Annotated in this window: 55 protein-coding genes and 2 pseudogenes; 44 read left to right on the forward strand and 13 right to left on the reverse strand. The window is 60.9% G+C overall.

Annotated elements, in window-relative coordinates:
• Positions 1–112: 112 nt before the first annotated feature.
• The 7 genes from AC3EA7_RS20160 to AC3EA7_RS20190 all read left to right on the forward strand — a co-directional run bounded on the left by AC3EA7_RS20160 (position 113) and on the right by AC3EA7_RS20190 (position 7,762).
• Positions 113–778, forward strand: a complete 666-nt coding sequence (locus tag AC3EA7_RS20160; RefSeq protein ID WP_488615869.1) for an REP-associated tyrosine transposase — start codon at positions 113–115, stop codon at positions 776–778.
• Between the two features lie 332 nt (positions 779–1,110).
• Positions 1,111–1,797: a cupin domain-containing protein gene (locus AC3EA7_RS20165; RefSeq protein WP_488615870.1), complete on the forward strand. Its 687-nt coding sequence runs from the start codon at positions 1,111–1,113 to the stop codon at positions 1,795–1,797.
• The gene (locus tag AC3EA7_RS20170) at positions 1,798–2,967 is read left to right on the forward strand and encodes an ABC transporter permease (RefSeq protein ID WP_488615871.1); all 1,170 of its coding nucleotides are present in this window, start codon (positions 1,798–1,800) and stop codon (positions 2,965–2,967) included.
• 8 nt (positions 2,968–2,975) lie between these two features.
• Positions 2,976–3,935: a hypothetical protein gene (locus tag AC3EA7_RS20175; protein ID WP_488615872.1), complete on the forward strand. Its 960-nt coding sequence runs from the start codon at positions 2,976–2,978 to the stop codon at positions 3,933–3,935.
• Positions 3,936–3,950: 15 nt separating this feature from the next.
• The gene (locus AC3EA7_RS20180; protein WP_488615873.1) at positions 3,951–4,550 is read left to right on the forward strand and encodes a hypothetical protein; all 600 of its coding nucleotides are present in this window, start codon (positions 3,951–3,953) and stop codon (positions 4,548–4,550) included.
• Positions 4,547–6,277, forward strand: coding sequence for an asparagine synthetase B family protein (locus AC3EA7_RS20185; RefSeq protein WP_488615874.1), 1,731 nt, complete (start codon positions 4,547–4,549; stop codon positions 6,275–6,277). The genes AC3EA7_RS20180 and AC3EA7_RS20185 overlap by 4 nt, the downstream gene beginning before the upstream one ends.
• Positions 6,278–7,762, forward strand: a complete 1,485-nt coding sequence (locus tag AC3EA7_RS20190) for a hypothetical protein (RefSeq protein WP_488615875.1) — start codon at positions 6,278–6,280, stop codon at positions 7,760–7,762.
• A 146-nt stretch (positions 7,763–7,908) separates the two neighbouring features.
• On the opposite strand, the gene AC3EA7_RS20195 is transcribed toward AC3EA7_RS20190, so the two are convergent.
• From AC3EA7_RS20195 to AC3EA7_RS20205, 3 genes are all read right to left on the reverse strand, one after another.
• Complete coding sequence (locus AC3EA7_RS20195) at positions 7,909–8,748, reverse strand: ribonuclease activity regulator RraA (RefSeq protein ID WP_488615876.1); 840 nt, start codon at positions 8,746–8,748, stop codon at positions 7,909–7,911.
• A gap of 181 nt (positions 8,749–8,929) precedes the next feature.
• Positions 8,930–9,859, reverse strand: a complete 930-nt coding sequence (locus AC3EA7_RS20200; protein ID WP_488615877.1) for a GNAT family N-acetyltransferase — start codon at positions 9,857–9,859, stop codon at positions 8,930–8,932.
• Positions 9,860–9,970: 111 nt separating this feature from the next.
• Positions 9,971–11,170 (reverse strand): MFS transporter, encoded by a 1,200-nt coding sequence (locus AC3EA7_RS20205; RefSeq protein ID WP_488615878.1) that lies wholly within the window; start codon positions 11,168–11,170, stop codon positions 9,971–9,973.
• Positions 11,171–11,329: 159 nt separating this feature from the next.
• Here AC3EA7_RS20205 and AC3EA7_RS20210 point away from each other — a divergent pair, with 159 nt between their 5' ends.
• The 3 genes and pseudogenes from AC3EA7_RS20210 to AC3EA7_RS20220 all read left to right on the forward strand — a co-directional run bounded on the left by AC3EA7_RS20210 (position 11,330) and on the right by AC3EA7_RS20220 (position 12,615).
• Positions 11,330–11,824 carry a ferritin family protein gene (locus tag AC3EA7_RS20210; RefSeq protein ID WP_488615879.1) on the forward strand — a complete coding sequence of 165 codons (495 nt, stop codon included), beginning with the start codon at positions 11,330–11,332 and terminating at the stop codon, positions 11,822–11,824.
• A gap of 36 nt (positions 11,825–11,860) precedes the next feature.
• A pseudogene (locus AC3EA7_RS20215) lies at positions 11,861–12,091 on the forward strand (sensor histidine kinase); the annotation flags it as partial.
• A 5-nt stretch (positions 12,092–12,096) separates the two neighbouring features.
• Positions 12,097–12,615 (forward strand): DUF1003 domain-containing protein, encoded by a 519-nt coding sequence (locus AC3EA7_RS20220; protein ID WP_488615880.1) that lies wholly within the window; start codon positions 12,097–12,099, stop codon positions 12,613–12,615.
• A gap of 77 nt (positions 12,616–12,692) precedes the next feature.
• Here AC3EA7_RS20220 and AC3EA7_RS20225 read toward each other — a convergent pair whose 3' ends face one another.
• On the reverse strand, positions 12,693–12,971 hold the full coding sequence (locus AC3EA7_RS20225) for a PepSY domain-containing protein (protein WP_488615881.1): 279 nt from the start codon (positions 12,969–12,971) through the stop codon (positions 12,693–12,695).
• A 61-nt stretch (positions 12,972–13,032) separates the two neighbouring features.
• Here AC3EA7_RS20225 and AC3EA7_RS20230 point away from each other — a divergent pair, with 61 nt between their 5' ends.
• The 6 genes from AC3EA7_RS20230 to AC3EA7_RS20255 all read left to right on the forward strand — a co-directional run bounded on the left by AC3EA7_RS20230 (position 13,033) and on the right by AC3EA7_RS20255 (position 16,774).
• Positions 13,033–13,179, forward strand: a complete 147-nt coding sequence (locus AC3EA7_RS20230; RefSeq protein ID WP_488615882.1) for a hypothetical protein — start codon at positions 13,033–13,035, stop codon at positions 13,177–13,179.
• Positions 13,176–13,442: a hypothetical protein gene (locus AC3EA7_RS20235; protein ID WP_488615883.1), complete on the forward strand. Its 267-nt coding sequence runs from the start codon at positions 13,176–13,178 to the stop codon at positions 13,440–13,442. The genes AC3EA7_RS20230 and AC3EA7_RS20235 overlap by 4 nt, the downstream gene beginning before the upstream one ends.
• Positions 13,443–13,854: 412 nt before the next feature.
• The gene (locus AC3EA7_RS20240; protein ID WP_488615884.1) at positions 13,855–14,652 is read left to right on the forward strand and encodes a hypothetical protein; all 798 of its coding nucleotides are present in this window, start codon (positions 13,855–13,857) and stop codon (positions 14,650–14,652) included.
• Positions 14,649–14,816 (forward strand): hypothetical protein, encoded by a 168-nt coding sequence (locus AC3EA7_RS20245; RefSeq protein ID WP_488615885.1) that lies wholly within the window; start codon positions 14,649–14,651, stop codon positions 14,814–14,816. Before AC3EA7_RS20240 ends, AC3EA7_RS20245 begins: the two co-directional genes overlap by 4 nt.
• Before the next feature lie 577 nt (positions 14,817–15,393).
• A complete protein-coding gene (gene fbp / locus AC3EA7_RS20250; RefSeq protein WP_488615886.1) occupies positions 15,394–16,545 on the forward strand; it encodes a fructose-1,6-bisphosphate aldolase/phosphatase in 1,152 nt (383 codons plus the stop codon).
• A 28-nt stretch (positions 16,546–16,573) separates the two neighbouring features.
• Positions 16,574–16,774: a hypothetical protein gene (locus tag AC3EA7_RS20255; protein WP_488615887.1), complete on the forward strand. Its 201-nt coding sequence runs from the start codon at positions 16,574–16,576 to the stop codon at positions 16,772–16,774.
• Here AC3EA7_RS20255 and AC3EA7_RS20260 read toward each other — a convergent pair.
• On the reverse strand, positions 16,771–17,490 hold the full coding sequence (locus tag AC3EA7_RS20260) for a carbon-nitrogen hydrolase family protein (protein WP_488615888.1): 720 nt from the start codon (positions 17,488–17,490) through the stop codon (positions 16,771–16,773). The genes AC3EA7_RS20255 and AC3EA7_RS20260 overlap by 4 nt on opposite strands.
• Positions 17,491–17,569: 79 nt before the next feature.
• Between AC3EA7_RS20260 and rsmH the strand changes: the two are divergent.
• From rsmH to ftsZ, 17 genes and pseudogenes are all read left to right on the forward strand, one after another.
• Positions 17,570–18,463 (forward strand): annotated as a pseudogene (gene rsmH / locus AC3EA7_RS20265) (16S rRNA (cytosine(1402)-N(4))-methyltransferase RsmH); the annotation flags it as partial.
• A 10-nt stretch (positions 18,464–18,473) separates the two neighbouring features.
• On the forward strand, positions 18,474–18,872 hold the full coding sequence (locus AC3EA7_RS20270; protein ID WP_488615889.1) for a hypothetical protein: 399 nt from the start codon (positions 18,474–18,476) through the stop codon (positions 18,870–18,872).
• A gap of 11 nt (positions 18,873–18,883) precedes the next feature.
• Complete coding sequence (locus tag AC3EA7_RS20275; protein ID WP_488615890.1) at positions 18,884–20,740, forward strand: peptidoglycan D,D-transpeptidase FtsI family protein; 1,857 nt, start codon at positions 18,884–18,886, stop codon at positions 20,738–20,740.
• A gap of 86 nt (positions 20,741–20,826) precedes the next feature.
• Complete coding sequence (locus AC3EA7_RS20280; RefSeq protein WP_488615891.1) at positions 20,827–22,281, forward strand: UDP-N-acetylmuramoyl-tripeptide--D-alanyl-D-alanine ligase; 1,455 nt, start codon at positions 20,827–20,829, stop codon at positions 22,279–22,281.
• Positions 22,282–22,381: 100 nt separating this feature from the next.
• Positions 22,382–23,437, forward strand: a complete 1,056-nt coding sequence (mraY, locus tag AC3EA7_RS20285; protein ID WP_488615963.1) for a phospho-N-acetylmuramoyl-pentapeptide-transferase — start codon at positions 22,382–22,384, stop codon at positions 23,435–23,437.
• 5 nt (positions 23,438–23,442) lie between these two features.
• Positions 23,443–24,861, forward strand: a complete 1,419-nt coding sequence (gene murD, locus AC3EA7_RS20290; protein WP_488615892.1) for a UDP-N-acetylmuramoyl-L-alanine--D-glutamate ligase — start codon at positions 23,443–23,445, stop codon at positions 24,859–24,861.
• On the forward strand, positions 24,858–25,703 hold the full coding sequence (locus tag AC3EA7_RS20295; protein ID WP_488615893.1) for a rhomboid family intramembrane serine protease: 846 nt from the start codon (positions 24,858–24,860) through the stop codon (positions 25,701–25,703). The genes murD and AC3EA7_RS20295 overlap by 4 nt, the downstream gene beginning before the upstream one ends.
• A gap of 33 nt (positions 25,704–25,736) precedes the next feature.
• Positions 25,737–26,999, forward strand: a complete 1,263-nt coding sequence (gene ftsW / locus AC3EA7_RS20300) for a putative lipid II flippase FtsW (RefSeq protein WP_488615894.1) — start codon at positions 25,737–25,739, stop codon at positions 26,997–26,999.
• Positions 26,896–28,170, forward strand: a complete 1,275-nt coding sequence (locus tag AC3EA7_RS20305) for a UDP-N-acetylglucosamine--N-acetylmuramyl-(pentapeptide) pyrophosphoryl-undecaprenol N-acetylglucosamine transferase (RefSeq protein ID WP_488615964.1) — start codon at positions 26,896–26,898, stop codon at positions 28,168–28,170. Before ftsW ends, AC3EA7_RS20305 begins: the two co-directional genes overlap by 104 nt.
• Complete coding sequence (locus tag AC3EA7_RS20310; protein WP_488615895.1) at positions 28,167–28,817, forward strand: hypothetical protein; 651 nt, start codon at positions 28,167–28,169, stop codon at positions 28,815–28,817. Before AC3EA7_RS20305 ends, AC3EA7_RS20310 begins: the two co-directional genes overlap by 4 nt.
• Positions 28,818–28,833: 16 nt before the next feature.
• Positions 28,834–30,255, forward strand: a complete 1,422-nt coding sequence (gene murC / locus AC3EA7_RS20315) for a UDP-N-acetylmuramate--L-alanine ligase (protein ID WP_488615896.1) — start codon at positions 28,834–28,836, stop codon at positions 30,253–30,255.
• Positions 30,256–30,385: 130 nt separating this feature from the next.
• Entirely contained in the window at positions 30,386–31,678 is a 1,293-nt protein-coding gene (locus AC3EA7_RS20320; RefSeq protein WP_488615897.1) for a tetratricopeptide repeat protein, read from the forward strand.
• Positions 31,679–31,681: 3 nt separating this feature from the next.
• Positions 31,682–32,569 (forward strand): UDP-N-acetylmuramate dehydrogenase, encoded by an 888-nt coding sequence (gene murB, locus AC3EA7_RS20325; protein WP_488615898.1) that lies wholly within the window; start codon positions 31,682–31,684, stop codon positions 32,567–32,569.
• Between the two features lie 62 nt (positions 32,570–32,631).
• On the forward strand, positions 32,632–33,747 hold the full coding sequence (locus AC3EA7_RS20330; protein WP_488615899.1) for a D-alanine--D-alanine ligase family protein: 1,116 nt from the start codon (positions 32,632–32,634) through the stop codon (positions 33,745–33,747).
• Positions 33,740–34,570: a cell division protein FtsQ/DivIB gene (locus tag AC3EA7_RS20335; RefSeq protein WP_488615900.1), complete on the forward strand. Its 831-nt coding sequence runs from the start codon at positions 33,740–33,742 to the stop codon at positions 34,568–34,570. The genes AC3EA7_RS20330 and AC3EA7_RS20335 overlap by 8 nt, the downstream gene beginning before the upstream one ends.
• A 17-nt stretch (positions 34,571–34,587) precedes the next feature.
• The gene (gene ftsA / locus AC3EA7_RS20340) at positions 34,588–35,835 is read left to right on the forward strand and encodes a cell division protein FtsA (protein WP_488615901.1); all 1,248 of its coding nucleotides are present in this window, start codon (positions 34,588–34,590) and stop codon (positions 35,833–35,835) included.
• A gap of 17 nt (positions 35,836–35,852) precedes the next feature.
• On the forward strand, positions 35,853–37,031 hold the full coding sequence (gene ftsZ / locus AC3EA7_RS20345; RefSeq protein WP_488615902.1) for a cell division protein FtsZ: 1,179 nt from the start codon (positions 35,853–35,855) through the stop codon (positions 37,029–37,031).
• A gap of 4 nt (positions 37,032–37,035) precedes the next feature.
• Here the strand turns inward: ftsZ and map are convergent, their stop codons facing one another.
• Positions 37,036–37,788, reverse strand: coding sequence for a type I methionyl aminopeptidase (gene map, locus AC3EA7_RS20350; protein WP_488615903.1), 753 nt, complete (start codon positions 37,786–37,788; stop codon positions 37,036–37,038).
• 315 nt (positions 37,789–38,103) lie between these two features.
• Between map and AC3EA7_RS20355 the strand changes: the two genes are divergently transcribed.
• The gene (locus AC3EA7_RS20355; protein ID WP_488615904.1) at positions 38,104–39,513 is read left to right on the forward strand and encodes an MFS transporter; all 1,410 of its coding nucleotides are present in this window, start codon (positions 38,104–38,106) and stop codon (positions 39,511–39,513) included.
• A gap of 305 nt (positions 39,514–39,818) precedes the next feature.
• Here the strand turns inward: AC3EA7_RS20355 and AC3EA7_RS20360 are convergent, their stop codons facing one another.
• On the reverse strand, positions 39,819–40,787 hold the full coding sequence (locus AC3EA7_RS20360) for a stage II sporulation protein M (RefSeq protein ID WP_488615905.1): 969 nt from the start codon (positions 40,785–40,787) through the stop codon (positions 39,819–39,821).
• Between the two features lie 296 nt (positions 40,788–41,083).
• Positions 41,084–42,145, reverse strand: a complete 1,062-nt coding sequence (locus AC3EA7_RS20365; protein ID WP_488615906.1) for a type I phosphomannose isomerase catalytic subunit — start codon at positions 42,143–42,145, stop codon at positions 41,084–41,086.
• 15 nt (positions 42,146–42,160) lie between these two features.
• Between AC3EA7_RS20365 and AC3EA7_RS20370 the strand changes: the two genes are divergently transcribed.
• Together AC3EA7_RS20370 and AC3EA7_RS20375 are read left to right on the forward strand one after the other, a co-directional pair.
• Positions 42,161–42,319 (forward strand): hypothetical protein, encoded by a 159-nt coding sequence (locus AC3EA7_RS20370; RefSeq protein ID WP_488615907.1) that lies wholly within the window; start codon positions 42,161–42,163, stop codon positions 42,317–42,319.
• Between the two features lie 421 nt (positions 42,320–42,740).
• A complete protein-coding gene (locus tag AC3EA7_RS20375; RefSeq protein ID WP_488615908.1) occupies positions 42,741–43,619 on the forward strand; it encodes a DNA-methyltransferase in 879 nt (292 codons plus the stop codon).
• A gap of 9 nt (positions 43,620–43,628) precedes the next feature.
• Here AC3EA7_RS20375 and AC3EA7_RS20380 read toward each other — a convergent pair whose 3' ends face one another.
• Positions 43,629–44,213: a thymidine kinase gene (locus AC3EA7_RS20380; RefSeq protein ID WP_488615909.1), complete on the reverse strand. Its 585-nt coding sequence runs from the start codon at positions 44,211–44,213 to the stop codon at positions 43,629–43,631.
• Positions 44,214–44,219: 6 nt separating this feature from the next.
• Positions 44,220–45,257: a histone deacetylase family protein gene (locus tag AC3EA7_RS20385; protein ID WP_488615910.1), complete on the reverse strand. Its 1,038-nt coding sequence runs from the start codon at positions 45,255–45,257 to the stop codon at positions 44,220–44,222.
• Between the two features lie 243 nt (positions 45,258–45,500).
• On the opposite strand from AC3EA7_RS20385, the gene AC3EA7_RS20390 reads away from it, so the two are divergent.
• From AC3EA7_RS20390 to AC3EA7_RS20400, 3 genes are all read left to right on the forward strand, one after another.
• Positions 45,501–45,761, forward strand: coding sequence for a GlsB/YeaQ/YmgE family stress response membrane protein (locus tag AC3EA7_RS20390; RefSeq protein ID WP_488615911.1), 261 nt, complete (start codon positions 45,501–45,503; stop codon positions 45,759–45,761).
• A gap of 344 nt (positions 45,762–46,105) precedes the next feature.
• Complete coding sequence (locus AC3EA7_RS20395) at positions 46,106–47,623, forward strand: replication-associated recombination protein A (RefSeq protein WP_488615912.1); 1,518 nt, start codon at positions 46,106–46,108, stop codon at positions 47,621–47,623.
• Between the two features lie 24 nt (positions 47,624–47,647).
• A complete protein-coding gene (locus AC3EA7_RS20400) occupies positions 47,648–48,805 on the forward strand; it encodes an NAD(P)/FAD-dependent oxidoreductase (RefSeq protein ID WP_488615913.1) in 1,158 nt (385 codons plus the stop codon).
• Here the strand turns inward: AC3EA7_RS20400 and plsY are convergent.
• Both plsY and lexA read right to left on the reverse strand, forming a co-directional pair.
• Entirely contained in the window at positions 48,802–49,410 is a 609-nt protein-coding gene (gene plsY, locus AC3EA7_RS20405) for a glycerol-3-phosphate 1-O-acyltransferase PlsY (protein WP_488615914.1), read from the reverse strand. The two genes, AC3EA7_RS20400 and plsY, sit on opposite strands and share 4 nt — an antisense overlap.
• 30 nt (positions 49,411–49,440) lie before the next feature.
• Positions 49,441–50,097 carry a transcriptional repressor LexA gene (gene lexA, locus AC3EA7_RS20410; RefSeq protein WP_488615915.1) on the reverse strand — a complete coding sequence of 219 codons (657 nt, stop codon included), beginning with the start codon at positions 50,095–50,097 and terminating at the stop codon, positions 49,441–49,443.
• A 428-nt stretch (positions 50,098–50,525) separates the two neighbouring features.
• Between lexA and AC3EA7_RS20415 the strand changes: the two genes are divergently transcribed.
• On the forward strand, positions 50,526–51,176 hold the full coding sequence (locus AC3EA7_RS20415) for a 50S ribosomal protein L25 (protein ID WP_488615916.1): 651 nt from the start codon (positions 50,526–50,528) through the stop codon (positions 51,174–51,176).
• Between the two features lie 303 nt (positions 51,177–51,479).
• Here AC3EA7_RS20415 and AC3EA7_RS20420 read toward each other — a convergent pair whose 3' ends face one another.
• Positions 51,480–51,962, reverse strand: coding sequence for a LysM peptidoglycan-binding domain-containing protein (locus AC3EA7_RS20420; RefSeq protein WP_488615917.1), 483 nt, complete (start codon positions 51,960–51,962; stop codon positions 51,480–51,482).
• A gap of 262 nt (positions 51,963–52,224) precedes the next feature.
• Between AC3EA7_RS20420 and AC3EA7_RS20425 the strand changes: the two genes are divergently transcribed.
• From AC3EA7_RS20425 to AC3EA7_RS20440, 4 genes are all read left to right on the forward strand, one after another.
• Positions 52,225–53,271, forward strand: a complete 1,047-nt coding sequence (locus AC3EA7_RS20425) for a glycoside hydrolase family 130 protein (protein ID WP_488615918.1) — start codon at positions 52,225–52,227, stop codon at positions 53,269–53,271.
• A 55-nt stretch (positions 53,272–53,326) separates the two neighbouring features.
• Positions 53,327–54,502, forward strand: coding sequence for a glycosyltransferase family 4 protein (locus tag AC3EA7_RS20430; protein WP_488615919.1), 1,176 nt, complete (start codon positions 53,327–53,329; stop codon positions 54,500–54,502).
• Between the two features lie 80 nt (positions 54,503–54,582).
• Positions 54,583–55,218 carry a pyridoxamine 5'-phosphate oxidase gene (gene pdxH, locus AC3EA7_RS20435; RefSeq protein WP_488615920.1) on the forward strand — a complete coding sequence of 212 codons (636 nt, stop codon included), beginning with the start codon at positions 54,583–54,585 and terminating at the stop codon, positions 55,216–55,218.
• Between the two features lie 15 nt (positions 55,219–55,233).
• Positions 55,234–56,121, forward strand: coding sequence for a polysaccharide deacetylase family protein (locus tag AC3EA7_RS20440; RefSeq protein ID WP_488615921.1), 888 nt, complete (start codon positions 55,234–55,236; stop codon positions 56,119–56,121).
• Positions 56,122–56,592 lie beyond the last annotated feature (471 nt).

Raw genomic sequence — 56,592 nt, forward strand, 5'->3', positions numbered from 1 at the left:
TGCATCGCGAATTGATGCAGGGATGAGTTTTCGAGTGCGGTTGAAAAAGTGAAATAGGTGGGCGAAGGCACTGCCTTCGCCCACCCGAGAAAATCAAGAGGGGTTTTCTGTTATGGTTCCCAGGACCCATCTTCCCAAATATGAGATTGGCGCGCATTTCCTGACGGCTAAAACAGACCAGAACATCCCTTTCTTCAAGAATCCGGCCTGTGCAGGCATTTTCTGCGAGGAATTGGAAGCTGCTCGCACCGGGTACGGTTTCCATGTCCTCGCCTTTGTGGTCATGCCGGATCATATCCACCTGCTTCTCTGGTGGGATGCCGATAGCTCGCCCGACCTCACCATCTCCAAAGTGGCCTGGGCCGTGAAGGGCCTCTCAGCTCGCCGCATTGTGCAGTACTTGCAAAGCATAGAGGAAAGAAGGGTAGGCGACGGCAGTGCCGTCGCCTACCCAAAGGAGCCTGCTTTGCAGCCGATCCGAGAGCCCAGAGATCAGCCCCACTACCGCAACTGGCGCTACAAGATCTGGCAGCAGGGAGCCGGGTATGATTTCAATGTGTATACGCCCCGCAAGCTGCAGGAAAAAGTCGCCTATATCCATGCCAACCCCATTCGGACAGGGTTGGCATCCTCGCCGGAGGCGTATCCCTGGTCCAGCGCGACCAACTATCGGGTAGCCGAAGGCACTGCCGGGGTGGGCGAAGGCATTGCCGGGGTGGGCGAAGGCATTGCCTTCGCCCACCCGGTAAGAGTCACACTTTACACGGAGATATTCTGATGATCCTGCTCAACTTCTCCCACCTTCTCACCCCTGAATCACATTTAGCAAATCGCCTGGCAGGCGAAGGCAATGCCTTCGCCTATCCCCAAGGCAACCGGAAATCCTGAATCTAGCAGGAAGTGCGGGATGCCGCGCGCAGGAGACGGGAGATGTGAGTCTCGTGAGGTGCGGCCGGGCAGACGAAGGCGTGAGATGTGGTCGGGTGGGCAAGGGCAACGCCTTCGCCCACCCGACAAGATCTCCGTGCAGGTTCTTAACAATCCCTTGATGACAAAGACAGTACGACATGGTAGCATTATTACCGTTGACACTATGTAGCATCGTCGTCTATGCCTTTCGCCAGACATCTCGAGCGCTTCAAGACGACCCTTCCGTATGGCGCAACCCTCTATGTCTTCAGCCCGGATGGGATTGTCTATGCTGTCAGCAGAGATTGCATCCGGCGCCTGGATCCGACCCGACGCGCTGAAGATTGCGCCGACATGCTGCGCTTCATCGATAACGGGCAGTACACCCGCTACCTGATCGGTTCGGCTGCCACCTCAGACGAGAACCCGGCAAACGCCACCTATAAACTCGGGTTTGTTCGCCCACACAGCGCCTTCACGCCGCACGCCCACGGCGCAGAGCATTTCGTACTGAGCATGGGGTATGCGTCGTGCGGGTTGTACGACCACGAACGCGAAGCAGTCGCTCATGTACGACTGATCCCCGGCTCACTGCTCCACATTCCGGCGCTGATGCCGCATTCGTTCAACAACCGCGCCGACAATCCGCTCCCGCTGGTCATCGCTAATACCGGCATGGGCATCGACCACGACGATTACGCGATTACGGCAGAGATGGCGGAAGAACGCGTGCGTGGCGGTGATGAAGCGGCAGCGCGGCTGGTAACGGCACTGCGGAAGCTGGAAACAGAAATGGCGGTTGATCGTATCCATGTCAAAGTGTCACTGCGCGAACGTCTGGCGCTCCTGCTGCGCCGGCTCGCAGGCATACTGGAGGGAAGCGCCTGAATGAAATGCCCGCATTGCCTTGCCGAACTGAAATACCGTGAGCGCCGCGACAAGAAGTGCCCGCAGTGCCAGAAGCAATTTGCTCTGGAGCCGCGCGAAAACACGTTGAAGATGAGCGACCTGCGACTGCGCGGTCTCGCTGACCGTCTGAGCCATCAGGGGACGTATCGCTACACGCCGGCGCAACTGGCGCACTTCGCCATCCGGCGTGAACTGGAACCTGTGCTCAAGAAAGGGTTCTCGTGGTCGGAACCGTCGGCATTGGTCGCTGCGGTCATTTTTGGCTTCGTCTTTCTGATTGTTTTCTCGTGTATGCTCTTTGGTATTCTGGAGGCGCGCTCGTTATCTTCGGCGGTTATTGCACTCGTTGCTGGCGCTTTTATCGGGTTGATACCGGCAGGCATCTATTATGGGGCAGCTCAATCATCGAACCAGTACCGACGCCTGTTGCCGGCGCTGGAGTCTTTTGAGATGACATACGTCACACCCTGGGTAAGTGTTCACGGACCGCTGCCCGGGCGGGTGACCGATCAGGAGATCGCAGCGCTGCGCCAGGTTCCATTGCATCCCTCACGGGTGCGCGCCGTGTTGGCATCGCCGGTCGCCGCAGTGCTCGACTGCTTGCGGGCAAATGGTCTGCCAGAGCGCCTTGGTCTGGCGCTGCTCTCCACCGATGGACCGTACCGGGAAGCCGATGAACACATTATTGCACTTCTGCGCCAGAATCCGCGCCTGCCGCTGTTCCTGATCCATGACGCCAGCGTGGTCGGATGTTTGCTGCCGGCGCTGTTGCCAGGCAAATGGGGGCTGGCGCCGAACCATCGTATCATCGATCTGGGGTTGCGCCCGCGCCACGTGAAGCAGCGGCGTTTGCCGTGGAAACGTGAACAGACGCCACAGGAACTGATCGATCTGCTCGAACGTCGGGCGCAGACGCCAGGCGGACTGAGCCTGGACAAGGAAGAACTAGAGTGGCTGCGCCAGGGTTTTGTGACCTCGGCGCTCTTCATCCCGCCAGCCCGGTTGGTCAATGTTGTGACCAGAGCAATGGAGCGGCTGGCGCCCGCGCCGGTTGCCGCTGCACAACGCGCGTCTGCGCCTGTGGACCCGGAGGCGCAAGCGCAGGCGGAGGCGCGCGCCGTCGGCTTCATGACCTGGCCCCAGCGATAAGGAGCGGCATGATGTTTTTTGGCTCACGAATGCGCCATGTCGATCTCGATACCGCTATCAGGCACAGTATTGCGCACGCGGGGATGGGCGGGGTGCGCTATACCCGCCGCCAGCTCTACTACGAAGTCTGCCGCACCCTGTTGCCGCAATCGCGGGTATTCGCCGCTGCCAGCCAGGCAACCGCTGCTATCGGCTCATCGCTGACCCTTGCGTTGCGGCGTCTGCATCCGCTCTGGATCGGGGCAATGAGCGCATCACTGGTGATGAGCGTTCCATCGCTGGCGCGGCGTCTGCCCTTCACACTCACGCCGCCGCTGACAGAAGCCACGTTCGACGACGCGCTCGCCGCATATCGCGCGAATCACGGCGATCCGCCGGGTTTGCTTCCCGATAACAGACCGCCCTATCTGGCGCTCGCTGATCGCGAGCCAGACCTCTACGACTACGGGTTGGCATATGCGCTTATCTGTCAGGACACATCGATTGCGCGGATGCTGCGCGCTAACTTTCTGCATATGGAGATGTCCTGCGCAATCCTGGCGCTGGAAGAAGCGTCGCCGCTGCCGGACGCGCTGATTGCAATGTTGATCCGTGCGCCCGCACCACGTATCCTGCTCCTGCACGATGCAAGCCCCGAAGGACTGCAATTTGTCGCCGATGCCGCAACGCTGCTTGATCTGCCGCACGGCTTCCGGGTGAGGGCGTTAGGGTTGACGCCAATGCACGCACTGCGTCGCCACCTGTTTGCCACCCGCCGCTCTGAACCTTCGGAACATCTTCCCGCATTGCCGAACCTGATCGAGCGCGCCTGGCTGCGCGCCGGTTATCGCGCCGAAGTTGCGGCGCTGCGCCCGGTGACGCTGCTGCGCACGCTCCATCGCGTCGTGCGACCGGCGCCACGCCGCGAGTCCTGGTTCTCCAGTCTGCGCCGATGGCGTACAACCGGTTATATGAGCTGGCCCGAGTGAGGAGGAGAAGCGTCTGTGCAACAGCAACCAAACGTGATCACCTATCAGGACGAACTGCTCGCCGATGGCAGCGTTCGCCGCGTGTTCAACGATGGACGACAGGAGTGGCGTCGTCGCCTGCCGGATGGTCGGGTCGAGTGGCGCGACAACCAGGGGTTTGCCGGGATTGATGAACTGCTCGGCGACGGGATTCTCAAGCGCACGTTCAATCAAGGGCAAGTCATTTATGCGCGTGAGCAGGGGTATGGCCGCACCCTCTGGCATCGCGGGCAGGTGTTGACCGTCAATCAAACCTCCTTTGGCGGACGGGTCGGTACGATTTTGATGGGCATGGGCGCCGGGTTCCTGCTCGGTGCGCTGGTGTTGCCCCCTGAGTTCCTGAGCCCTGAAGAGGAAGAGATGCTGCGCCAGAAGGCGCTGCAACAACAGCAGCAGACCGGCGACGGCGGCTGGTCGGGGAGCAGCGCGAGTGGAGACAGCGGCGGCGGCAGCGACAGCGATTGGGACCAACCCGAACCGGTCGAAGAAGGGGCAGAGTCCGACAGCGGCGATTTTGGCGATGAGGGTTCGCCGTTCGACGGCGGTGATGCTGGCGATGTGGGAGACTTCGGATGAGCGGCTGGTTGTGTGCGGCGCTGACCGTCAGCGGAGCGGAACACGATCTCAGAGCGATGGGCGCAACGCCTGTGGCGTCGAGTCGTCACGGGGCGCTTGGCGCGCTCCCTGATGGCTGCCATACGAATGTCTTCTCCGCCGATCATCTGGTTGCGATTGGCGCCGTGTCGCTGTTCAATCGAAGGGAACTCCTCGATACACTGAGGCGCGATGGCGTCACCCTGCCGGACGATTGCGCCGACGGCACGCTCCTCCTCCACCTGTATGCCCGGCGTGGCGCGCGCGGCTTCGCCGCTGCCGATGGTATGTTCGCGCTCGCCATCCTCGACGGAGAGGACCTGGTGCTGGTGCGCGATCACGTTGGGACGCGCACGCTCTTTTATGCGCGCTCTGGCAACCATTGGGCGGCATCATCGTCGCTGCGCGCGTTGCGCGCCTGGTCCCGTTTGAATGCGCGTCTTAATCTGAACGCGGTGCGCGCCTTCCTGACCTTCGCCTACCTGCCAGGAAGTGAAACATTGATCGATGGCGTCTCCGAAATGCTTCCAGGGCGCTGTCTCCGTTTGTGCGCTAACGGCGCCTGCCACGAAGAAGTGTTCTGGGAACCGCACGAGGATGAGTGGGACGAAACGCTTCCAGCAGAAGCGTATGCTTCCCGGCTGCGCAATTTGCTCGAACAGGCCATTGCCGCACGACTGCCCGCCGGGCAACCGGTCGGTGTCTTCCTGTCCGGCGGCATCGACAGCAGCCTGGTCACGGCGCTGGCGGCACGACTGCATAACCATCCGGTGCGCACGTATGCGATCAACTTTGGCAGCGAGTTTCCCAACGAACTGGCGTATTCCGGACTGGTCGCTGCGCACTGTGGCACAGAGCATACCGTGCTGACGTTCGACGGGAAAACCATTGCCGATCATCTGGCAGAGACCGTGGCGCTGCTGGATTGTCCCGTCGGCGACCCGCTGACGACGCCGAATATGCTGCTGGCGCGCGCTGCGGCGCGTGATGGTCTGTCGGTCATTTTGAACGGCGAAGGCGGCGACCCGGTCTTTGGCGGTCCCAAGAACCAGCCAATGCTCGTATTCGAGTTCCACCGCGACAATCCAGATCCGATGGCGCGCGCAAGCGCCTATTTGCGATCGTACCAGAAGTGCTACGACCGGCTCGACAACCTGCTCACCGCCGATGTGCTCGACGCTTTGCGCGATGCGCCGCCGCTGGAGCGCCACGTCCAGCCGTACCTGGAGTCGCCGCGAATGACCTCATATCTGAACCGTCTGTTGTACACCAACCTGCGCACCAAAGGCGCACACCACATTCTGCCGAAGGTCGAACGGATGACGACTGCAAGCGGCGTCGAAGGGCGTTCGCCGCTCTTCGCCTTCCCGCTGGTTGATGCCGCATTTGCTACGCCCCCTGCGCTCAAATTGCGCGGTTTGCAGGAAAAATGGGTTCTGAAACAGGCGGTGCGCGACCTGCTGCCGCCAACTATTCTGCACCGTCCAAAGAGCGGCATGCTGATGCCGGTGCAGTACTGGCTGCATGGTCCGCTGCGCGATCTGACGAACGATCTCCTGCTGGGACCGCAGGCGCGGGCGCACGGTCTGTTTCGCAAGCAGGCGGTACGCGATTGGATGCAGTACCGCGGTCTCGTCTGGAGACGCCATGGGCAGTTTATCTGGCTGCTGCTCACGCTGGAACTCTGGCTGCGCGCGTTCAATCTGTAGATGATGAGTTCGATAACCATTGTGCGCCACCCTGATCGGGTGGCAGACGATCTTGCCGACGCCCTGACCGCCAGCGGTCTGGTCTATGGTTCAGGCGATACCTATGCGTCGTTGATCACCCCATCATCGTGCGTGGTCGATCACGCTGCGACTACGGCGCTCACCGATGACCTTGCGCTGCTCTGGCGCTTCTACCGCGCCTGGAACAACCTGTACCGCGCGTCGCTGGCGGGCGAGGCGCCGCGCTGGATTGCCGGGTTGTGCGAGTACGGACTCCACCCCGAAGAAATCAAGGCGCAGCGCATCACGCTTGCCGCCGGACTCACGCCGCGTTTCTGCCGGGTTGATTATGTGGCGATCGGTCCGCAGCGCGTGGTTGCCGAGGTGCAGTGGAAATCGGGCGGGCTGGGACTCTTTGCAGGCATCCACGATGTTCACGCGGCGATTGTCCCTGCCACTGCCGGGCATCCTGGCAATCTGGCACGTTCATTCCGTGAAATGATCCGGGGATGCAGCAGCAACGATCCGGTTGCGGTCAACCCAGTCCGGTCCGTCTGGTATCGCGGCGAGCACTACCTGCGACGCGCCTGCGACCATCGGGGCATGCGCTACATTGTTTTTGACCGGCACGAGGGCGCGCGGCGGATCATCGAGCGCAGCAGCAGATTCGTGGTCGCCGACAAAGGCAGGTTGTTGCCCATCGATTTCCTGTATGCGCAGGAACTCCTGCCAGTGATTGCGCCAGCCATGATCGTGCGTCTGGCGCAGGCTGCGGTTGACGGCAGGCTCTGGATCGAGACGCCGCTCAACTATGTCTACCGGCAGAAATGGGGCATGGCGCTGCCCTTCACGCCAGACTATGCCCATCTCTTCGACGACCGGCTGCGCGCGCTGTTCGGCGCAGTAGCATTACTGCACAATGGGAAGGTTGATCTCAGCACACTGGCAACTGGCGCCCCGGAAGCCATTGGACAGCAACTGCGCGCTGTCCGAACCATCGACGATCTTGCGGGTCTCTCGACGGCAGCCCGGCGACTGCTAGTGCTGAAATGCGGGAGCGGCAGCGGCGCGTATTACAGCCAGGGGCGCGGCGTGCTGCGGCTCAACGGCTCACGCAGTACGGCGCAGAAAACGCTCGCTTTCGTGAAGGAACGGCTGGCGCAGGGTGAACCGTGGATTGTTCAGCGTTACGTAGACGTGACGTATCCCGTCGATGTGTGCCTGCCGTGGGCGACGCACGCATTGCACCCCATCGATGCGCATGCCCGCTTCATGGTCTATGCAACTTTCGATGCACACGGAATGCCGACGGTTATCGGCGGGCTTGGCAACTTCAGCAGCGAATGGAAGGTCAGCGGCAAATCGGCACGCCTCGATGAACAGGGGCGTATTGGAGGAGCAGCGTTCAATGAGATGCGGTTTGGTGAGGGGTTAGGGGTTAGGATTCAGGGGTCAGGGTTACAGGAATTCCCCCAAGACCCTTGAGGTCATACTACGTGCAAACCGGAGACAGGACCATTCCGCCCACAAGGACCCTGCCCGAAAATTCCCCCAAGACCCTTGAGGTCATACTACGTGCAAACCGGAGGCAAGAATCATTCCGTCAACAAGGACCCTGCCTGATCACGAGATCATGGCGCAGACCTCAAGGGTCGGGGGACATCTTCAACCTTCACACCTTCACCCTGCTGTCTGCGCCATTCTTCGTACTCGCGGCGACCTTCTTCGCTCAGCGGGTAGTAGACCTGCGGTGATCCGCCCTGTGCCAGTTTCATGCGGCTGAACTCTTCCCATTCGGCGTGGTGACGCGCCACGCGCACCACTTCGCTCGCCAGTTGCTGCGGGACGACCACGGCGCCGTCGTCATCGGCAATGATGATGTCGCCTGGCAAGACCAGCACGCCGCCGCATGCCACCGGCACATTGTATCCCCACGGCATCAGCCCCGCCTGCGTTGCGTAGTTCGGCGTGAATCCAACCGACCAGAGCGGCACGTCCAGTTCCCGAATGCGCGGCCAGTCGCGCACGCACCCGTCAACGACCATGCCTGCGCCACCGCGCCCTTTGAAACACGTCGTCAACATCTCCCCCACACAACCGGTGGAAGGGTCGCCGAACGCCTGCACCACCAGCACATCACCCGGCTCGATCGTCTCGAAAACCATCCACAGTGCGCTGCTCTTCTCGGCGTGTTCCGGTCCCATCCCAGAAGGAACGTCCTCACGCTGCGGCATAAACTGGAGCGTCACCGCCGGACCGACCACCCGGCGACCAGGAGTGCGTGATTGCGGACCGAAAATGAACGTGCGCTGCACCCCCATTTTGTACAGGGTCGCACTTGCTACCGCGCTGCTCACATCATGCAATTGCTCGATCAGCGCATGCTCTGGGCGCACAATGCGCCCGTGGACGGGCAGAGTAATATCTGCGGGGGGCAGGCGATCAACCGTCACAATTTCGCCCAAAATCATTCCACCCTCCTGGAGCAATATATAACTCTATGCTGACGTCATTGCGAGGAGCGCAAGCGACGAAGCAATCTGCTGATGAGCGAGGAGATTGCGTCATAGCGCCTGCCCCGAGCATAGCGTGGAAACGGCGGCTCACCATGATACCAGACCCCTCGGTGACCGGAATAGACGCCTTGCGCCATTATACCGCCATCTCCAGCTCTTCGTCGTAGACGTACCAGGAGATACGGCAGGCGACGGCGAACCCGCACGACTCGAACAGGTGTTGCGCCGGAATGTTCCAGCTGCCGACGCTGAGCAATGCCTTATTGAGTCCCACATCGCGCATATTCTGCAGCGCCAGCAGCAGCAGCGCCCGCCCCAGACCCCGGCGGCGATACGCAGGATGCACGCCGATCAGATCGACCCAGGCGCTAGCGAAGCCAAGTTGCGTGTTCTCCTCGACGCATACCGAACAGCGGCAGAATGCCGCCAGTTCCCCATTTGGCGCAACAGTCACCAGGTCGAGGCGCGGATCATACGCGGGACTGCGCATCCAGACCACACGCTCGGCGACCGTTTCGGATGCAGTCGCAAATGCAGTGTGATGAAGATCGACGAGCCTGGGCGCTTCCGACTCGCCCGCAGCGGGGCGCAACACAAAACCGGATGGAACGACAGGGGCGGCAATCGGGAGATGGAGCCAGCGACACATGCGGATCATGCACCACTCCTCGCGACGTAAACCGGCGCGCGTCAACAATGCTGCACGATAGGGATCGTCGTCGCACACGGGAACACACAGAACAGCGCGCTCACCGTGCTGCTCTGCGCTGGCTCGCACCCACGCCGTCGCCCACGTGATCGCCTGCATTTCGAGCGTCTCGTCACTGGCGCGTGGCAGAGCGAAGTAGAGAAACACATTGCCTTCCCAGATCATGGCGAATGCCACAGGTCGCTTGTCATCGTCAATCCACAATCGTGCGGCATCATCGATGCCGAGGCGTGTGCGAATGTCGTGCACTGGGGGCCATGGATCGATACGCTCTTCGGCGCGGCAGGTGAGGATCAGGTCGATGACCGACTGGAGATCGTCGGAGTGGCGGTAGGAGCGGCTGACAGGCGGCTTCATTGTCGCCTCCTTTCACGACAGCCCTGTTCAGCGTCGAACTGGCGTTTATGTTCAGTATACCTGGTTTTGGGGGATGATAGAGTGGCAGTTTATTAACCTTGAATGTTGCGCTTACCGTTCGCGCATAAGACGCTTACCGACGATAAAGAACAACGGCGCTGATGCAAGTTGCATCACCACCGAAAAGGTGATGAGCGCGGGCAGCGACAGATCGTATAAAATCCCCATCAATGCACTGCCTAAGAACCAGAAAACTCCAAAGCCTGTGTTGAAAATCCCATACGCTGAACCCCGTCGCTCGCTCGAAACTATCTCCGCGATCGCTGCACGCAGGATCGACTCTTGTGCGCCCATGCCGACACCCCATATGATCATACCCAGGACAGCCCAAGTGAACCCGCCCAGGAACACAAGAGGCGCAAAGAATGCCGAGAGCAGCGACGCGAGCATTAAGATCGGAATGCCGAAGCGATCAAACCATCGACCGAACACTAATGCCGCCAGCGCATCCATGCCCATGGCGACTGCATACAGGAGCGGGATCAATGATTGAGGCACAGACGATACTTTCTCGAAGTGATACGCGATCAAGGGAAAGTCCACGTAACCCGCTGCGACAAGGGCGACAGCCGCGAAATAGATCCAGTATGCCCGCGGGAATCCTTTCGTCCTGATCTCGGCTGTGATGGGTTCCAGGTCTTGCGGGCGCGGGTAGAGCCAGCGCGCGGCCAGCAATACAGAGAGGGCCAGGATTGCTGGAATTGCAAGGATGGCGAACGCGATAGAGTACTTGTTTTGCGCTGCGATCACCACTGTCACGAGCACAGGTCCAGCGATGGCGCCAATTTGATCCATTGCTTCGTGCAAGCCGAATCCCCAGCCGCGCCCCATTTCCTTCGTCGCATACGAGAGCATCGCATCACGCGCTGGAGTGCGAAGCGCCTTTCCCGCCCGCTCTGCGATCAATAGGGCGGCGGCGATTTCCCATCTGCCCGCAAGTGCTAATAGGGGCACAGCGAGCAGATTGATGGCATACCCGACTAATGTCACAGCCCAATAGCGACGCGTACGATCGCTCAGGTATCCTGATACAAGGCGCAGCCCGTATCCGATCAGTTCTCCGAAGCCTGCGACAATCCCGACAATCGTTCCGCTTGCACCCAGGAACGCCAGATAGGGTCCCGCGATGCTGCGCGCTCCTTCATACGTCGTGTCTGCCAACAGACTGACTACGCCGAGCAGAATGACAACTTTGATGGCAGTAGCCCTGGTAAGAGCAGACGATTGTGTCAACGATGATAAACGATTCACTGCCTACCTCACGCGGCGAGATTGTATGTCGGTGTTGCGGCGAAGATGCCACACATTTACATTGTTTGACAGCGTTCTGTGGTACATTGACAGGCGACAGTATACATCATGCGGCAGCGAACCACAGGCTCTCTTTCTCGTGCGATACAAGGAACTGTTATGACTGATGCTGTTTCGCGCTATCGAGCAAACTGGCAGGATGAGATTGAGAGCGCTGCGCTCTATCAGGCGCTCTCTGAAATCGAACGACAGCCAAATCTGGCAGAGATCTACCGCAAGCTGGCGGCTGTAGAGTCCGAGCATGCCCGGTTCTGGGAGACGCAATTGCAAGCGGTTGGCGCGCCGACGCCGCCACGGCGCACTCGCTGGCGCACCAGAGTGTTGATCTGGCTGGCGCGTCGCTTTGGCACAGCCTTTGTTCTGCCCACAATTGGCGATCTGGAGCGTCGAGATAGCCGTGACTATGACGATCAGCCGGAGGCGCGCGCCGCGTTGCTCCCTGCTCAGGAGCGCAGTCATGCCCGCGCCGCCATTACGCTGCTCACTGGTCGCAGCGTCTGGTATTCAGGCATGCGTCAGGTATTGGGCGGACTGCTCGCCGCCAGCGTCACCTTTGGTATTGGGCGGTTGATCGGCGTCTCGCTGGGAGGCTAGTCGGTTTCATCCCGGCTTCGTGGTGTGGAGGATACCGGCATCGGGATTGCGCCAGAGCATCTGCCTCGCATCTTCGAGCGCTTCTACCGCGTCGATGCGTCCCGCAGCGCAGGCGGAGCAGGGCTTGGACTCGCCATTGCCCGGGAGGTCGTGCAGGCGCACGGTGGAACAATCACGATTGCCAGCAAGCCAGGACAGGGAACGACGGTCACTGTGCGCCTGCCGGCAGAAATCACTCATGGTTCTCAGCGCTCTTCCATGGAGTAGATGCGATGGACAGCACTCAACCCCAGTTGCCTGAATCGCTGCACAAACTGCGCCAGCAGCGTCCAACCGTGCGCGATGTCAACAGCGAACATGCCAGGCGACTCGGTCGTCTCGACCGGTTAGCGCTTGCGATCACCGAACGGGTGGGAACCATGGGGTTTTTCCTGATCATCTTCATCTGGACGGCGCTCTGGCTTGGATGGAATCTTCTCGCGCCCAAGGAGCTCCAGTTCGATCCTCCTATGGCGTTTGTGTTCTGGTTGTTTATCTCGAACATGATCCAGATTCTGCTGATGCCGTTGCTGATGGTTGGGCAGAATCTCCAGGGACTCCACGCAGAGTTGCGGGCGCAGAGCGATTACGAAATCAATGTGCGCGCCGAACGCGAGATCGATGCCATCCTTCAGCATCTCGAGCACCAAAATATGCTGCTCCATAAATTGCTCGCCCGCGCTGGCATTCCTGTTGAACAACCGGAAACGACTCCCCAGTCCTGCGAAAACTCAGAGCAAGCCGATACGTAACAGAACAGACAGCAGCGAGGTCAGGCAATGGCATGCCTGACCTCGCTGCCGCCTATGGCAGATGTGTGACGACCGGACTACGGTTGGGCGGGTGTGGCGGGCAGTTCGGCATGCTCGCCCTCACCTTCATCGTGTTCGCCTTCGCGGTAATCAACCTCGTTCATATCCTCGCGCTCTCCCGCCTGATCGACGCCGATGATCTGACTGGTGACGGCGTCCACCTTCACATCGGCGCCATTGCTCAGCTCGACGCTGTAGACCACGACGCCGTTCTCGTTGCCGAGCGACGCTTTCGCCAGCGTCGTGCCGGGATTGGCGGTCAACGCAATATTGATGGCCTGTTCCTGGCTGATCACCGCCTTGCTGGCGAGAGCTTCACTCTATGATATGGCGCAATCGCGCCGGAGGAGGCGAACCATGACCACGGAAGTGCGCAGCGTAGTCGGCGTTTACCCCACGATGGAAGCGGCGGAGGCAGCGCCGGGATCGGCGCATGGGCTGGCGGTCTGTTTGGTCTGCTGGTTGACGCGGCTTTTCTGTGGGCGCCTGGCTTTGGTCCGTTGATCGTCGCCGGACCGCTCTCGGCGGCGCTGCTGGGCGGCATCGAAGGAGCGGCGGCTGGCGCAGCCGGAGGCGGGCTGCTGGGGGCGCTGGTTGGATGGGGCATCTCGAAGCAGCACATCCTGAAATACGAAGAGGCGATTAAGAGCGGGCAGTACGTGGTGGTGGTGCATGGCAGCGCCGATGATGTTGCGCGGGCGAAGGCGTTGCTGGAAGCGCATGGCGCCGGAGAAGTCACCCATCATGCCGATGCATCCGCTGAGTAGTCCGACTGGCTGATTCGTCCGTTTCAAAACCAGATACCGGCGGTCTCGCCGTCAACCGATAACTGGCGCACGCATCAGGCGGGATTGCCGATCACCGGCAAGATTGACCCTTATGCCAACGTACTGTGTGAATATTGACATACGTCTGTTTGAATCCATTCCACCCCCAATCCAACCCCGCTGTGCCTTGCCAATAACGGACATCATGCGTTATCATGCAGAGGGATCATTTCGCTTTGCTCACAATGACGCCTGACACCCGGCAATGATACAGGCTTATAGGAAGATCAACTCGATATTGGACAATCTTGTGATCGGCGCTGGCTTCGACAGGCTCAGCCAGCGCGAACCGCTCCAGAGGTGCAAGCGTGATTGTCCAGGTTTAAGTTGATCCTCCTGTTAGGGGAGGTCTATGCTCGCCAGTCGCACTGCCGCAAAACCGCAGACCCATCGGTGGGTGTATCCGCTGGTCTATGTCCTGCTGCTGATCATCTTCTTTCTGCCGCCGTATGCCGAACAACCATACGCACCACAGGAGACCTCGAACGTCATCCACGAACTGCTGATTGCCACCAGCAATCCTGAGCCGTACACCACGCTTGCGCCGCTGTTCCATCTTGCGACAATTGCCCTGATTGCGTTGATCGCCTGGCGTCCGGCACACGCCGGGCGCGTGCTGGCGGCGTATATGGGGTTGAACTATCTGATCATCGGTTGGGTGCAGGGACAGGGCGTGACAGAAACCTATGGATACGTTGTGCAAACAAGTAATGTGGTCGCCTGTGCGTTGCTGGGAGTCATCTGGCTGATCGTGGCGTTACGGAACCGTCTCAGCGTTTCGTTCGAGCATCTCAACTGGCGCCACTACGTGCTGGCGCCGCTGGCGCTGCTGGCGTTTTGGTCGCCAGCGGCGTTAATTGATGGCGTCGTCTACCCCGACTTCAATCCGATGCTGCTGCTCACCTCGCCAGCCTATGGTCTGTCGTACTGCCTGACAACGCCGGTGTTCCTGTGGTTGCTCATCGTTGCCTTGCCAGATGCGCCGCCGCTTGCGTATCGGATCACTGCGTTCAACGCGCTGCCCTACGGTCTGATAAATATGACATCATTCTTCGATCCTGCCACGTGGTGGATGGGTGTGCTGCACATTCCGCTGCTGGCGTTATCGATTGCGGCGCTGATCGCGGTAAGGCGCACCCCCCGCCGATGACCGTCACCCCCGCCAGGCGACGCACTGGCAGACAGACACCCCTGGGCGGCAGCGAGAACCACGATGGGCGGACGGCTCGTCCGGGTGACGGTCATCTGAACACCCCCTGGGCGGCAGCGGGGACCACGATGGGCGGACGGCTCGTCCGGGTGACGGTCATCTGAACACCCCCTGGGCGGCAGCGAGAACCACGATGGGCGGACGGCTCGTCCGGGTGACGGTCATCTGAACACCCCCTGGGCGGCAGCGGGGAACGCGGCAGACGGCGGTGCGATGCACCACCGCTACCCGTGTAACCCGCAACCCTCTCGCCTCTCCCCTCTCGCCTCTCCCCTCCCGCCTCTCCCCTCTCGCCTCCCGCCTCCCGCCTCCCGCCTCTCCCCTCTCCCCTCCCGCCTCCCGCCTCTCGCCTCCCGCCTCCCGCCTCCCGCCTCTCCCCTCTCCCCTCTCCCCTCTCGCCTTGAGGTTACGCAACCGCCACCCCCTGTTGTGCAACCATCACACCGCAACGTCGTCAAATCAGATAGGCTAGATTCTGAACGGTCATCGTTCGCTGTGTGTGCTGGCGACGACGGGGTCGCGCACGTTTTGCTCCAACACGCGCCGAAACCCTGCGTCGTTCATGGCAGTGGGCAGTTGTGGCGCGTGTCCTTTTTCTTCCCACGCCTCCCACACGAACGCCCCACGCGCCAGACCACCCACAGAATGGTGCGATCGCACCGGAAGGAAGGAGGGTCAGCGATGGCAGCGGAATTGACGATCAGCTGCATCAAGGCTGATGTTGGTGGATTCGTCGGGCACTCGGCCATTCACCCGGCGTTGAAAGACGAAGCAGGGCGACAACTGGAAATCGCGCGTCGTCACGGTCTGCTGATTGACTTCCACGTGACGGCGTGTGGTGACGATCTGGAGTTGCTCATGACCCATCGCATGGGTGTCGATAGCCGCGAGATCCACCGTCTCGCCTGGGATGTGTTCGATATCTGCACGCGCGTGGCGAAGGAACTGAAACTGTACGGCGCGGGGCAGGACCTGCTGAAAGATGCATTTTCCGGCAATGTGCGCGGTATGGGTCCGGGCATCGCTGAGATGACCATCGTCGAGCGTCCATCCGAGCCGATCATCGTGTTCTTTGCCGACAAAACCAGCGCCGGCGCCTGGAATCTGCCGCTCTTCCGTATGTTCGCCGATCCGTTCAACACTGCAGGGCTGGTGATTTCACCGGCGATGCACGAAGGGTTCCGCTTCCGCGTACTCGATGTGCGCAAGGGCGAAACAATCACCCTCAGCACGCCCGAGGAAATGTACGACCTGCTGGTGTTCATTGGCGCACCAGGACGCTATGTGGTGGAGAGCGTCACGGCGAAGAGCACCGGCGCCATCGGCGCCGTCTCGTCAACACAACGCCTGGCGCTGATTGCCGGGCGCTATGTCGGGAAAGACGACCCGGTCTGCATCGTGCGGGCACAGGGTGAGTTCCCGGCGGTCGGCGAGGTGCTGGAGCCATTCACAATGCCGCACATTGTCGAAGGGTGGATGCGCGGATCGCACTACGGTCCACTGATGCCCTGCCGCGTCGGTGACGCCCATCCGGGTCGCTTCGATGGACCGCCGCGGGTGATTGCGCTGGGGTTCCAGGTCGCCGAGGGTCGTCTGATTGGACCGCGTGATATGTTCGACGACCCCAGTTTCGACGAGGCGCGACGGCTGTGCAACGTCATCGCCGACCATCTGCGGCGTCATGGTCCGTTCGAGCCGCACCGATTACCGATGGAGGAGATGGAGTACACCACACTTCCAGAGGTCATGAAGAAACTGGCAGACCGCTGGCAGCCGGTGGACGGTCATACGGCAAGCCCGGAGCAGGTGGAAGAACTGCCGGTCAGCGTCTGACCATACGTATCGTAGAAGGAGGTGGAGTATGCCGACCCGTGACTGGCAGCATGCTGAAGAGCGCGCTGCGCACGTGATCGATGATCGACAGCGCTATGTCGAAGGCGCGATCATCGACTGGCTGATCCGCACCGGTCAGTGGGACCCGCTGGCGGAGGAAAAGATCCGCGCCTGGCTGGAACGCCAGGCGGCGGAGATGGCGGAGAAAGAGCGACAGGCGAAGAACTAACTGTCGAACATGAGCGCCTCGTCCGTGCCGTGCGGCGACTCCGCCAGGATGTCGCCGCACGGACCGATGACCATTGCGCCGCCAAATGATGCTTCAGGCTGCGCGGGATCTTCGAGTGCATTGACGATCAATGCCGTCACCTCCAGGGTTCTGACCGCATCCACATATGCCTGGCGCTCCTCACGCAGCCAGCGCCCCAGATCAGGGGATGCGCCGTCGAAACTGCGCGCTAGCGGAACTATCACAAGATCAGCGCGCTTATCCAGCTTCATCCGGGCATTCTCGTCGAACAAGTCGCCGCAGATCAGGATCGCCAGCCTGCCAGCCGCTGTATCCGCCACATGAATGTCGTTGCCGACGGCAAAGGGTGGCTGTTCGCTCATCTTCCGCTGCACCAGCGCGATGCGACCTGAGGCATCGATGAAGACCGCAGAACTGTAAAACCCTTCCGCTGCGCGCTCCAACATCCCAAAACAGACAACACAATGATACGCCTGCGCCAGCGTCGCAATCGCCGCCGTCGTTTCGCCGGGGATTGGTTCTGCGTACCGTTCGAGATCATGTGGCTCGTACAGATACCCGGTGAAGGCGCACTCCGGCAGGCAGACCAGATCAGGCGCATGCGGCGCCACTTCCGCCAGTCGTTGCTGAAAATGGCGGATATTCGCCGCAGGATTGCGGGGTTCGATTTTCAAGGGGAGGAGACAGATGCGCATGTTTGCGCCTATGATAAGTGACGAGTGACGAGTGACCAGTACTGAGTGAAGTTTACTATTGGTTCTCAGTTCTCAGTTCTTGGTTCTCAGTTCTTTGGACTACCATCACACGCCGGTACTGCTTCGAGAGGTGATTGCCGGGCTGCAACCGCGCTCTGGTGGTTGGTATATCGATGGAACGGTCGGCGGGGGCGGGCACGCAGCGGCGATCCTGGAAGCGTCGGCGCCGGATGGTCGGCTCCTGGGGATCGACTGCGACCCGGCGGCGCTGAGTGCAGCAGCGGCGCGGCTGGCGCCGTATGGTGAGCGGGTGACACTGGTGCGCGGCGGTTTTCGTGAGATTGGACGGCTGGCAACCGACTCGGGGTTTGTTCAGGTTCAGGGAGTGCTGCTCGATCTGGGGGTGTCATCGTATCAACTCGACACGCCGGAGCGCGGCTTTTCGTTTCAGGCGAGCGCACCGCTCGATATGCGGCTCGACCCGGACGCGCCGGTGACGGCGGCGCACCTGGTAAACAACCTGCCGGAACAGGAACTTGCCGATCTGATCTTTCGCTATGGTGAGGAACGCGGTTCGCGCCGGATTGCACGAGTGATCGTTGAAGCCCGGCAGCGCAAACCACTCACAACAACCGACGAACTGGCAATGCTCGTCAGTCGGGCGCTTGGGGGGCGACGCGGCAGGATCCATCCCGCAACGCGCACATTCCAGGCGTTACGGATTGCGGTCAACGACGAACTGGCGAGCCTGGAAGCGGCGCTGCCGCAGATCGTCGAACTGCTCGCAGCGGGTGGGCGAATGGCAATCATCTCGTTTCACTCGTTGGAGGATCGGATTGTCAAACACTTTATGCGCGCCGAAGCGCAGGCAGGGCGTCTGCGCATCATCACACGCAAGCCGGTTGAGGCGAGCAATAAGGAACAACAGGATAATCCGCGCAGTCGCAGCGCGAAACTGCGTGTGGCGGAACGGAGGAGAATAGATGGCTGTCACACTCAAACCGCTCTACCCGACCATTCGCGAAGCGAAGGAGCGTCGCCTTGAACTGCTCCGCTACCTGCGGCTCGAAGGCGGACGGCGACTGATCGCTGCGGCGTTGCTGCTGGCGCTCATGAGCGGCTTGAATCTCGCTCAGACCGGGCGCCTGGCGACGCAAGGGCACGCTGTCGCTCAGTTACAGCGACAGCAAACCGCACTCCTGCGCGAGCGCAGCAACCTTCAGTTGCGTCTGGCGCGCGCTCAATCGCTCGCCGACATCGAGCGCCGCGCCGCTCGTCTCAACCTGCGCCCGATGGAACCGGAACAGGCGCGCTATATTACGATTGGTACGGTCGCCGACCGCGAACCGCTAATGCAAGACAATCTGGTTTTCAACCCGTAGAGGAACGTCGTATGGCGGCACGTACCACGCGTAGCACGGTTGTCCAGCGTACTCCGGCGCGGCGTAGCGCTTCCACAATGCGCCCGGTCACGATCAGCCGCTGGCGGCTCAACCTGTTGCTGCTGCTCGCTGTCGTGATCATTGCCCGTATAGCCGTGCATCTCGGCAGTATTCAGACCGGACAGGTGCGCATTAGCGGTCGAACGCTGGCGGAGATGGCGCGCGCCGAGGTGCATCAACGCCTGCCGATCACCGCTCCGCGCGGCGTCATCCGCGACAGTAAAGGCAATATCCTGGCGCTCGACGTCGATCTGCAAAGTCTGTACGTCGTGCCGTCACAGATCGATCAGAAGAATGCACCACGGTTGGCGCTCACCCTTTCCGGTCTGCTCGGCGTTCCATCTCCCGACATTCTGGCGGCGATGCAGAATATGTCGCTCTACCAGGTGCGCATCAAGCGCTGGCTCGAACCGGAGATTGCCGAGCGGGTCATGGCGCTCGATGAGCCAGGACTGGTGTTGCAGTACGAACCGCGGCGCGTCTATCCGCAAGGCGCCTTCGCTGCGCACGTGATTGGCGCGGTGAACTTCGAGCATACCGGCATCAGCGGCGTTGAGGGATATTACGATACCCTGCTGCGTGGCAGCACCGGCGTCATCACGGCGGAAGTCGACTCACAGCGCAACCCGATCTGGATCGCGCCTCAGGAGGTGAAACCTGCCAGCCCAGGCGTCGATCTTCAGTTGACGATTGACCCGACGGTGCAGCATATCATCGAGACCGAACTCAAGAAGGCGGTCGATGAACACAATGCCGACGGCGGCGTGGTGATCGTCATGGATCCGCGCACCGGCGCCATCCTGGGCATGGCCAGCTACCCGACGTTCGATCCGAACCGGTACTTTGAGTACACGCCGGAAACCTACAACCTGAACCCGGCGGTTGGGACGCAGTATGAGCCGGGATCGACGTTCAAAATCTTCACCGTCGCCGCCGGCTTACAGGCGCGCGCCTTCACTGCCGACACGGTGGTGGACGATCCGGGCAGTGTCTACCGCTACGGCTGGCGCCTGTCGAATTGGAACGGCGCTGGCAATGGTCCCATCAACCCGGAAAAGGTGCTCTACTATTCGAGCAATGTGGGCGCGCTGCAACTGGCGGAACTGATCGGCGCAGACCGTTTCTACGCGATGCTGGATGAGTTCGGCTTCGGTCGTCCGACTGGCATCGACATAGCCGGTGAAGCAGCAGGAATGGTGCAGACCCCTGCGCGCGCGGGGTGGAGTCCGCTGGTGCTCGATACCAACGGCTATGGTCAGGGTATTGCGGTAACACCGCTGCAAATGGTGCGCATGGTTGCCGCTCTTGGCAACGACGGCAAACTAATGCGTCCCTACATCGTCGAGCGGCGTTGCCGCGGCGATGATTGCGTCATCACCCAACCCAAGCAGATCGGGCAACCTATCGAACCCGGCGTTGCCTGGACGGTGCGCCGTATGCTGGTGAAATCCGCCAACCATTACGCGCCGGTCGTCTGGGCGGGGATGACGGGCAATTACGGTGACACGTGGCTGGTTCCAGGGTACGAAGTATGCGCCAAAACCGGCACATCATCGATCCCCGATGGGCGCGGGGGATACGTTCCCGATGCCACCATCGGCTCGGTGGCCGGTCTGGCGCCGGCCGACAACGCGCGCTTCGCCATTCTGGTGAAGGTGGATCGTCCTCGTGACGACTACTGGGCGGTGCGAACGGCCATCCCATTGTTCCAGTCGATTGCGACGCAACTGGTGCAGTATGCGCGCATCGCTCCCGATATGGATCTGGTCGATCCGGGACAAACCGTGGGCGGGCGCCTCAACCGGTAGATACGGCGTCGCTGCGATGCGCCTGAACAGATTATGTTACAATGCCGCCGGATTTCGTGAACCGTAAGGCTCGAGGGGAAACGGCGGTGTTGCGACTAGACGAAGTACTGCCCGGCGTACAGGAGGAGACGAATCGGCGCTTCCACGCGCTGCCTCCTGCGCTCACGCAGGTCGCCTTTAGCGAAGCGGTGATCGATTCGCGTCAGGCGACGTCAGCGTGCCTGTTCGTTGCGTTGCGCGGCGAGCGGGTCGATGGCCACGAATTTCTGGCGGACGCGGCGGCGCGCGGTGCACGCGGCGCCCTGGTGCGCCGCGAGAAAGTGTCGAACCTGTCGCTGGAACGACCCGTTGCCATCATCGATCCGGTGACCGGCGAGGGACTCGAACGAGCGACGCCCGACACGATGCTGCTGATTGCGGTCGATGATCCGCAGGCGGCGCTGAACCGGCTGGCAGCCTATCACCGGGGGATGTACGATCCCGTGGTGATCGGCGTCACCGGGAGCGTGGGCAAAACCTCGACGAAAGAGGTGACGGCCAGCGTGCTTCAGCGCAGCTTTCGCACCTTAAAAAGCCCAAGAAGCTACAACAGTGAGGCGACACTGCCCATTGTGTTGCTCAAACTCACCGCCGACCATCAGGTGGCGGTGCTTGAGATGGGCATGTACGGTCCGGGCGAGATCGCGCATCTTGCGGCTCTTGCCCGGCCCCGCCTCGGCATTGTGACCAATGTGGGACTTTCGCACCTGGAGCGCATGGGGAGCATCGACGCCATTCAGCGCGCCAAAAGCGAACTGCCGCAGGCATTGCCGGAGGATGGATTCGCCATTCTCAACATCGACGATCCGCGGGTGCGCGCTATGGCGGAGGTGACGCGCGCCAGACCGTTCTTCTACGGTCTCGATCCGGCAGCCGATCTATGGGCGGATGCGATCGAGAGCCGCGGGTTGCAGGGTATCGGGTTTCGGGTGCATTATCAGGGGGACAGTCTGCACCTGAATCTGCCGCTCCTTGGGCGTCACAGCGTGCATACGGCGCTTGCGGCGGCGTCTGCCGGGTTGCTGCTCGGCATGGAATGGGAAGCGATCATCGCCGGGTTGCGCAGCGAAGGAGCGCAACTCAGACTGCTGGCAGTTCCAGGGATAAACCAGACGACGCTGATCGATGATTCCTATAACGCCTCACCCGCCTCGATGCTGGCGGCGCTCAACCTGCTGGCGGAACTCGATGGTCGCCGGATTGCCATCCTGGGCGATATGCTGGAATTGGGACGCATCGAAGAAGAGGCGCACCGCATGGTTGGGGCGCGTGTCGTGGAAGTTGCGCAGATAGTAATTACGGTTGGCCGGCGAGCGCAATGGATCGCCGATGAGGCGCTTCACGCAGGAATGCCTCCCGACCGGGTGCACAGCGTTGGCGACAACGATGCAGCGGCGCAACTGGCGCGCAGTCTGCTGTCGCCCGGAGACTTTGTGTTGATCAAAGGGTCGCGCGGCATGTTTATGGAAACCATCGTGGCTCAGTTGCAGCACCATCCCTGACGCTCCAGCGCCATTCGTAACCGATAATGATCGTTCTGAACAACAACGTAGAGGGAGCAAACACGTGCGCGAAACCCTCCAGGCGCTCCTAGTGCAGGACATGGCAAGGGCGCTGCTGCTGGCGGCAGCCGCCTTCATCCTGACGCTCGCAACGGGCGGGTACTGGATCCGGTTCCTGCGTCGCCATCGAATCGGTAAACAGATCCGCCTCGAGGGACCACAGAGCCACCTGGTCAAAACCGGCACGCCAACTATGGGCGGGATCATCATCCTGTTGCCGGTCATCGCTCTGACAGTGGCGTTCAACCTCGTGGATCGCTGGTCGGTCCTGCTGCCGCTCGCTGTCTTGATCGCATTTGCGATCCTTGGTGCAATCGACGATTATATGTCGCTGGTCGGCAGCCGGTCGAAGACGTATGGATTTACCCCGCGCACGAAAATGGCGCTTATGCTGCTGATCGCCTTCGGCGCCGCGCTGGCGCTCTACCTGCCGCCGCCGTTTGGTCTGGCGAACTTCGGTCAGGTGCGCGTCCCGTTCGTGGGGCAGTTCGACATCGGGCTGTGGTTCATTCCGTTCGCTATGCTGATCATCGTCGGCACAAGCAATGCCGTGAACCTTACTGATGGTCTCGACAGCCTGGCGGGTTGGAATCTGACGCTGGCGTTCGCGGCCTATGGTGTGATTACGTTCCTGAACGGCGAGTTTATCAACCTGATGGCGTTCTGTTTCACGCTGGTCGGGGCGTGTGCGGCGTTTCTCTGGTACAACGCGCATCCGGCGCAGGTGTTCATGGGCGATCTCGGTTCGCTGTCGCTCGGCGCTGCGCTGGGGGTGGTGGCATTGCAATCGCAGCAGTGGCTGCTGTTGCCGGTCGTCGGTCTGGTCTTCGTTGCGGAAGCGCTCTCGGTCATCATTCAGGTCGGCTATTTCAAATGGACCAAACGGCGCACCGGCGTCGGGCAGCGGGTCTTCAAAATGTCGCCGCTGCACAACCACTTCGAGTTGCTGGGCTGGAGCGAAACGCAGGTGATGCAGCGCTTTGTGCTGGTGGGCATGGTGGCAGCGCTGGTCGGCATTTCGCTGGCATTGACGATCAATGATGCGCAACGGGCGCGGATGACGGTCGAACGCCCGGCGATCACAGTGGAACGATAGGTTCTATGCACCTGCAAGGGAAGCGTGCGCTGGTTATGGGGCTTGGCGTTCACGGCGGCGGGGTTGGCGTTGCGCGCTTCCTTGCGCTCCAGGGCGCAGAAGTGACGGTCACCGATCTGCGCACGCCCGACGACCTGCGCGCATCGCTCGATGCCCTCGCCGGTCTGCCGATCCGTTTCGTGCTCGGCGAGCACCGTGATGATGATTTCCGGCAGGCTGAGATTGTGGTGCGCAACCCGGCAGTGCCGTCTGCATCGCGGTACCTGCAGATCGCGCGTGAAGCCGGCGCAGCCGTCGAAATGGAAATGACCCTCTTCTTCCGGCTCTGCCCCGGACCGATCCTCGGCGTTACCGGCACGAAAGGCAAAACGACAACGACGCTGCTCCTGGGTGCGATGCTGCGTGAGCAGTTCCCGAAGACGGTCATCGCCGGCAATCTGCGCATTTCTGCCCTCGATCAACTGCCGCTGATCGACGTCGCCACACCTGTGGTGCTGGAACTCTCGTCATTTGCGCTCGAAGGGTTGGGCGAAGCCGGCTTAAGCCCGCAGATTGCCTGCATCACTTCGATTGCGCCGGATCACCTCGATCGGTATGGAACGATGGAAGCGTATATTCAGGCAAAAGAGCAGATCTGGCGCCATCAGCGCCCCGGCGATGCGGTGGTGCTGAATGTCGGCTCCTCAGTGATGCGGATGATGACGGTCGTTGACCATCGTCCGCTCGATGTGGTCTGGTTCACCGGTGCAGAAGAGGTCGAAGCTCCTCATCTGGAAGGACAACGAGGAGCATTCTGGCATGGCGACGAATTGATCTGGCATGATGCCTCTGCTGCGGGAGGTGCGACGCATACGGTCATCTGCGCCAGAGACGATGTGCGCCTGCCCGGAGCGCACAACCTGGCGAACATCGCAGCCGCCACCGCTGCCGCCTGCGCTTTTGGCGTCACACCAGAGCACATCCGGCGCGCCGTGCAGACCTTCACCGGCGTCGAGCACCGGCTTGAGTTCGTGCGTGAACTCGATGGCGTGCGCTATGTCAATGATACCGCAGCGACCGCGCCTGAAGCGGCGATTGCCGCGCTCCGCGCGTTCGATGCGCCGATTGTGCTGATCGCCGGTGGCGCCGATAAGAATCTGCCATTCGACGCTTTTGCGCGCGAGATCGCGCGGCGAGTCAGAGCGGTGATCCTGCTCCAGGGAACAGCGACGCCGAAACTGCTGGCAGCGCTGCGCGCTGTGAGCGCTGATGCCGATGTTTTCGGTCCCTACGACGATTTCGAGCAAGCGCTCGACACGGCGCGCTGCATTGCCGCACCCGGCGACATTGTGCTCCTTTCGCCAGGATGCGCGAGTTTTGGCATGTTCCGCAATGAGTTCCATCGCGGCGAAGCATTTCGCCATATTATCCAGAGTTTTACGTGAGCAACAACGATAACGACGCCGATTATCAGCGGATCCTGCGGAACCTCGAAGCCGCAGGACGCGCACCGGAAGAACCATCGCCTGTGGAACCGGAGTCGCCGGCGATGGCGGTGCAGGTGCGGCTTCCGCTCTTTACGCCATGGGTGGCGCGCATTCTGTTGACGATCAACATCGTCGTTTTTGCTGTTCCCTGGTTGCTCGATGCGGTGGGGATTCGGATCGCAGGCGGGGTGAGCATCTACCAATTCTCGTTGATCTGGGGCGCAAAAGATAATGCAGCGATTTTTGCCGGAAGCCAATACTACCGGTTCCTCACCGCTATGTTTCTCCACGGCGGGCTGGCGCACCTGTTCTTCAACTCGTTTGCGCTCTACTCGCTCGGTTTCGAGACGGAACGGCTCTTCGGCGTGCAGCGGTTCCTGGCAATCTACATGATTGCCGGTCTGGGAGGAGGAGTTGCTTCCTATGCGCTCAACCCCAATCCTTCGGTGGGCGCGTCGGGCGCGATCTTCGGGCTGATCGGCGCATTGATCGCATTCTACACGGTTGCGCGTCGGGTATTGGGTGGAATTGCGCGCCAGCAACTGGGGAGCCTGATATTCATTACGCTGATTAACCTGGCGCTGGGATTGACCACGCCGTACATCGACAATAATGCGCATATCGGCGGGCTGGTGACCGGCGCACTGCTGGGGTGGCTGCTGGCGCCGCGGTTTGCGCTCGATACGCGATCCTACCCGCCGACCGTCGTGCGTCTCAGCCTGCGCAATGGATGGGCGCTGACCCTGGCGGTTCTGGTGATGTTGATCGTGCTGGTCGCGCTCATTACGCCGCCGATCTGAAGCGTTTGCTTACAAGGTTGAAAGCGAAAACCTATGGCAGAAACGTTACCTCGCAAACCGGATTATGTTTTGTTCGCCGCTGTCGGCACGCTGGTGCTGCTGGGATTGGTGATGGTGTACAGCGCATCGTTTATGCGCGCTTATGCCGATACCGGCGATCAACTCTACTATACCTGGCGCCAGATGACGGCGGCGGTGATCGGTGTGGTTGCGCTCCTGGCGGCGCAACGCATCGATTACCGGATCTGGCGGCGCTTTTCGGTGCATCTGATGGCCGGCGCACTCTTTCTACTGCTGCTGACGCTCATCCTGCCTGCCTCGATGACCGAAGCCAACGGTGCGCGTAGCTGGATCCGCGTCGGTTCGTTCAGCATGCAACCGTCGGAGATTGCCAAACTGGTGATGGTGATCTACTTTGCCGACTGGCTCTCACGGCGCGGCGAAAAACTGACGAACGTCACCTATGGGCTGGCGCCGTTTGCGCTGATGCTTGGCGTGGTTTGCGGTCTGGTGTTGTTGGGGCGTGATCTTGGAACCACAATTGTGCTGGTCATCGTTGCGGGCGTGGTCTACTTTGCGGCTGGCGCCAGCCTGTTGCATATCATCGGAGCGGCAATCGTGGCAGGCAGCGCATTCTGGGGGTTGATCAACATCGCTACCTACCGGCTGGAACGGATTGCTGCCTGGATCGACCCGTTTGCGCACTATCAGGGCGCTGGGTATCAACCGGTTCACGCGCTCTACGCGCTGGGAAGCGGCGGGTTGTTTGGCGTCGGGATCGGGCAGGCGCGTCAGAAGTTCTTCTGGCTGCCCGAAGCGCATACCGATGCCATTTTCGCCATCATTGGCGAGGAGTTCGGATTGGTCGGAACCCTCTTCGTCGTCACCTGTTTTCTGGTGATCGCCTATCGCGGCATGCGTATCGCTGGTCGCTCGTCCGATCCTTTCGCAGCGCTGCTCGCTACCGGCATCACCTGCTGGATCGTCAGTCAGGCGCTGATCAACATTGCCGTAGTGACGACGCTCATTCCGTTCACCGGGCTGACGTTGCCGTTCATCAGTTATGGCGGAACATCACTGACGGTGTGTATGGCAGCGGCTGGTATTTTGCTGAATATTTCGCGTCATACCGGCCATACGTATCCAGGTGAGTCTCATGAAACGGTCGTCCAATCAGAACGTTCAGCGTCCTTTGCGCGTCTGGCTGGTTGGTGGCGGAACCGGCGGTCACGTCTATCCGGCGCTGACCGTCGCCGCGGCGCTCAACGCGCCTGGGGCGCCATCCGTCGCCGCTGAGTCGCCGAACCGATCGGGTAGCGCAGGATCGTTCGATGCACGATGGTCGGCGCTCTACGTGGGAAGTGTTGGCGGTATGGAAGCAGCGCTTGTAGCGCGTGAAAGCGCCCTGCCGTTCCAGGCAATACCGGCAGCGGCGCTGCGTGGTCGCAATCCGTTGACGATGATGCGCAACCTGGCAACGCTGGCGCGTGGAACTGTCGCAGCACGTCGGCTTGCCGAATGGGATCGACCGGTTGTGATCCTGGGCACCGGCGGGTATGTGTGCGTACCGGTCTTTCTGGCGGCGCGCCGCGTGGGCATACCCACGCTGATCTACCTGCCTGATGTAGTTCCCGGTCTGGCAGTGCGGCTCCTGGCGCGCCTGTCCACCCTGGTCGCCTGTAGCGTGGCCGACTCTGGCCGTTATCTGGGGCTTGAACCGCTGGAGTATGACGAGGCTCTCGCGCGACTGAAGGCGGGGCATCGGACGGTTCGACTGGTGGTCACCGGCTATCCGGTGCGTCAGGAACTGTTCGTTGCCGACAGGCAGGCCTGTCGCGCGGCGTTTGGATTGCGTGATGACGTGCCGACGCTGCTGGTCGCCGGCGGCAGCCGCGGTTCGCGCAGCATCAATCGGGCGATTGCTGCGCTGTTGCCGGCATTGCTCCCGTTTATGGAAATTATTCACGTGTGTGGACGCGAAGGAGATGCGACATTTCTCAGAGCAGTGATACGGGAGTTGCCAGAAAACCTGCAAAAGCGGTATCATCTGTTTGAGTATCTCCACGGCGCATCGACGATACTCGTTCAGGGCGCCACGTCTCCCGCGCCGACCATGGTCGCAGCACTCGCCGCCGCCGATCTGACGGTCTGTCGTAGCGGCGCTTCAACCCTTGGAGAGTTGCCTGCGGTTGGATTGCCGGCGATACTTGTGCCCTATCCGCATGTGCATCAGGAGGAGAATGCCGATTACCTGACGCAGCGCGGCGCAGCGGTCAAAATCAGCGATGCTGCGCTTGCCCGCACCACAGAGGAAGAATTGCTCTTTCGCGAAATCCACCGGCTCATCCATCGCCGGGACGAACGATGCGCCATGGCAGAACGGATGCGGGCGCTGGCGCAACCCGACGCCGCCCGTCGGCTCGCGTTTCTGCTTCAGATGCTGGTGAGCAGGAGACTGATGGCATGATAACGATCGATCTGAGCGGTCCGTTCGTTACGTATTCGATCCTTGTAGCGCTCGGCATCCTCGGTTGGGTGTGGGGCTTCCGTTACTTCGTCAGCCTGGGGCTGATGACAACCCTGGCATATCTGATTGCCGTCCAGGGCGGTAATTTCGTCGTCGGGCTGATCAACCGAACGTACAGCAACTTGCCGCGACTGGCAGCGTTTCTGACCGGTGGCAGCACCGCTGATGTCGCGCCGCTGGGTCCGATTATTCCGGAGAATCTTGAGGCGCCGCTCTTGCTGCGTGTGCTGGTCTTTGTTGCGTTGGTAGCGGTAGGCATTGGATACTCGTTTCCGTGGGAAGGAAAGCCGCTTGGCGGATGGGGCGGCAAACGTCCGCTGCGTATCCTGGGAGCGCTGACCGGCCTGTACACAGCGGTGTTGTTGACCAGCGCCGTGGCGATTTTCTGGCGCGAATTCGTGCCAACTGCCAATGTTCCAGATATGCTGGCGACTGCGTTGAATAGCCTGCCGACGTGGACTGGCATCATTCCGTCGACGATTACGGCATTTGTTATCACCCTGCTGATCGTCACGGTCATTCGTTTCAATCGTGTTTGGGCGGTTGACGGCGGCGGCGGCGGTGGCGGCGGCGGTCCTAAAAAATAGTATCCAGGTCGCAGAGATGCACTATCACATCGTCGGCATTGCGGGCGCAGGAATGAGCGCCATTGCTCATATTCTGCTGGATCAGGGGCATACGGTCAGCGGTTCGGATCTTCAGCAGAATACGCTTACCGCTACGCTCGCGCAGCGCGGCGCACAGATCTGGCATGGGCACGACCCGTCCCTCGTCGCGGGCGCTGACCGATTGGTGGCTACGTCTGCGGTGCGGGACGATCATGTCGAACTGATTGCGGCGCGCCAGCGTGGTATTCCGGTGTTGCGACGCGCTGACCTCTGGCGTGAATGGTCGCGCGCGCGGCAGGTGGTGGCAGTAGCCGGCGCTCATGGGAAAACGACCACGACGGCGCTGATAGCACTGATGCTGACCCACGCCGGTGCTAACCCTGGTTTCCTGATCGGCGGCGAAATCCCCGATCTTGGAACGAATGCGCGCTGGGGCGATCCTGCGGCGCCGCTCGTCGTGGAAGCCGATGAATATGACCGGACATTTCTGGCGCTCGCGCCCAATGTGGCGGTGATCACCAATGTCGAGTGGGAACACGTCGATATCTATCCATCGCCAGAAGCGTATGAAGCGGCATTCCGCGCGTTTGCCGGGAACGTTGCGCATCCGCAGCGCCTGATTGTGTGCAACGACGACCCTGGCGCTGTGCGAGTCGCAGATCATCCCGACGTTCAACTGTATGGCATCGAAGAAACTGTTGCGCGTAATCCGGCATCATGCCGGCTGGCGCTGATGGACTGGATGGCTGCGAATGTGCGCTATGACGGTGCCATGACGAGTTTTGATCTCTGGCGCTATGACCGTCGCACCTTTGGCACGCGACTCGACGGCACGTATGTGATGCGATTGGTCGGCGATCACCATGTGCGGAATGCGCTGGCAGCCATCGCAGTGGCGATGACGCTGGGAATTGATCGAGCGGCGATAGCCGCTGCACTCGCCGGGTATCGCGGCGCCCGCCGACGCTTCGACGTCAAAGGCGAGGTGAACGGCATCATTGTGATTGACGACTATGCACATCACCCGACAGAAGTGCGCGCAACCCTGGCAGCGGCACGCGCTCGTTTTCCAGATTGTCGCATTGTCGTCTACCTACAACCGCACACATTCTCGCGCACGTATGCGATGCTCGACGCCTGGGCGGATGCCTTTGATGTGGCGGATGTCGTTCGAGTTGGCGACGTCTACCCGGCGCGCGAAACAGGCGATCCGCATGCGGCTGCGTGTGCGCTTGCGGCGCGCATTGTTCACCGTGATGTTCAGGTTGCAGGAGATGTAGCGACCGCAACGGCAACAATTATCGCATTGTTGCAACCCGGCGATGTGTTGTTGACCCTCGGCGCCGGTGATGGATACCGGGTCGGCGAAATGGCGATCCAGGCATTGGGGGCGGCGGCGGGGCAGGCGTCGGTGTAGGGCGGATGTAGAGGCAGGTGTCGTAGGGCAGGTGTCGTAGGGACAGGTCTCAGACCTGCCCCTACGGTGACGACGATGACGACAACGACGACACCCCACGCCCCCAGGGATAATTGGAATTGAACGCAACGTGACAAACGACGACACAACCACATTTCATCGACACGTCGCCGAAGAATTGGGCGCCCGCTACAGCGGTGACGAACGCGCGCCCGAAGGATGGCGCGAAATTCAGACGTGGCACTGGGAACGGGCAGGCGCGTATACGGCTGCCATCGAGACGGCGCTGGCCATCACCGAGATGCGTGTTGCACGGCTCGACTTTGGCGGCGCGCGCCACTGGACGGAGCGGGTGTTGACGCTGCTCGAACGCATTGACGTGGAGTCCCGTCCTCCATACGAACTGCGCGCCTGCGCGCTGGCGCTGGCAGTGCTCGAATTCGGCGGTCAGTACCGCGAAGGACTCGAATATGCCCGTCGGATGTTGCGGGCGGCGCAGCGTACCCGAAATGCCGAGGCGGAGGCGCGCGCGTTGCTCGGAATCGGGCGTATGCAGCGTGAACTCGGACAACTGGTTCAGGCGGAAACGGCATTACACAACGCACGCGATCTTGCCGCCCGTGGTGAGTTGAGCGATCTGGAAGCCGAAGCCCGTCTGCATCTGGCAAAAGTGCATCAGTTGCAAGGGCGGCATCTGGAAGCGCTACAAGAGTTGCAAATGGCGCGTGAGGAACATGAACGCGAGGAACATGAAACCATTGACGAAAAATTGAAACTTGCGCGCGTGCTGACGGGTATTGGTGATGTGTATCGTGTTCTGGGAGCGAATCAGGAGGCTTTCACCTTCTATACTCGCGCATTGAGCCTGGAACAGGGACGCGGCAGCCTGATCGGGCAGGCGATCCTGAAAGATAAACTCGCACTGGTGCTGCTTAACCAGAATAAACCTGCCGATGCGCTGGTATCAGCCGAAGAGAGCCTCCACCTCCGGCGGCGGATTAACGATATTGTCGGTCAGGCGCGCTCGTATACGGTGATCGGCACGGTGATGAGCTGCCTCGGGCGTCATGAACAGGCGATGGAGTCATACCGGCGCGCATACGAATTGCAGGAGTGGACGCAAAATCCGCGTGGTCAGTGCATCGCCCTGATTCATCTGGGCGATGCTGCACGTGCGTTGCGTCAGCCACAGGCGGCTGTGCTGCATTACGAACAAGCGCTTGCGCTGGCGCGCCGCGATCGGGATCAGATTGGTATTGTGCGTGCACTTGAGCGACTCGGCGATCTGCATTACGCTCAGGCGCAGCAGTCGCAGGCGCTGGCGCGCTGGAATGAGGCGCTTCAGATCCGCGAGGCGCTGCGCCATGTCGATGAAGCGGACAAATTGCGCTATCGCATTCAAGCAATACAGCCGGCGGGATAAAGTATGCAGTATCTGGAAAACGAACCACTGGCGTCATACACCTCCTGGCGCATTGGCGGACCGGCGCGCTATTTCGTGCAGGCGACAGACGCCACTGATCTGGTGCAGGCGCTCGCGTGGGCCGATCAGCGCAATCTACCCGTCTTTGTGCTCGGCGGCGGTTCGAATGTTCTGATACGCGACACCGGTTTCCCTGGATTGGTTGTTCGCATTCGCGCGCACAATCTGCGCCTCGAAACCCATGGGGACGAAGCGCGGGCAATGGTCGAGGCCGGAGCGCCAATGGCAGGCATCGCGCGCCGGCTGGCGCGCCAGGGGTGGGCGGGTCTGGAATGGGCGGAAGGATTGCCTGGAACGATCGGCGGCGCGCTGTACGGCAATGCCGGCTGCTATGGCGGCGACATTGCAACAGCGCTCGAACGCGCCTGGGTGCTGGTCAATGGCGAAACGCAGGAATGGTCGGCGGAGCGCTTTGCATTCGGTTATCGAACGAGTGTGCTCAAGCGGATGCGCGCCGATGGCGTTGCCTGGCGCGATCAGCCGATCATCCTCGCCGCTGCGTTTCGCCTGCACCGCGACGATCTGACGGCGCTGGCGCGACGGATGGAGCGCACCTCGCACGAACGACGCGGTAAGACGCCGTGGGGCGCCAGTTGCGGCAGCGTGTTCAAGAACCCGCCAGGAGAGAGCGCAGGGCGCTTGATCGAAGCCGCCGGCTTGAAAGGAACGCGCATTGGGAATGCGGAAATTGCTGCGCGCCATGCCAACTACATTATCAATCTCGGCGGCGCGTCGAGTGATGATGTGCTGCGCCTGATCGACCTGGCGCGTGAACGGGTGCTGGCAATGACCGGGATCGAACTCGAACTCGAAATTCAGATCGTCGGATGAACAATGGGCGGTGTCCAATCAGGCGCGACGCCACTTGAGATCGAGGACGGAGACTGACAACGATGACGCGCAAAGTGCGAGTGGGGGTCCTGTTCGGCGGGCAATCGGGTGAACATGAGGTGTCGCTGGTCTCGGCGCGCGCGATTATGGACGGTCTCGACGCTGAACGCTATGATGTGACGCCAATTGGCATCACCAAACAGGGGCGCTGGATCATTGCCCCCGATGCGCATGCCCGACTGCTGGCGCAGGCGGATCGGTCGAAGCTGCCAGGCGGTTCGCTGGCGACAACCATCCCGGCGTCGGTTGATGTGCCTGATGAGACGACGACCGATCCGCTGACGCTGATGGTCGCCGGTGAACAGTCGCCGCTCAGGACGCTCGATGTCGTTTTCCCAGTCCTCCACGGACCCATGGGCGAAGATGGCACGGTACAGGGAGTGCTGGAACTGATGAGGATTCCTTACGTGGGATGCGGCGTCCTGGCATCGGCAGTCGGCATGGACAAAGCGATGACGAAGGTCGCCTGCTCCGGCGCCGGGTTGCCGGTCGTGCCCTGGCTGCTTATTCGCCGGGGGGAATGGGAACGCGAACCGGTGCAGGTGCTCGATTGGGTCGAGCGGCGCCTCACCTATCCGCTGTTCGTCAAGCCGGCAAACCTGGGATCGAGCGTCGGGATCAGCAAGGTGACCGATCGTGCTGCGCTCGAACGCGGTATCGCCGCAGCCGTCGCCTATGATCGGCGGATTGTCGTCGAACAGGGTATTTCCGCGCGCGAGATCGAAGTCAGCGTTCTGGGCAATGACGAACCGGAAGTCAGTGTGCCCGGCGAAGTGGTTCCTTCCGGCGAATGGTACGACTACGAGGCAAAATACCTGAGCGGTGCGTCAAAGATTCTTATTCCTGCGCCGATTACGCTCGAACTCGCGGCACGGGTGCGCACCCTCGCGGCGCAGGCGTTCAGAGCCATTGACGGAGCCGGGTTGGCGCGCATCGATTTCTTGCTCGACCGCGAAACCGGCGACCTGTACCTGAATGAAGTCAACACCATGCCCGGTTTTACGCCGGTCAGCATGTATGCCATGATGTGGGAAGCCAGCGGCATATCGTATCCACAATTGCTCGACCGCCTGATCGAACTGGCGCTCGAACGGCACAGGAGAGATCGGGATGCGTAATGATTTTCAGTACAACCAGCCCAACACCCGTGCGCGCATTGCTGCACGGCGCAACCGTCGGCGCAACGCCGCCGGCGCCATGCCGGGTCCGCGCCGCGCTATTGGCGGCTGGCTGGCATCCGGGCGCATTGTTAGCCTGATCCTTTTCCTGGCATCACTTGGCGGACTGATCGCCATCGCCGTTTCGCCGCAGTTTGTTGTGCGCAATCTCCAGATCAACGGTGCTCAGATCCTCGATGAATCCGACATTGAGGAGATGGCGAGCGTGACGGGCGCCTCGATCTGGCTGGTGCAGACTGACGACGTCGAAGCGCGCGTTGCACAGAGCGCATATGTCGAGCGTGTCGAAGCATCACTGGCCCTGCCCGACGTGCTGATCATCAATCTGGTGGAACGTCAACCCGATGTGCGCTGGCAAGTCGGCGACATGCGGTTCCTGGTCGATGCCGAGGGGCGTGTGCTGGGTCTCGACAACGCTGCATTCGTGACCGATACATTGATCATTGAAGACCGTAGCGGGCGCGCGGTTGAGCCTAACGACCGGATCGATCCCGACGTGCTATCGCTTGTCCGCGCCCTGGCGCTGCGTCTGCCCAACGAGGCGGGCGTGACGCCAGCCGGTGTCAGTTGGGATATGGAACGCGGCATCACGGTGACCACTGCCGATGGGCGCACGATCGTCTTTGGCCGGAAAGATCGCCTGGATGAAAAGATCCAGATACTGCATTTTCTGACGATCCAGGAGCCGACGGAGTATATCTGGCTCGATTTGCGACCGGCGACGCCGTACTATCGAAACGATACGCCGTTGCAACAACCGTAGGAACGACGAGGCTGAGTATGGCACACCGGACGATAGTCGGAATCGATGTTGGCACGACCAAGGTCTGCACCATTGTGGGACAGGTGTACGACAATGGGCGCGTCAATGTGCTTGGCGTCGGGCTGACGCCATCGAAAGGACTGGATAAGGGGGTTGTTGTCAATATCGACGATGCTGTGAATGCGATTGCAACCAGCATTGAAAAAGCCGAACGGCTGTCCGGCTATCGGGTGAGTGCTGCATTTGTGGGGATTGCCGGTCGGCACATCCAGTCGCTCAACAGTCGTGGCGTTGTTGCAGTGGCGCGCAGCGATCATGAAATCACCCGCCACGATGTTGCACGTGCCGTCGAGGCGGCGCAGGCAGTGGCAATTCCCACGCAGCGTGAAGTCATCCATGTCATCCCGCGCGCCTATGTGGTAGACGGCAACGAGGGCATTCGCGATCCGATCGGTATGTCCGGTTTTCGTCTCGAAGTGGAAACCCACATCATCACGGGCGAGGTGATGGCGATCCAGAACCTGATCAAGAGTGTGCAGAAAACCGGCGTCGAGATCGACGACCTGGTGCTGCAACCGCTGGCAGCCGGCGAAGCGGTGCTCAGCGCCGACGACAAAGACCGGGGCGTGGTGCTGGTGGACATCGGCGGGGGCACAACCGATATCGCCGTTTTTGCACAGGGGGGCATCTGGCATACCAGCGTCATTCCCGTTGGCGGCAACCATTTCACTAACGATATCGTGATCGTTCAGCAGACGCCCCACAACACCGCCGAGTATTTGAAACTGAAATATGGCGCAGCGATCGCCGAAGAAACGGAGGAAGAACCGGATGTGATCGAAGCCGAAGGGTTTGCGCCTGGCGAGCGGCAGCAGATCAGCCGCACCATGCTGAATCAGGTGCTTCAGGCGCGCGCCGAAGAATTGACGGAACTGATCTACAACGAAATCCGGCGCAGCGGCTACGAAGGTCTCCTGCCGGCAGGCATCGTTCTGACCGGCGGCGCCGCGCAGTTGCTGCGCCTCGACGAGTTGATGCGCGACATGCTCGGCATTCCGGTGCGCATCGGCATACCCGCCGATCTCACCGGGCTGGCGGATACGCTCAACAGCCCCGCGTATGCCACTGCGATCGGGTTGTTGCGCTGGGGCATGCGCCATGGCATGAGCGGTCTTCATTCCAGCAGCGGACCACCGTCTGATCACGGTGGTTGGGTTTCGACCTACGAACGATTCAAACGATGGCTGAAAGAGTTTCTGCCATAACGCAAGGAGAGGGATCAATGATCGATTACGACAGTTTGAGCCAGGCCGCAGAGAACTTCGCGGTCATCAAAGTGGTCGGCGTCGGCGGCGGCGGGTCCAACGCCGTTGACCGCATGGTCGACGAAGGTGTGCACGGGATTGAGTTTATCACGATCAATACCGACGCACAGGCGCTCCTGCATTCGCGCGCATCGACTCGCATTCGGATCGGTGACAAACTCACCAAAGGGCTTGGTTCGGGCGGCAACCCGGTTATCGGGCAAAAAGCCGCCGAAGAGACGACCGAGGAGATCTACGAGGCGCTCAAGGGCGCCGATATGGTGTTCATTACGGCAGGCATGGGAGGGGGCACCGGCACCGGCGCTTCGCCGGTCATTGCCAGCATCGCGCAGGACCTGGGGATGCTGACGGTTGGCGTGGTGACGAAGCCGTTCAGTTTCGAGGGCAACCATCGTCGCAAGACCGCCGAACAGGGCATCGAGCAACTGCGCCCGATGGTCGATACGTTGATCGTCATCCCCAACGACCGGCTCCTGCAGACGGCGAGCAAGAACACGTCGATGCTCCAGGCGTTTCAGATGGCCGATAACGTGCTGCGCCAGGGCATTCAGGGCATTTCGGACCTGATCACGCAGCGCGGGTTGATCAACGTCGATTTTGCCGACGTGAAGACGATCATGGCGCGCCAGGGGTCGGCGCTCATGGCGCTGGGCGTCGGCAGCGGCGATAACCGCATGGTCGATGCGGTCAACGAGGCGATCGCATCACCCTTGCTCGAAGTGTCGATCGACGGCGCGAAGGGTGTGCTGTTCAACGTGACCGGCGGAGAAGACCTTGGCATTCTCGAGGTGTACGAGGCAGCAGACATTGTGGCAAAGGCGGTGGACCCGGAGGCGAACATTATCTTTGGCGCAGTGATCGATCCGACCTTCCCGCCCGGACAGGTGAAGATCACCCTGATCGCCACCGGCTTCGACGCCAGCCGTCCGGCGGAGGCGCGCAAGCGCATCTACATGTCCGGTTCGCAACAGCAGCAACCTGCCCAACCGAAGCGCGACATGGCGTATGCGGAACCACACCCGCCAGCCGCACCTCGACCGCAGCCGTCGCAACCCGCGCGGTCGCAGGGCGCCAGCATCAGCCCCGACGACCTGGACATACCGCCGTTCCTGCGCAACCGCCGAAAGAACGGATAACCGCCTATGGCAACGTCAGTATTTCCGGCTCGCCCTCGGTTATCGCAATGGTATGCTCGAATTGCGCCGAGAGCGAGCCGTCGGCGGTGCGCACCGTCCAGCCGTCGGTTTTGTCCAGCACTGCCTCGGGCCTGCCAGCGTTGACCATCGGCTCAATCGTAAAGGTCATACCGGGATGCAACCGCTTCCCCGTGCCGGGCTTGCCATAGTGCAGCACGGTTGGTTCCTCGTGCAACAGTTGCCCGACGCCGTGCCCGGTCCATTCCCGCACGACCGAGAAGCCATTGGCTTCAACGTAGGTCTGTATCGCTGCGCCGATGTCACCCAGGCGTGCGCTGCCGCGCGCCGCGCGAATGCCGCGCCACATTGCCTCTTCGGTCACCTCCAGTAACCGCTGCGCTTCCGGCGAAATCTTCCCCACCGGCACCGTGATGCACGAATCGCCATACCAGCCGTTCAACCGCACCCCCATGTCGATACCGATGATGTCTCCTTCTTTCAGGCGCTCGTTGCCTGGAATGCCGTGACAGACGACATTATTGATAGCGACACAGATAGTGGCAGGAAAGCCGCGATACCCTTTGTATGCCGGTATCGCGCCGTGTTTCCGCACAAATTGCTCGGCGATGCGATCAAGTTCTCTGGTCGTCACGCCAGGGCGCACATGCTCGCGCAGCACCTCGAACGTTTCGGCCACCAGACGGCCAGCAGCGCGCATGAGCGCAATCTGCTGCCGTGTACGCAATACGACTGACATAGGCTGGATGTTCCTGGCGCCTGAACTGGCGCGTAATGGAGGCATAGAGCGGCGCTCTGCCTGGCGTCGCTGATTGCTATCTGCAATGATGAATCTTCCTGTTATTATAGCACAATGCCTGCACACACTCGTTTATCCTCGCACAAAGGCACAGAGGCTCTTTTCTCTCTGCGCCGATGCCGTTGTGTGCATCTCGACCGTGGTAGCATTGCGCCTTGTACAACGGTACAGAGGCACGAAGGTTTTTTATCTTCTTTTTGCGCCTCCGAAATATGCGATAATGACGGCTCGCAATAGAGAAAGGGCCTCGCTGCCATGGTCGAAGAAACGATCGTCTCCTCACCCGCCCTGCCGACCGGCATCTGGGTCGCTGGCCGGCGCGTCCTCACTGTTGGGTTGGTGCTGATCATCGTCGCCACTGCTTTCGAGATGCTCGCCGTTGCTGCCACGATGCCCGCCACTGCACGCGATCTCGGAGGGTTGGCGTGGTACGGCTGGGCATTCAGCGCCTTCATGTTGGCAAATATGGTCGCGGCAACGGTCGCCGGACCCGAGGCGGATCGCCGGGGAGTCGCCATCCCGTTCATCGCTGGAACGCTACTCTTTGTTGCCGGGTTACTCATCGCAGGGCTGGCGCCAACGATGCCATTGCTGATCGTTGGTCGGGCGGTGCAGGGGTTGGGCAGCGGCGTCATTGGCGCGGTGGTGTACATCATCGTTGGGCGCGGCTATGAGGCGGATGCACGTCCGCGCATGCTGGCGATCATTTCGAGCGCCTGGGTTGTGCCGGGCATGGTCGGTCCTGGTCTGGCGGGGATCATCACCGAGCACATCGGCTGGCGCTGGGTCTTCCTGGGGCTGACTCCGCTGCCGCTCGTCGCCGCGCTCATGGCGTTGCCGTCGTTGCGTCGTCTTGCGCCTGCACCGCAATCGTTCGATATTGACGATCATCGAGCGCGCAACAATGATGTTCGGATGGCGCTTGTGCTCGCCACCGGCGCAGCGATGACGATCAGCGGACTGGGCCAGGTGAGCGCCGCGCCGGTCGCCGGAGTCGCGCTGGTCGTCACCGGCGCCATCATAACCGTTGTGGCGCTACGGAATATTCTGCCGCCGGGGACGCTTCGCGCTGCGCCTGGACTGCCTGCCGTGATTGCTGCTATGGGGTTGCTTAACCTCTCGTTCTTTGGCGTCGATGCCTTTGTGCCGCTGACCCTCACCGCAGTGCGCGGCTTGAGCGTCGTGACTGCCGGGTTGGCGCTGACCGCGGCAACCCTGACGTGGACGGCGGGCGCCTGGATGCAGGCGCGCCTGGTGCGCCGCCATCCGCCTGGTTCGATTGCAGCCGCCGGTTTGCTCGTGATGCTGATCGGGATTGGCGCAACAACCGCCGCAATTGCACCGGTTGTTCCACCGCTGCTCAGCATTGTCACGTGGGGTATTGCCGGGTGCGGCATCGGGTTGGCATACTCCGCTCTGTCGCTCGCCATGCTCCAGAACGCCGCACAGGGTCACGAGGGGCGTGCATCATCGGCATTGCAAATCGCCAGTCAACTGGGAACGGCGCTTGGCGCGGGGATCGGCGGTGTGATCATCGGCTCAGGAGAACAGAGTGATATGGTCGAAGCCGGACGGGTTGCGCTGCACTTTGTGTTGATGGCGGCCGTTGCTGGATTGGCTATTCTGATTGCGTATCGTATCCATATCTCGAACGCGCGTCATTGAGCATGCCGGTGGTTCTGGCGGCATCAAACGGCAACCGATGTGCGTGCTTACTGTTGCTCACACGAAGGCGTATCGTTTTCCGCACCGTTGCGCCTTTGTGCGCATCTCGACCGGGTCAGGATTGCGCCTCGCACAAAGGCGCGGAGGCGCAAAGGCGTATTGTTTTCCGCACCGTTGCGCCTTTGTGCGCATCTCGACTGTGGTAGCATTGTGTCTCACACAAAGGCACAGAGGCGCAAAGGTTCATTTCTCTCTGCACCGTCGTGTGCATTTCACAACGCAAGCAGGCAGAAGAGGAGCAGACGCTAATCTCTTTTGCGCTCCCGCCCTGCCAGCAGGAGATAGGCGTACAGCGCAACGCCGCTGAGCAGGGCAACCGCATATTTGACTGTCAGCGGCAGATCCGACGGCGAGATAAACCCCTCGATCACGCCCGCAATGACCAGCAGCAGGGCACACCCCAGAAGAAGACGAACCGCTCGACGTGCCGCCAGCACGAGCGCGGCGCGCCGGGTCATCAGACCCGGACGTGCGACAGCCCATCCGAGTTGTAGCCCTGCTCCGCCGGCAATGATGATCACGCTCAGTTCAACAACGCCGTGCGCTGCAACGAAGCCCCACAGGTTGCTGCTGAACCCATACGCCTGCGCCGCGCCTGCCACGACGCCGAGCAGCAAGCCATTCTGCGCCAGGACGAATAACGTCAGTGCGCCAAGAAGCATACCGCCGGCAAATGCCAGGATTGCCACCCGGATGTTGTTCGTGGCAATTAACGCTGCCGATGCTGACCGTCCTTCGTCGTTGATTGCCTTCCACCACTCACGTCCGGCGCGAATATCGCTGATGACGCTGTCGACCCCTGGAACCAGCAGCGCGCCGGCAGCCGGATCGTTGAGGGTGATGAAGAAGCCGATCAACGCCGGGATTAGAAACATGAGCAGCGATGCCAGCGTGTAGAGCCATGTCTCGCGGAAGGTGCGCGGCAGATCGGCGGTGAAATAGCGCACCAGAGCACTGCTGCGATCTGCGCGGCGTTGATACACTTCTGCGTGCGCGCGCGCGACCAACCCGTTGAGATAATCCACTACCCGATGGTTGGGAAAATCGCGCCGCGCTACTGCCAGATCCGAGGTTGCGCTACGGTACAGTCGCCCAAGTTCGGTGATTTCCTCGTCTTCCAACGCCGCCAGACCGCCGCGCCGCGAACGCTCCACGATGGCGCTCAGTCGCTCCCAGGAGGTTTTCTTCCGGTTGATGAAATCTTCGACTAACATTGTGAGAACCGAGAACTGAGAACCAGAGATTAGGAGTGAGGAGTTAGGAGTTAGAAGGTAGAGCCACCTTCCACCTTCCCGCGTTCAACGTTCAACCTTCCCACCTGCCACCTTCCCGCTCGTCTCCCGTGGCGCAGACGTTGCGGTGCAACGTCTCTGCCTGAACCAACCTGCCCGGCTTTGGCGGCGCAGACGTTGCGGTGCAATGGCTCTCCCTGAACCAACCCTTCCCACGTTCAACGTTCAACGTTCAACGTGTAACATGCACAACCTTCCCACCTTCAACCTTCCCACCTTCAACCTTCAACGACGGTCTCCGCCACCCGCGCTGCGTCCACGCCACGCTGTGCGAATTCGCGCCGCAGTGCATCCAGGTCTGGCACGTATGCCCGCAAGATCCGCGCTTCCCCAGTTGGCACGAGCGCATACGAACCAAGGCGTGCCGGGATCACAACTGCTACGCCGCGTCGCAACTCACGCACTCCGGTGTCCCACTCTAATGTCGCTGATCCCTCGATGACCGTCAGAATCTCGAATGTCGCTGGATCGACGGCGCGTTTGACGGCGCTTGCGAGCGCCAGGCGTTCAAGCGCAAAGGATCGGCACGCCACCAGCAGATCGCGCCCTGTTTCCAATGGCAGCAGCGGCACGATGCCACGCGGAGCAGGTGAATAGTCGGTCACATCGAGCGCTTGCTCGACGTGTAACTCGCGCGGTTTGCCGGTTGCGGCATCGACCCGGCCGTAATCGTAGACGCGGTAGGTGAGATCTGATTTCTGTTGAATCTCAAACAGCACGATCCCTGCATTGATTGCGTGCAGTGTCCCTGCCGGAACAAACACCGTATCACCGGCCGCTATCGGCAGACGCCGCAGCAACGGTTCGAGCGCGCCGGCGGCAATCGCGGCAGCGAGTTCATCGCGGCTGACGGTGCGCGTCAGCCCATACACCACATCGGCGCCCGGAATGGCGCGCAGAATGTGCCATGACTCGGTTTTGCCGTGGAAACCGGTGGCGGCCTCGTGCGTATGTGCATAGGCGTCATCAGGATGCACCTGGATCGACAGACGATCCGCCGCATCGATGAATTTGGCCAGTAATGGGAAATCGGCGCCGTATTGTGCGATAGTGCGCTCGCCAACCAGCGCTGCGCCGTAGTCGTGCGTCACCTGCGCCAGCGTCCGCCCCGCCAGCGGTCCTTCAATGATCGGGTTGGTGTCATACACCAGCCAGATCTCGCCAAGGCGTTCAGGACGCGGCTGCGGCAGTTCCAGCCAGTTGGCGAGGAACGTTCCGCCCCAGAGCGGATGGGCAAGACGTGGTTGAGTAATCAGCGGGTACAGATCGATTGAAGGCACGGCATCACCTTGCTGATGAGCGACAGTATCCGGCGTCGCTACTATCGTAAAGCCTCACCAGCGACAGTATACACGATTCGCGCTGCGATAGCGGGTATCACCACCCCGGGAGCGCGGGTGTCGCGCCTGCAACGCTGGGAAGGCGCGTCGCCCGACGCTCAAGCGTCGGGCTGAGGGAACGAAGGGCGCTGAAGCGCCCTCACCCGCTGGTGGGTCCGTATGCCGGGCAGCCGTGTCGCCTGGCGGCTGAAGGGACGGGGGAGGGGACGCGCCGCCCGCCTACGCGGGTGACGCACTCCTGCGCCAGTACACGCCGCGCCAGCCCGGCGGGGTTGCTCCTGGGAGTTCAGGCGTCTCGCCGAGGCTTCGCCTCGCCCCAAAGCTCCCTTCTCCCCTTGTGGGAGAAGAGGGGCAGAGGGTGAGGGAAAACAGAATGAGCGTGTCGACCCGCCGACGTATTCAAACTCCTACCAGTGCACGATCACACCCACACGCCGCTATCATCTTGCGCTGGCGCCCGAAATCCTGTATAGTCGCAAAGAACCCGTCCGAAAATAATGGTTCAGCGTCATTGCGAACGAAGCGATCTTCTCTTATGATCGATCTCAATGCAACTGGCATTATCTGTCTGGCGGACAATCTTGATGTTCTGCGCGCCCTTCCCTCCGAGTCGGTCGATCTGATCTACATTGATCCGCCCTTCAACACCGGCAAGGATCAGCAGCGCGTCCAACTCAAAACGGTACGCTCCGATGATGGAGATCGGGTCGGATTCCAGGGACAACGGTACAAAAGCATTATTCTGGGATCCCGGCGATTCAGCGATGTTTTTGACGACTATCTGGCATTTCTGGAGCCGCGCCTGATCGAAGCGCATCGCGTACTGGCGCCGCACGGGTCGTTCTACTTTCATGTGGATTATCGCGAGGTCCACTATTGCAAAGTGCTGCTCGACGCAATCTTTGGGCGTGATTCGTTTTTGAACGAAATTATCTGGGCGTATGATTACGGTGGACGACCGAAGAACCGCTGGCCCCCCAAGCACGACAACATCCTGCTCTACGTTAAAAACCCTGCCCGGTATGTGTTCAATGTCGATGAGATTGAACGCATCCCATACATGGCGCCTGGTCTCGTCGGTCCTGAAAAGGCGGCACGCGGCAAACGCCCCACCGACTGCTGGTGGCACACCATTGTACCAACCAATGGCGCCGAAAAGACCGGCTACCCGACGCAGAAGCCGCTCGGCATCCTGCGCCGGATCGTTCAGGCGTCGTCGAAGCCCGGATCGCTGGTGCTCGATTTCTTCGCCGGCAGCGGTACAACCGGCGTGGCGGCGCTCGAACTCGGGCGACGCTTTATTCTGGTAGACAACAATCCTGAAGCACTGGCAGTTATGGCGCGCCGTTTCGATGGCGTGCAGGGGATCAGGTGGGTTGGATTTGATCCGGCGCCGGTACACGCCATTCAATAAGGGTGCGCCTTACCGTGCCGGCTCATAGCACGCGCGGCAGCGTGCTTCATACAATTCCTGCCCGCCGACCACAATCGTCGGTGCGTTAGCAGGCGCCGGCGAGCCGTTGATCAGGCGCTGTGAGCGGGTTGCATATGCGCCACAGCGCACGCAGATGGCGTACAGCTTATCCACCTGCTCGGCGACTGCCATCAACTGCGCCATTGCCGGGAACGGCTGCGCCCGAAAGTCCTGATCCAGCCCGGCGACGATCACGCGCAGTCCACGGTCTGCCAGTTCCTGACACACCTCCCGTGCCGCGTCGGGCGGGTCGTCGAGCAGGTGCAGTTCGTCGATTGCCACCACATGAACATCGACATCGAGATGGGCTGGAATATCGCGAATCGAGTCGATCACGCGCGCTTCGACCGAGAGACCATTGTGGCTGACCAGGCTGCCGAGCCGGTAGCGGGTGTCGCGGCGCGGTGTGAAGGCGATCAACCGCTGGCGCGCCAGGCGCACATGGTTCAGGCGACGGATCAGTTCTTCGGTCTTTCCGCTGAACATACAGCCGCAGATCACTTCAATGCGGCCCCCTGACGAAAGGCGTGTCATGCCGGTTTACTCCTCGAGACCTTGCAATAGCCCCACGACATTGTCGCCGAGCGCGTCGATGGCGTATCCTCCCTCTTGAACGACCAACGTCGGCAGGTTGAGCGCAGCGATGCGCCGCCCGATCACCGGGTAGTCTGCTGTACTGAGGGCAAAACCGCTGCCATGATTGGCGACCGGATCGCCCTCGAAGGTATCGAACCCTGCCGAGAGCACCAGAAAGCGCGGCGCGAACTCCGCAATGGCATCGAGCGCCTGGTCGAGCGCCGCCAGATACTCACGGTTTCCCGCGCCTGGATCCAGCGGCAGGTTCAGATTGTATCCCTCTCCGGCGCCGGCGCCGCGTTCTTCGGCATAGCCAAGAAAGAAGGGGTACTGGTACACCGGTGAGGCGTGGATCGAAACGAACAGCACATCGCTGCGTTCGTAAAAGATCTGCTGGGTCCCATTCCCATGATGGAAATCGATGTCCAGGATCGCACACCTCGTGCCGGTGGCATGGACCAGATACTCTGCTGCAATCGCGGCGTTGTTGAGGAAACAGTACCCGCCGCCCAGGTCGCGCCCCGCATGATGCCCTGGGGGACGGCAGAGTGCATACGCAACACGATGGCCTGTCACGAGCAACTCAGCGCCGGTCAGCGCAATATCGGCGGCGGCGCGCGCGGCGGCATACGTTCCTGCCACAATTGGGGCGCAGGTGTCGAAGGTATAATACCCGGGCGCCGCCAGGGGATGATCGTGCGGACGGGACATCCAGCGCACTGCCAGTGTTCCGGGAATGACGGCCTCCGATGCGCCGCCTGCAACAACCCAGCGGGTGTAGATCGTCTCAAGATAGGACAGATATCCGTCATCGTGAATGGCGCGTACCGGCTCGATGCCGAAGGCGCGTGGTTCAACGATGGTCCCAATGGCGGCGCGTTCGAGCGCAGCGCGAATAATTGTAACGCGCGCAGGCGTTTCGTAGATCGGGATGAGCGCGCCGTCGAGAAACTCATGCGGCGGGTTGTGCCGGAAATGGTCATCGGACGCAACAACGATCATCGGTGGCAGCCTTCAGGCGCGCGAACAGCAGACTGCTCGAATCGCGCGAGAAATGTCTTGTTTAGCGGACCAGAGATGGTGCACGGAATATCCTGCGATGCACCGTCGTCTGTTTGGTGGCATGCGGGCAATTATAACGCAAACGTTCTTCTCACGAACAAGCGCCGTTTCGCTCCCTGCCCCGACGATAGATACGGCAGATACGGCAGGTCGCTGACCAGCCGTGACAGAAAGGAAAAAAGCATGGGTCCTCTTTCCTGGATCATTTTCGGCGCACTGGCCGGATGGGTGGCGAGCCTGCTGGTTGGCATCGAGGAACGCCAGGGATGCCTGATGAATATCATCATCGGCATCCTGGGAGCGTTTGTTGGCGGGTTGATCATGGATCTGCTGGGATTCGGCGGAACCAATTTTGGCTGGGATGTGCGCAGTTTTGGTGTGGCCGTGTTGGGCGCCATTGTGCTGTTGGCAATCACGGGACAAATCCAGAAGCGCCGACGCTAAAAAACCGGGGCAGGCGATTGATCGCCTGCCCCGTCTTTAGTCCCAGGCTTCTGTCCAGCATTCCGGCTCGCACACCAGGGGAACGCGAGAGGCATTCGGAGGAGCCAGAGGAAGTGAACGGGAAGAGTATCAAGGAAGAGAGCCGATATGTTTCCTCTGGACAGCGCCTTTTCTGAGTCTAAGCATATGCGATGGCACGTTCATCCGCAATAGCACCAACATCCCATTTGCGTATGCCCCTTTTGGTGTTGAGGTACCAGAGAGAGGGATGACCTGCCCACCGATTTTCTGATTTTCTGGTATCATGCGTAGCAATCGATAACACTGCGCATACCCTGTTTTCAATGCCCAGGAACCAGAAAACTTTGTTCGACACGCAGCGCGAGGAGGCGTTGAGCCGTCAGGCGCCGCTTGCCGCGCGCATGCGTCCGCGCACGCTCGATGAGTTCGTCGGGCAGGATCATATCGTCGGTGAAGGCAAACTGCTGCGGCGCGCCATCAGCAATGATGCGCTCTTCTCGATCATTCTCTGGGGTCCGCCCGGCTCTGGCAAAACGACCCTGGCACGGATCATCGCCGATACGACGCATGCCCATTTCGAGCAGCTTTCGGCGGTGTCCGCCGGAGTGGCCGATCTGCGTCGCGTGGTGAAAGAAGCGCAGGACCGCCTCGGCATGTTCCAGCAGCGCACGATTGTCTTCATCGACGAGATCCATCGCTTCAATAAGGCGCAGCAGGACGCCATCCTGCCATATGTCGAAGATGGCACGATCATTCTGATCGGCGCCACCACCGAAAATCCGTCGTTCGAGGTCAACCCGGCGCTGCGCTCACGGGCGCGCGTCTTCGTCCTCGAAGCGCTGACTGACGAGCAGATCGGCGTGATTGTCGATCGCGCGCTGAACGACACCGAACGCGGGCTTGGCGACCTCAACGTGTTGCTGGTTGCCGATGCGCGCGGTTACCTGATCACCATGTCGAACGGTGATGCGCGCACAGCGTTGAACGCACTCGAAGCCGCCGCGCTTGCCAAACCGCCGGGGATCGGCGGGAAGCGCCTGATTACGGTGGACGACATTCGTGATGCGCTGCAAACCCGCGCGGTGCGGTACGACAAGAACGGCGAGCTGCACTACGATGCCATCTCAGCGCTTCACAAAAGCGTCCGCGACAGTGATCCCGACGCCGCATTGTACTGGCTCGGACGCATGCTTGACGGCGGTGAAGACCCGCTGTACGTCGCGCGACGGGTGGTGCGCATGGCGGTCGAGGACATCGGCATGGCGGATCCGCATGCCCTGCCGTTGACCATTGCCGCGCAACAAGCGGTGCACTTCCTCGGTCAACCCGAAGGTGATCTGGCGCTGGCGCAAGCGATCGTCTATCTGGCGCAGGCGCCGAAGAGCAATGCGGTCTATGCCGCATACGCTGCGGCGCTCAAAGATGTGACGGAGACCCGCAACGAGCCGGTGCCGCTCCATCTGCGCAATGCACCCACGGCGCTGATGAAAGGACTTGGATATGGGCGCGACTACAAATATGCGCACGATTATGAGGATGCGCAGGTGGAACAGGAACATTTCCCGCCCAACCTGCGCGGACGGCGCTACTATGAGCCGACTGGGCGCGGGTTTGAGGTGACAGTACGCGAGCGCCTCGCCTGGCGCGATGCGCGTATGTCGCATACATCCGCCAGGGGAATGCATAAAGAAGAAAACACCGGGTCAGCAACAGCGCGGAGCACCATCCCATCCGCTGTCGATCCGCAGGCGCTTGCCGGCGAAGAGCCGCAAATCCCGGCGGACGACATGGCTGAAACGCCACAGTTGCCCCGCACATTATCACGTCGTCGGTCGAAATAAGGTCTGAAACATCGGGACACGTGTATGCCACCTCAAACCGCTGATGTCGTCATTATCGGGGCCGGTATCATCAGTGCATCAATCGCCTATCATCTGGCAGTCCGCGGTTGCACTAACGTTGTTGTTCTGGAAAAGGAAGAGACCGAGATCAGCGGTTCGACCGCCCGATCTGTCGCCGGTGTACGTCATCAGTTCTCCACCGAAGTCAACATCCGCCTGTCGCTCTACAGCATCGAGCGCTTGAAACATTTTACCGAGGAGGTCGGCGGTCACTCGGGCTTGCAGCAGATCGGCTATCTCTTTCTGATCAACAATCAGGCGGACTGGGACGCCTACCGCGCCAATGTTGCGCTACAGCGCGGCTTGGGGGTGCGTGTCGAACTGTTATCGCCTGAGGAGGCTGCGCGCTTCATCCCTGGCATGCGCATCGACGATCTGATCGGCGCTACCTTCGGTCCCGACGATGGCTTCTGCGATCCGCACGGCATCGCCATCGGATACCTGAACCGCGCACGTGATCTTGGCGTCGTGCTGGAGCGGGCTGCGCCCGCCATCGGCATTCGGGTGGTTGGCGATCATGTCGCGGGTGTCGAAACGCCAACCGGCGTCATCAATTGCCCGATTGTCGTGAATGCTGCCGGACCGTGGGCAGGCGAGGTGGGGATGCTCGCGGGGTTAGAGATACCGGTGCGCCCGTATCGCCGCTGCGTCTATGTCACTGAACCGTTCCCTTCCATTCCCGGACCGATCCCGCTGACCATCGATGTTGGCACAGGCTTCTACATGCGCAAAGAACACGAGAATATCATCTTTGGCAAATCGAACTATGCCGAGCCGCCGGGTCACAACCTGACCGTCGACTGGGAGTGGCTCGACACCGTGCTTGAAGCCGGGTTACGGCGCTTTCCGATCCTGGAGCGCGCCGGGCTGGCGGAAAAGCTCTGCTGGGCAGGCGCGTATGAAATCACGCCCGATCATATGCCAATTCTGGGGAAACATCCCGAACTCGAAGGGTATGTCGATGCCAGCGGGTTCAGCGGACATGGCATCATGCACGCGCCGGCCACCGGTCTGCTGATCGCCGAAGAGATCCTCGACGGGCGCGCCCATACGATCGACATCGATCCGCTGCGCATCAGCCGTTTCCGTGGCGTCTTACGCCGTGAACTGAACGTCATCTAGAACAGTTTCTCGAAGCGGTTCTCGGTTCCTGTGCGCAGGCGACGGATATTCGAGCGGTGAAGGAGAACAATCGCCACAGTTGCGCCCCATACAAAGAGCGCATAGGCGAGCGGCAGCGTGCCAAGCGCAACCAGGATGGCGGCAACCAGAGCGCAGGCGGCTGCGGCTGCCAGTGACGCGACAGATGAAATGCGCGTGATGCCGAATATCACTCCCCAAGTTGCCAGCCCGGCGAGCGCCACCGGCGGCGCCATCGCCAGCAGCGCCCCGCCGCCGGTAGCCACTGCTTTGCCGCCACGAAACCCGAGAAAGATTGACCGGGCGTGTCCGAGCATCGCTGCTGCGCCGACAGCCACGACCGCGAGCGGCGGCAAGTTGAGCATATGCGCGGCAACGGTTGGCAAAGCGCCTTTCAGCATATCGCCGCTCATCGCCAGCGCAAACGCCGTGAAACCGCAGGTACGCCAGACATTCGCCGCGCCGATGTTGCCGCTGCCCGCGACGCGCAGATCAGCGCCCCATGCACGCGCCACCAGCAGACTGAAGGGAATGGAACCGGCCAGATAACCGAGCAGCGCCAGCGCCAGGTGAGGGATCGTCAGCATGGGTTTGCCGCCTTCCAATAAGGTCAGGCACTACCACATTGATCGAATCACTCCGACGACGCGCCCCTGAATGTGAACTTTTGCAGCATCGACGTAGATTGGCTCCATCGTCACGTTAGCTGGTTGCAGGCGCACCTTATCGCCTTCGCGATAGAAACGTTTGAGTGTCACCGCATTATCGTCCTCGATGCGCACCGCGACCATCTGGCCGTTTTCAGCCGTCTCCTGGTAGCGCATCAGTACGATGTCCTCATCGTCGATCAGCGCATCGATCATCGAATATCCGCGCACTTTCAAGGCGTAAACATCCTGCAACTTCTCAGGCGGCGCCACGTCGGGCGGCACCTCGATCATTTCGACTGCGGCGGTGCTGGTGTCCTCTGGGTTGGGCAGCGGTTGACCGGCGGTAATGACGCCCAGTAACGGGACCCTCCCGCCTCGCGCCTGACTGAGGACCGTCGGCAACATATTCTTAATCTTGATCCCCCGTGACACTCTGCCATCGCGGTCGATCAACCCCTTGCTCTCCAGCGCGCGAAGATTGTAGGCGACGACTGAGGTCGAGGAAATGCGCAGACCATCCTGGATCTCGCGGATGGACGGCGGATATCCGTGCTCCTGGGTGAACTCTTCGATGAACGCAAGGATATCGCGCTGCCGCGCTGAAAGTTGATCTGACGATCTCATGCGTGCTGCCCTTTCTCTGGCGCCGTTCCTTAGAACCGCAAGCCTGTTCGATAGAACTTTTGTAGTAAAATCATTATCCCATAACACGCTTGTTCTTGTCAAGCCCATATTTTCTACTTTCTCGCGTGCCTGTTCACGCGCTTCCTGAGAGCGCCGGCGCTGTGTGCGGCGTCCCGGGGCGGCGGGGCGCCGTGCGTTGGCGCTTGCTGAGGCTATTCCGCCGCCGCTTCTCCTTTTCGGGGACTGCCCCCGACCCCCTGTTTTGGGCGACCGGCGGTATCGGTTCCCCTGACTGTGAACAGTTACTTTCTCGCTATCGCTTGCATGTCGCTGCGCCGTATAGTACAATGCGCGACTCGGAGCTACCGGGCAATGCCCTTAGCTTTTGGCGAAGGTATTTGCATTCTCAGAAGGAGTATCATCTCGTTATGTCGGAAAAGCATACGTTGTCGCTTGAACCACGCGCCGTTTTGGGTAAGAAGGTCAGAAGGTTGCGGCGCAGCGGCGTTCTTCCTGCCACTGTGTATGGCAAAGGCGTCGATCCGATTGCTGTGCAGGTCGATGCACGCAGTTTCAATACCGTCTACCGTCGCGCCGGGCGCACGTCGCTGGTGGAACTGCATATTGCCGGTCGTCAGCCGCTGGCGGCGTTCATTCACGCATTGCAGCGTCATCCGGTGACGCGCGACATCATTCACGTCGATTTTCGCGCAGTCGATTTGACACGGGCGGTGGAAGTCGCTGTGCCGCTGCACATCGAGGGCGAGTCACCCCTCGTTGAAAGCGCTGAAGCAGTGTTGAACCAGGTGTTGAATGCAGTTGAGATCCAGGCGTTGCCCGCCAATATTCCTGCATACATTGCGGTGAATATCAGCGGTCTCGATGCATTCGATAAGAGCATCCATGTTCGTGATCTGACGCTGCCTCCAGGAGTGACGCTGGTAACTCCTGGTGACGAACTGGTCGTCAGTCTGGCGCATGTGCGCGCTGCGGAGGAGGAAGAGGCGGCAGCGGAAGCGGAGACCGCCGAGCCAGAACTGGTGCGCGAACGCCGTGAGCCGAGGGAAGAAGAGGAATAGGCGCACGTCCTCGACAGAATCAAAAAACCCTCGCGTAAGCGAGGGCTTTTTGTTTTCCCTGGGCATCACCACGGGTGAGCTTACCGCGCCACCTCGATGGTGATGCCCTTACGCTCATTACTCATGGGCATCACCTCCTTTACGCCTGAACGGCAATTTTGAAGGATTGACATGAGCAATATACCGAAAATCATGGCGTCTGTCAAGCGCCAATCCCGGTAGGAGGATCTTGACTGGCCTGAGCAAAAGTCGCATACCGCAGCGCTGCCGGCTGATCCTGTGCCTGGACCTTCTCGGCATCGATCACGGTGTCGCCAGCGTCGGCGTGACGGGCGCCGGCGTGTCCTCCGTCAGGCCGGAAACGGCAGTCGGTGATGCCCGCAGCGACGGCGACGTGTCAACCAGTGAGGGGATGATGAGCGGTTGCCCAACCTGAAGCGAGTCGGGATCGGTCAATCCATTGGCGGCTATAATGTCGGCGACGGTTGTGCCAAACCTGATTGCTAGATCACTCAACGTATCGCCGGGCTGGACGATGTACAACCCGGCTGGCGTCGGCGAGGGCGCCAGCAGGCTGGCGTATGCAGTTGCCGTTGCATCAGCATCAAGCGTTGGCGCCGGGGTGATTTCGAGGATCACCGGCGCCGTCGGGCGCGGGGTCGCCGGTTGCGGCGCCGCCGGGAGCGTACAGGCTGCAATGCCCGTGGCTAGACCGATCAGCAAAAAGGTGCGCAGCAGATGGTACACCATGGAGGGGTTGATCATTGCTGAGCGAAGTGGCTTCATCAGTCGTGCCATTTTGACATGCGTCGTGAGGCGTGCTATCCTCAGCCGCACGCCAGAAGCGCGAGGAAGATAGACGCTCTGTATGACTATCTTCCTCACGAGCCGATCAGCAGAGCAGTTATTTCTTGCCGGGGCCCTTCTTCGATGCTGCCTGTTTCTTCTGCTTGCTGACGTTTTTCGGACTTTTGTCCCCCATACACGGCTCCTTCTGCGTTCATAGCGTCTTTGCCGATTGTTATATTATTATATCACGAGGTTAAGCATGGATGCTCCATTAAACCCGCAGATGCGCCGCCTGTCTGTCATTATGCGCGGCGATCCCGAAAACCTCGATGAGGTTCTCGGTGTGCTCAATCCTGCCGCCGCCCGGTCGTCGGATGGGACGCTCTATCTTTTCCCGCGCGTCGTGGCGGCAGGCAACTATTCGCGTATTGGGATTGCTCGCGTGGTCTTCGATGATCATGGTGATCCGGTCACGGTCGAACGGATGGGGTATGTTCTTGAACCAACCGAGTCGTATGAACGGAATGCGCGCACCGCCGGTTGCGAAGACCCGCGTATTACCTATGTGGAGGCAATCGGGCGCTACGTGATGGCGTACACGGCGTATGGTCCGCTGGGACCGCGCATTGCGCTGGCGCTGTCGACCGATCTGCTGCACTGGGAACGGCTTGGTCCGGTCATGTTTGCCTTCGAGCCGCATCTGCGGACTGACTTCAATCTGTATGACAACAAGGATGCCTTTCTCTTTCCTGAACCGGTGCGCGACCCGCAGGGGCGCCCGGCGCTGGCGCTGATCCATCGTCCGGCGCATGTGCAGGGCGGTATGCCGGTCGTTCCCGCTGGCGTGGCCGAACAGCGCGCCAGTATCTGGATATCGTACTGCCCGCTTGACCGTGTAAAGTCCGATCTGGCGGAGTTGCTGATCTGGCGCAGCCATTCGTTTCTTGCCGGTCTGCAGGCGTCGTGGGAGGAGGTGAAGATCGGCGGCGGCGCACCGCCAGTCTATACACCATATGGGTGGATGATGGTCTATCACGGCGTTTCCGGGCGAATTGTCGAGCAGATGGATCACCAACCATTCGTGCATTACTGCGCCGGTGTCATGATCCTTGATACGGATGACCCACGCAAGGTGGTCTATCGCTCGCCAACGCCGATCCTGGCGCCGGAGATCGAGGAAGAGCGCAGTGGCGTCGTGCCGAACGTTGTCTTCCCGACTGCGGTCGATCAGCGTGAGGATGGCACGTTCGATGTGTACTACGGCATGGCCGATGCCGCCATTGGTGTGGCGCGATTGACGCTGTGAGGTTAGGGGTTAGGGGTTGTTCCGTCCGCTTCCTTATGGTTGCGGCGGGATCACGATGACGATACGTTCTTCACAGTGGGGCATTGCGCACCCGATCCCGGCATTTCCTATGAATATTGCGCTCGATCTGCGCTTCGTCAATGATCATTTTCCAGGCATTGGGCGTTACGCCTTCAGCCTGGCGTCGGCATTCGCTGCGCTCGATACGTCGCACAGATTCATTTTCGTTGTCACGCAGGATGTTCCAGCCCGTCGCTCTGTCCCGAACACGCGCTATGATCTGAGGGGTCTGCTGCGTTTCCCGCGGGTGCGGGCGCTCGCTGCGCCTCCGCCTTTCAGCGTCGCCGGGCAGATCGCTTTGCCTGCGTTGCTGCGCCTGGCGCGCGTCGATGTCTACCACGCGCCGTACTATGTGTTTCCCTACGTCGGTCTCCCATGTCCTGTCGTTGTGACGCTGTACGACATCATTCCGCGTCTCTTTCCGCACGAGTCGTCGCTGCGCGCGCGCCTGTTCTTTGATGTCTCGATCAGAGCGGCGCTGCGCTCAGCGCAGCGGATTGTCACGTCGTCGCGTTGTTCTCGTGACGATGTTGTGCGTGTGTACCGCGTGCCGGCGGCGCGGATCGATGTGGTGTATGGTGCAGCGGACGAGCGCTTCCGTCCTGTGGAACCGAAGACCGTGGCGACGGTGCGAGCGCGGTATCGGCTGCCGGAAGTGTTTGCGCTCTGTGTGACATCCGACAAGCCGCACAAGAACGTTGATACACTGGTGAAGGCGTGGCATCTGTCGGCGACCGGGCAACGGGACGAGGCGCCCTGGTTGATCCTGGCAGGTCACCGTGGGCGCAGGTCGCTGACGTTTGACCACCCGCGGATCCGCGACCTGGGACCCCTCGTCGAGGCTGATCTGCCCGCGTTGTACGCCGGCGCCACACTTTTCGTCTACCCGTCGCGCTACGAGGGGTTTGGATTGCCGCCGCTGGAAGCCATGGCATGCGGCGTGCCGGTGATCTGTAGCTATGCCGGGAGTCTGCCGGAGGTCGTCGGCGATGCGGCGCTGCTGGTAGACCCGGACGACCCACAGGCGCTGGCAGTGGCCATCGACCAGGCATTTGCCGATCCGACGTTGCGCGCCGCACTACGCGCCGCCGGCCTCAAACGCGCGGCATCCTTCTCCTGGCAGCGCGCAGCACAGGAGATGATGGCGGTCTATGAGCGGGTAAACAGGTAAGATGCGAGGTTCCAGCAGGCGGAGACGCTGCACCGCAGCGTCTGTAGCGCCGCTGCATGCTGAACGAGGTGTCGAACAATATGTCCATCGCCGATCTGCGAAAAGAATACACCCGGCACGGTTTGAGCGAGTCCGAAGTCAGTTCTGATCCGTTGATCCAGTTTCAGCGCTGGTTCGACCAGGCTATCGAAGCGGGGTTGATTGAACCAAATGCCATGACGCTTGCGACCACCACGCCTGACGGCAAACCTTCGGCGCGGATGGTGCTGCTCAAGGGCGTGGATGCGGGCGGGTTCGTCTTTTTCACCAACTACGAGAGCCGGAAGGGCCTGGAACTGGCGGCGAACCCGTGGGCGGCGCTTGTGTTCTACTGGCCCGAACTGGAGCGCCAGGTTCGCATTGAGGGGCGCGTCGAGCGCATCTCACCCGAGGAATCCGACGCTTACTTCGCTTCACGACCAAATGGCAGCCGCATTGGTGCGTGGGCGTCGCGCCAGAGCAGCGTCATCGGCAGCCGCGCCGAACTGGAACAGCGCGTCGCCGAACTGGAACAGTTCTATGCCGACCGCCCGATCCCGCGCCCGCCGTTTTGGGGCGGTTTTCGCGTCATTCCCGATACCATCGAGTTCTGGCAGGGGCGCCCGAATCGCCTGCACGACCGTCTGCGCTACCGGCGCGACGCCGGTGGCTGGATTATTGAACGTCTGTCGCCATAGTAATGGAGCATGCTCATGCATCCCATCCTCGCACGTCTTGGTTTTCGTGCTGATGATCGGGTAGTGATTATCCACGCCGACGATCTTGGTATGTGCCAGGCGACGCTCCCCGCTGTCGCCGAACTCTTCGATGCCGGGCTGGTCTCATCGGCAGCAACGATGGTTCCCTGTCCCTGGTTTCCAGCCGTCGCTGCGTATGCCCGCACGATGCCATCCGCCGATATTGGCGTCCATACGACGCTCACCTGTGAGTGGGATGCGTACCGCTGGGGACCGCTCAGCACCCGTGATCCTGCATCGGGACTGCTGGACGATGAGGGATATCTGCCGCGCACAACGTCTACGGTTCAGGCGCAAGCCGATCCGTCCGCTATCGCCGCAGAACTGAATGCTCAACTCGATAGGGCGCTTGCCGCTGGTATTGATGTCACTCATATCGACTCGCATATGGGTGCGGCATTTGCGCCTCATTTTCTGCCTGCGTACCTTGCCGCCGCCGCCCGCGTGCAAGTGCCGCCGCTCGTGCCGCGTCTGAGCGAGGAGCGTATGCGCGAACAGGGCATGCCGGAAGAGATGATAGCTTTTGCGCGCAAGGCGATTCCGCAGCTGGAGGCGCAGGGCGTTGTGATGGCGGATCATCTGGTCGGCATGCCGCTCGACCGGCACGAGGATCGGGTGGAGACCGCGAAACAACTGCTTGGTTCCCTGCCGCCGGGTCTGATCTATTTCATCATTCACCCGGCGATCGATACGCCGGAATTACGCGCAATTGCAAGCGACTGGCGCGCCCGCGTGGCGGATTACCAGGCATTCTGTAGCGCCGAACTGCGCGCCTGGGTTCGCAATCAGGGGATTCATGTCATTGGCTGGCGCCCGATACGCGACGCGCTGCGGGGAGCGTAGTAAGACCACGGTGGGCAGCAACACCCGCGGCCTGCCTGGCGACTGATGAACATGTACAAAATAATCCGGCATTCGCTCTGCGCCCGGCGGCTGAAGCCGCAGGCTGCGGGTGCAAAGCCCGCCTGCGCGGGCTGCACCGGGCGATACCGGATTCTTTGCTCAAAAACCATTATTGACTTCACTGCAAAAAGCAACCACGAAGGTCACAAAGGGACACGAAGGAAATGCGCTTCATGTTTATTCACCTTCGTGCGCTTCGGGTCCTTGGCGGTTACTTCACTGCAAAAAGCAACCACGAAGGTCACAAAGGGACACGAAGGAAATGCGCTTCATTATCTATCGGCAGACGGGCGGAATACATTCCGCGTTACGCAGTCACAAAGGGACACCCAAGCAATGCGCTTCATGTTTATTCACCTTCGTGCGCTTCGTGCCCTTTGTGGTGAAGCCTTTTTGCGGTGGACTCAATAC

Source organism: Roseiflexus sp., assembly GCF_057785375.1.

What these genes read in the sequence shown, in the direction of transcription:
- AC3EA7_RS20275 (WP_488615890.1), top strand. Translation starts at nt 18,884, where the DNA reads ATGGCGGCACGTACCACGCGTAGCACGGTTGTCCAGCGTACTCCGGCG.
- AC3EA7_RS20210 (WP_488615879.1), top strand. Translation starts at nt 11,330, where the DNA reads ATGACTGATGCTGTTTCGCGCTATCGAGCAAACTGGCAGGATGAGATT.
- AC3EA7_RS20175 (WP_488615872.1), top strand. Translation starts at nt 2,976, where the DNA reads ATGATGTTTTTTGGCTCACGAATGCGCCATGTCGATCTCGATACCGCT.
- AC3EA7_RS20390 (WP_488615911.1), top strand. Translation starts at nt 45,501, where the DNA reads ATGGGTCCTCTTTCCTGGATCATTTTCGGCGCACTGGCCGGATGGGTG.
- AC3EA7_RS20220 (WP_488615880.1), top strand. Translation starts at nt 12,097, where the DNA reads ATGGACAGCACTCAACCCCAGTTGCCTGAATCGCTGCACAAACTGCGC.
- AC3EA7_RS20335 (WP_488615900.1), top strand. Translation starts at nt 33,740, where the DNA reads ATGCGTAATGATTTTCAGTACAACCAGCCCAACACCCGTGCGCGCATT.
- AC3EA7_RS20420 (WP_488615917.1), bottom strand. Translation starts at nt 51,962, where the DNA reads ATGAAGCCACTTCGCTCAGCAATGATCAACCCCTCCATGGTGTACCAT.
- AC3EA7_RS20415 (WP_488615916.1), top strand. Translation starts at nt 50,526, where the DNA reads ATGTCGGAAAAGCATACGTTGTCGCTTGAACCACGCGCCGTTTTGGGT.
- AC3EA7_RS20310 (WP_488615895.1), top strand. Translation starts at nt 28,167, where the DNA reads ATGATAACGATCGATCTGAGCGGTCCGTTCGTTACGTATTCGATCCTT.
- AC3EA7_RS20395 (WP_488615912.1), top strand. Translation starts at nt 46,106, where the DNA reads ATGCCCAGGAACCAGAAAACTTTGTTCGACACGCAGCGCGAGGAGGCG.
- AC3EA7_RS20195 (WP_488615876.1), bottom strand. Translation starts at nt 8,748, where the DNA reads ATGATTTTGGGCGAAATTGTGACGGTTGATCGCCTGCCCCCCGCAGAT.
- AC3EA7_RS20380 (WP_488615909.1), bottom strand. Translation starts at nt 44,213, where the DNA reads ATGACACGCCTTTCGTCAGGGGGCCGCATTGAAGTGATCTGCGGCTGT.
- AC3EA7_RS20360 (WP_488615905.1), bottom strand. Translation starts at nt 40,787, where the DNA reads ATGTTAGTCGAAGATTTCATCAACCGGAAGAAAACCTCCTGGGAGCGA.
- AC3EA7_RS20370 (WP_488615907.1), top strand. Translation starts at nt 42,161, where the DNA reads ATGAGCGACAGTATCCGGCGTCGCTACTATCGTAAAGCCTCACCAGCG.
- AC3EA7_RS20440 (WP_488615921.1), top strand. Translation starts at nt 55,234, where the DNA reads ATGCATCCCATCCTCGCACGTCTTGGTTTTCGTGCTGATGATCGGGTA.
- AC3EA7_RS20260 (WP_488615888.1), bottom strand. Translation starts at nt 17,490, where the DNA reads ATGCGCATCTGTCTCCTCCCCTTGAAAATCGAACCCCGCAATCCTGCG.
- AC3EA7_RS20245 (WP_488615885.1), top strand. Translation starts at nt 14,649, where the DNA reads ATGACCGTCACCCCCGCCAGGCGACGCACTGGCAGACAGACACCCCTG.
- AC3EA7_RS20255 (WP_488615887.1), top strand. Translation starts at nt 16,574, where the DNA reads ATGCCGACCCGTGACTGGCAGCATGCTGAAGAGCGCGCTGCGCACGTG.
- lexA (WP_488615915.1), bottom strand. Translation starts at nt 50,097, where the DNA reads ATGAGATCGTCAGATCAACTTTCAGCGCGGCAGCGCGATATCCTTGCG.
- AC3EA7_RS20375 (WP_488615908.1), top strand. Translation starts at nt 42,741, where the DNA reads ATGATCGATCTCAATGCAACTGGCATTATCTGTCTGGCGGACAATCTT.
- AC3EA7_RS20330 (WP_488615899.1), top strand. Translation starts at nt 32,632, where the DNA reads ATGACGCGCAAAGTGCGAGTGGGGGTCCTGTTCGGCGGGCAATCGGGT.
- murC (WP_488615896.1), top strand. Translation starts at nt 28,834, where the DNA reads ATGCACTATCACATCGTCGGCATTGCGGGCGCAGGAATGAGCGCCATT.
- ftsA (WP_488615901.1), top strand. Translation starts at nt 34,588, where the DNA reads ATGGCACACCGGACGATAGTCGGAATCGATGTTGGCACGACCAAGGTC.
- AC3EA7_RS20165 (WP_488615870.1), top strand. Translation starts at nt 1,111, where the DNA reads ATGCCTTTCGCCAGACATCTCGAGCGCTTCAAGACGACCCTTCCGTAT.
- AC3EA7_RS20200 (WP_488615877.1), bottom strand. Translation starts at nt 9,859, where the DNA reads ATGAAGCCGCCTGTCAGCCGCTCCTACCGCCACTCCGACGATCTCCAG.
- ftsZ (WP_488615902.1), top strand. Translation starts at nt 35,853, where the DNA reads ATGATCGATTACGACAGTTTGAGCCAGGCCGCAGAGAACTTCGCGGTC.
- AC3EA7_RS20160 (WP_488615869.1), top strand. Translation starts at nt 113, where the DNA reads ATGGTTCCCAGGACCCATCTTCCCAAATATGAGATTGGCGCGCATTTC.
- mraY (WP_488615963.1), top strand. Translation starts at nt 22,382, where the DNA reads ATGGCAAGGGCGCTGCTGCTGGCGGCAGCCGCCTTCATCCTGACGCTC.
- AC3EA7_RS20190 (WP_488615875.1), top strand. Translation starts at nt 6,278, where the DNA reads ATGATGAGTTCGATAACCATTGTGCGCCACCCTGATCGGGTGGCAGAC.
- AC3EA7_RS20355 (WP_488615904.1), top strand. Translation starts at nt 38,104, where the DNA reads ATGGTCGAAGAAACGATCGTCTCCTCACCCGCCCTGCCGACCGGCATC.
- AC3EA7_RS20240 (WP_488615884.1), top strand. Translation starts at nt 13,855, where the DNA reads ATGCTCGCCAGTCGCACTGCCGCAAAACCGCAGACCCATCGGTGGGTG.
- map (WP_488615903.1), bottom strand. Translation starts at nt 37,788, where the DNA reads ATGTCAGTCGTATTGCGTACACGGCAGCAGATTGCGCTCATGCGCGCT.
- plsY (WP_488615914.1), bottom strand. Translation starts at nt 49,410, where the DNA reads ATGCTGACGATCCCTCACCTGGCGCTGGCGCTGCTCGGTTATCTGGCC.
- AC3EA7_RS20385 (WP_488615910.1), bottom strand. Translation starts at nt 45,257, where the DNA reads ATGATCGTTGTTGCGTCCGATGACCATTTCCGGCACAACCCGCCGCAT.
- AC3EA7_RS20270 (WP_488615889.1), top strand. Translation starts at nt 18,474, where the DNA reads ATGGCTGTCACACTCAAACCGCTCTACCCGACCATTCGCGAAGCGAAG.
- AC3EA7_RS20170 (WP_488615871.1), top strand. Translation starts at nt 1,798, where the DNA reads ATGAAATGCCCGCATTGCCTTGCCGAACTGAAATACCGTGAGCGCCGC.
- pdxH (WP_488615920.1), top strand. Translation starts at nt 54,583, where the DNA reads ATGTCCATCGCCGATCTGCGAAAAGAATACACCCGGCACGGTTTGAGC.
- ftsW (WP_488615894.1), top strand. Translation starts at nt 25,737, where the DNA reads ATGGCAGAAACGTTACCTCGCAAACCGGATTATGTTTTGTTCGCCGCT.
- fbp (WP_488615886.1), top strand. Translation starts at nt 15,394, where the DNA reads ATGGCAGCGGAATTGACGATCAGCTGCATCAAGGCTGATGTTGGTGGA.
- AC3EA7_RS20400 (WP_488615913.1), top strand. Translation starts at nt 47,648, where the DNA reads ATGCCACCTCAAACCGCTGATGTCGTCATTATCGGGGCCGGTATCATC.
- AC3EA7_RS20430 (WP_488615919.1), top strand. Translation starts at nt 53,327, where the DNA reads ATGACGATACGTTCTTCACAGTGGGGCATTGCGCACCCGATCCCGGCA.
- AC3EA7_RS20185 (WP_488615874.1), top strand. Translation starts at nt 4,547, where the DNA reads ATGAGCGGCTGGTTGTGTGCGGCGCTGACCGTCAGCGGAGCGGAACAC.
- AC3EA7_RS20230 (WP_488615882.1), top strand. Translation starts at nt 13,033, where the DNA reads ATGACCACGGAAGTGCGCAGCGTAGTCGGCGTTTACCCCACGATGGAA.
- murD (WP_488615892.1), top strand. Translation starts at nt 23,443, where the DNA reads ATGCACCTGCAAGGGAAGCGTGCGCTGGTTATGGGGCTTGGCGTTCAC.
- murB (WP_488615898.1), top strand. Translation starts at nt 31,682, where the DNA reads ATGCAGTATCTGGAAAACGAACCACTGGCGTCATACACCTCCTGGCGC.
- AC3EA7_RS20425 (WP_488615918.1), top strand. Translation starts at nt 52,225, where the DNA reads ATGGATGCTCCATTAAACCCGCAGATGCGCCGCCTGTCTGTCATTATG.